General features: G+C 32.1%; 55 protein-coding genes (2 of these 55 only partly in view). 19 read left to right on the forward strand and 36 right to left on the reverse strand.

Annotated features, from left to right (window positions below):
- Nucleotides 1-438, forward strand: partial view of a formate dehydrogenase accessory sulfurtransferase FdhD gene (fdhD, locus tag LQ675_RS09030; protein ID WP_048541128.1) — the 3' portion only. Its footprint begins 357 nt before the window's first position; 438 of the gene's 795 nt are visible here — the last part of the coding sequence; the start codon falls outside the window, past its left edge; its stop codon occupies nt 436-438.
- A 45-nt stretch (nt 439-483) separates the two neighbouring features.
- Here fdhD and LQ675_RS09035 read toward each other — a convergent pair whose 3' ends face one another.
- The 5 genes from LQ675_RS09035 to LQ675_RS09055 form a co-directional block, all read right to left on the reverse strand.
- Nucleotides 484-1,230: a GNAT family N-acetyltransferase gene (locus LQ675_RS09035; RefSeq protein WP_048541130.1), complete on the reverse strand. Its 747-nt coding sequence runs from the start codon at nt 1,228-1,230 to the stop codon at nt 484-486.
- A 14-nt stretch (nt 1,231-1,244) separates the two neighbouring features.
- Entirely contained in the window at nt 1,245-1,796 is a 552-nt protein-coding gene (locus LQ675_RS09040; RefSeq protein ID WP_048541132.1) for a biotin transporter BioY, read from the reverse strand.
- Between the two features lie 76 nt (nt 1,797-1,872).
- The gene (locus LQ675_RS09045) at nt 1,873-2,730 is read right to left on the reverse strand and encodes an ROK family protein (RefSeq protein ID WP_239372316.1); all 858 of its coding nucleotides are present in this window, start codon (nt 2,728-2,730) and stop codon (nt 1,873-1,875) included.
- 6 nt (nt 2,731-2,736) lie between these two features.
- Nucleotides 2,737-3,375: a FadR/GntR family transcriptional regulator gene (locus LQ675_RS09050; RefSeq protein ID WP_107611049.1), complete on the reverse strand. Its 639-nt coding sequence runs from the start codon at nt 3,373-3,375 to the stop codon at nt 2,737-2,739.
- Nucleotides 3,375-4,058: a FadR/GntR family transcriptional regulator gene (locus LQ675_RS09055; RefSeq protein ID WP_048541137.1), complete on the reverse strand. Its 684-nt coding sequence runs from the start codon at nt 4,056-4,058 to the stop codon at nt 3,375-3,377. Before LQ675_RS09055 ends, LQ675_RS09050 begins: the two co-directional genes overlap by 1 nt.
- A gap of 149 nt (nt 4,059-4,207) precedes the next feature.
- Here LQ675_RS09055 and LQ675_RS09060 point away from each other — a divergent pair, with 149 nt between their 5' ends.
- Nucleotides 4,208-5,077, forward strand: a complete 870-nt coding sequence (locus LQ675_RS09060; RefSeq protein WP_048541140.1) for an N-acetylneuraminate lyase — start codon at nt 4,208-4,210, stop codon at nt 5,075-5,077.
- A gap of 30 nt (nt 5,078-5,107) precedes the next feature.
- Nucleotides 5,108-6,616, forward strand: a complete 1,509-nt coding sequence (locus LQ675_RS09065) for a sodium:solute symporter family protein (RefSeq protein ID WP_239727508.1) — start codon at nt 5,108-5,110, stop codon at nt 6,614-6,616.
- A gap of 370 nt (nt 6,617-6,986) precedes the next feature.
- Here the strand turns inward: LQ675_RS09065 and LQ675_RS09070 are convergent, their stop codons facing one another.
- Nucleotides 6,987-7,919, reverse strand: coding sequence for an ABC transporter substrate-binding protein (locus LQ675_RS09070; RefSeq protein ID WP_048541144.1), 933 nt, complete (start codon nt 7,917-7,919; stop codon nt 6,987-6,989).
- A 191-nt stretch (nt 7,920-8,110) separates the two neighbouring features.
- Nucleotides 8,111-8,485, reverse strand: coding sequence for a YbaN family protein (locus LQ675_RS09075; RefSeq protein WP_048541146.1), 375 nt, complete (start codon nt 8,483-8,485; stop codon nt 8,111-8,113).
- 146 nt (nt 8,486-8,631) lie between these two features.
- Between LQ675_RS09075 and LQ675_RS09080 the strand changes: the two genes are divergently transcribed.
- The gene (locus LQ675_RS09080) at nt 8,632-9,570 is read left to right on the forward strand and encodes a DMT family transporter (RefSeq protein ID WP_048541148.1); all 939 of its coding nucleotides are present in this window, start codon (nt 8,632-8,634) and stop codon (nt 9,568-9,570) included.
- Nucleotides 9,571-9,615: 45 nt separating this feature from the next.
- Here LQ675_RS09080 and LQ675_RS09085 read toward each other — a convergent pair whose 3' ends face one another.
- From LQ675_RS09085 to LQ675_RS09150, 14 genes are all read right to left on the reverse strand, one after another.
- Nucleotides 9,616-10,785: an acyl-CoA dehydrogenase family protein gene (locus tag LQ675_RS09085; RefSeq protein ID WP_048541150.1), complete on the reverse strand. Its 1,170-nt coding sequence runs from the start codon at nt 10,783-10,785 to the stop codon at nt 9,616-9,618.
- Between the two features lie 144 nt (nt 10,786-10,929).
- The gene (locus LQ675_RS09090) at nt 10,930-12,321 is read right to left on the reverse strand and encodes an L-cystine transporter (RefSeq protein WP_048541152.1); all 1,392 of its coding nucleotides are present in this window, start codon (nt 12,319-12,321) and stop codon (nt 10,930-10,932) included.
- A gap of 316 nt (nt 12,322-12,637) precedes the next feature.
- On the reverse strand, nt 12,638-13,306 hold the full coding sequence (locus tag LQ675_RS09095) for an ABC transporter ATP-binding protein (RefSeq protein WP_048541153.1): 669 nt from the start codon (nt 13,304-13,306) through the stop codon (nt 12,638-12,640).
- Nucleotides 13,307-13,317: 11 nt separating this feature from the next.
- A complete protein-coding gene (locus tag LQ675_RS09100; RefSeq protein WP_048541155.1) occupies nt 13,318-14,238 on the reverse strand; it encodes an ABC transporter permease in 921 nt (306 codons plus the stop codon).
- Nucleotides 14,235-15,401: an ABC transporter permease gene (locus LQ675_RS09105; protein ID WP_075578160.1), complete on the reverse strand. Its 1,167-nt coding sequence runs from the start codon at nt 15,399-15,401 to the stop codon at nt 14,235-14,237. Before LQ675_RS09105 ends, LQ675_RS09100 begins: the two co-directional genes overlap by 4 nt.
- 18 nt (nt 15,402-15,419) lie before the next feature.
- Nucleotides 15,420-16,919: a DUF6583 family protein gene (locus tag LQ675_RS09110; RefSeq protein WP_048541158.1), complete on the reverse strand. Its 1,500-nt coding sequence runs from the start codon at nt 16,917-16,919 to the stop codon at nt 15,420-15,422.
- Nucleotides 16,920-16,996: 77 nt separating this feature from the next.
- Nucleotides 16,997-17,605: a C39 family peptidase gene (locus LQ675_RS09115; protein ID WP_239727510.1), complete on the reverse strand. Its 609-nt coding sequence runs from the start codon at nt 17,603-17,605 to the stop codon at nt 16,997-16,999.
- A 150-nt stretch (nt 17,606-17,755) separates the two neighbouring features.
- Nucleotides 17,756-18,112 (reverse strand): transcriptional regulator, SarA/Rot family, encoded by a 357-nt coding sequence (locus tag LQ675_RS09120; RefSeq protein WP_048541161.1) that lies wholly within the window; start codon nt 18,110-18,112, stop codon nt 17,756-17,758.
- 418 nt (nt 18,113-18,530) lie between these two features.
- On the reverse strand, nt 18,531-18,884 hold the full coding sequence (locus tag LQ675_RS09125) for a DoxX family protein (protein WP_025906850.1): 354 nt from the start codon (nt 18,882-18,884) through the stop codon (nt 18,531-18,533).
- Nucleotides 18,884-19,936: an LLM class flavin-dependent oxidoreductase gene (locus LQ675_RS09130; protein WP_048541162.1), complete on the reverse strand. Its 1,053-nt coding sequence runs from the start codon at nt 19,934-19,936 to the stop codon at nt 18,884-18,886. Before LQ675_RS09130 ends, LQ675_RS09125 begins: the two co-directional genes overlap by 1 nt.
- 128 nt (nt 19,937-20,064) lie before the next feature.
- Nucleotides 20,065-20,430, reverse strand: coding sequence for a hypothetical protein (locus tag LQ675_RS09135; protein ID WP_227532046.1), 366 nt, complete (start codon nt 20,428-20,430; stop codon nt 20,065-20,067).
- Nucleotides 20,431-20,454: 24 nt separating this feature from the next.
- Complete coding sequence (locus tag LQ675_RS09140) at nt 20,455-21,003, reverse strand: tubby C-terminal domain-like protein (RefSeq protein ID WP_239727513.1); 549 nt, start codon at nt 21,001-21,003, stop codon at nt 20,455-20,457.
- Nucleotides 21,004-21,033: 30 nt separating this feature from the next.
- On the reverse strand, nt 21,034-21,780 hold the full coding sequence (locus LQ675_RS09145; protein WP_048541165.1) for a transcriptional regulator, SarA/Rot family: 747 nt from the start codon (nt 21,778-21,780) through the stop codon (nt 21,034-21,036).
- Nucleotides 21,781-21,799: 19 nt separating this feature from the next.
- A complete protein-coding gene (locus LQ675_RS09150) occupies nt 21,800-23,806 on the reverse strand; it encodes a helix-turn-helix domain-containing protein (protein ID WP_048541167.1) in 2,007 nt (668 codons plus the stop codon).
- A gap of 488 nt (nt 23,807-24,294) precedes the next feature.
- Between LQ675_RS09150 and LQ675_RS09155 the strand changes: the two genes are divergently transcribed.
- Nucleotides 24,295-25,074 (forward strand): CHAP domain-containing protein, encoded by a 780-nt coding sequence (locus LQ675_RS09155; protein WP_048541169.1) that lies wholly within the window; start codon nt 24,295-24,297, stop codon nt 25,072-25,074.
- A 43-nt stretch (nt 25,075-25,117) separates the two neighbouring features.
- On the opposite strand, the gene nhaC is transcribed toward LQ675_RS09155, so the two are convergent.
- A complete protein-coding gene (gene nhaC, locus LQ675_RS09160) occupies nt 25,118-26,518 on the reverse strand; it encodes a Na+/H+ antiporter NhaC (RefSeq protein ID WP_048541173.1) in 1,401 nt (466 codons plus the stop codon).
- A gap of 380 nt (nt 26,519-26,898) precedes the next feature.
- Here nhaC and LQ675_RS09165 point away from each other — a divergent pair, with 380 nt between their 5' ends.
- The 3 genes from LQ675_RS09165 to LQ675_RS09175 all read left to right on the forward strand — a co-directional run bounded on the left by LQ675_RS09165 (nt 26,899) and on the right by LQ675_RS09175 (nt 29,526).
- A complete protein-coding gene (locus tag LQ675_RS09165; protein WP_048541175.1) occupies nt 26,899-27,459 on the forward strand; it encodes a CHAP domain-containing protein in 561 nt (186 codons plus the stop codon).
- 144 nt (nt 27,460-27,603) lie between these two features.
- On the forward strand, nt 27,604-28,002 hold the full coding sequence (locus LQ675_RS09170) for a DUF4870 domain-containing protein (protein WP_048541176.1): 399 nt from the start codon (nt 27,604-27,606) through the stop codon (nt 28,000-28,002).
- A gap of 231 nt (nt 28,003-28,233) precedes the next feature.
- Complete coding sequence (locus LQ675_RS09175) at nt 28,234-29,526, forward strand: cation:dicarboxylate symporter family transporter (RefSeq protein WP_049320138.1); 1,293 nt, start codon at nt 28,234-28,236, stop codon at nt 29,524-29,526.
- A 42-nt stretch (nt 29,527-29,568) separates the two neighbouring features.
- On the opposite strand, the gene gmpC is transcribed toward LQ675_RS09175, so the two are convergent.
- Genes gmpC through LQ675_RS09190 form a run of 3 tightly spaced genes read right to left on the reverse strand, consistent with a single transcriptional unit; the run spans nt 29,569 to nt 32,121 of the window.
- Nucleotides 29,569-30,411: a dipeptide ABC transporter glycylmethionine-binding lipoprotein gene (gmpC, locus tag LQ675_RS09180; protein WP_048541178.1), complete on the reverse strand. Its 843-nt coding sequence runs from the start codon at nt 30,409-30,411 to the stop codon at nt 29,569-29,571.
- Nucleotides 30,412-30,442: 31 nt separating this feature from the next.
- The gene (locus LQ675_RS09185; protein WP_048541180.1) at nt 30,443-31,102 is read right to left on the reverse strand and encodes a methionine ABC transporter permease; all 660 of its coding nucleotides are present in this window, start codon (nt 31,100-31,102) and stop codon (nt 30,443-30,445) included.
- The gene (locus LQ675_RS09190; protein ID WP_048541182.1) at nt 31,102-32,121 is read right to left on the reverse strand and encodes a methionine ABC transporter ATP-binding protein; all 1,020 of its coding nucleotides are present in this window, start codon (nt 32,119-32,121) and stop codon (nt 31,102-31,104) included. Before LQ675_RS09190 ends, LQ675_RS09185 begins: the two co-directional genes overlap by 1 nt.
- Nucleotides 32,122-32,382: 261 nt before the next feature.
- Between LQ675_RS09190 and LQ675_RS09195 the strand changes: the two genes are divergently transcribed.
- Nucleotides 32,383-32,694, forward strand: a complete 312-nt coding sequence (locus LQ675_RS09195) for a DUF485 domain-containing protein (RefSeq protein WP_107611080.1) — start codon at nt 32,383-32,385, stop codon at nt 32,692-32,694.
- Complete coding sequence (locus LQ675_RS09200) at nt 32,691-34,238, forward strand: solute symporter family protein (protein WP_048541185.1); 1,548 nt, start codon at nt 32,691-32,693, stop codon at nt 34,236-34,238. The genes LQ675_RS09195 and LQ675_RS09200 overlap by 4 nt, the downstream gene beginning before the upstream one ends.
- A 203-nt stretch (nt 34,239-34,441) precedes the next feature.
- On the opposite strand, the gene LQ675_RS09205 is transcribed toward LQ675_RS09200, so the two are convergent.
- The 4 genes from LQ675_RS09205 to fdhF form a co-directional block, all read right to left on the reverse strand.
- Entirely contained in the window at nt 34,442-35,569 is a 1,128-nt protein-coding gene (locus LQ675_RS09205) for an FAD-dependent monooxygenase (RefSeq protein ID WP_048541186.1), read from the reverse strand.
- A gap of 105 nt (nt 35,570-35,674) precedes the next feature.
- Nucleotides 35,675-36,442, reverse strand: coding sequence for an N-acetylglucosaminidase (locus tag LQ675_RS09210; RefSeq protein ID WP_048541187.1), 768 nt, complete (start codon nt 36,440-36,442; stop codon nt 35,675-35,677).
- Nucleotides 36,443-36,565: 123 nt separating this feature from the next.
- Entirely contained in the window at nt 36,566-37,036 is a 471-nt protein-coding gene (locus LQ675_RS09215) for a helical membrane plugin domain-containing protein (protein ID WP_119649104.1), read from the reverse strand.
- Entirely contained in the window at nt 37,036-39,975 is a 2,940-nt protein-coding gene (gene fdhF, locus LQ675_RS09220; RefSeq protein ID WP_239727517.1) for a formate dehydrogenase subunit alpha, read from the reverse strand. Before fdhF ends, LQ675_RS09215 begins: the two co-directional genes overlap by 1 nt.
- A gap of 220 nt (nt 39,976-40,195) precedes the next feature.
- Between fdhF and LQ675_RS09225 the strand changes: the two genes are divergently transcribed.
- The 5 genes from LQ675_RS09225 (at nt 40,196) to LQ675_RS09245 (ending at nt 46,548) form a co-directional block, all read left to right on the forward strand.
- Entirely contained in the window at nt 40,196-41,641 is a 1,446-nt protein-coding gene (locus LQ675_RS09225) for a carbon starvation CstA family protein (RefSeq protein ID WP_119649108.1), read from the forward strand.
- A 395-nt stretch (nt 41,642-42,036) separates the two neighbouring features.
- The gene (locus LQ675_RS09230; RefSeq protein ID WP_107610476.1) at nt 42,037-43,335 is read left to right on the forward strand and encodes a D-serine ammonia-lyase; all 1,299 of its coding nucleotides are present in this window, start codon (nt 42,037-42,039) and stop codon (nt 43,333-43,335) included.
- Nucleotides 43,332-44,264, forward strand: a complete 933-nt coding sequence (locus LQ675_RS09235; protein ID WP_048541194.1) for a DMT family transporter — start codon at nt 43,332-43,334, stop codon at nt 44,262-44,264. The genes LQ675_RS09230 and LQ675_RS09235 overlap by 4 nt, the downstream gene beginning before the upstream one ends.
- Nucleotides 44,265-44,288: 24 nt before the next feature.
- Nucleotides 44,289-44,750 carry an NUDIX domain-containing protein gene (locus LQ675_RS09240; protein WP_075578165.1) on the forward strand — a complete coding sequence of 154 codons (462 nt, stop codon included), beginning with the start codon at nt 44,289-44,291 and terminating at the stop codon, nt 44,748-44,750.
- Nucleotides 44,751-45,075: 325 nt separating this feature from the next.
- On the forward strand, nt 45,076-46,548 hold the full coding sequence (locus LQ675_RS09245; protein WP_075578166.1) for a catalase: 1,473 nt from the start codon (nt 45,076-45,078) through the stop codon (nt 46,546-46,548).
- A 403-nt stretch (nt 46,549-46,951) separates the two neighbouring features.
- Here LQ675_RS09245 and LQ675_RS09250 read toward each other — a convergent pair whose 3' ends face one another.
- Nucleotides 46,952-48,148 carry an MFS transporter gene (locus LQ675_RS09250; protein ID WP_239727520.1) on the reverse strand — a complete coding sequence of 399 codons (1,197 nt, stop codon included), beginning with the start codon at nt 48,146-48,148 and terminating at the stop codon, nt 46,952-46,954.
- On the reverse strand, nt 48,148-48,579 hold the full coding sequence (locus LQ675_RS09255; protein ID WP_075578167.1) for a MarR family winged helix-turn-helix transcriptional regulator: 432 nt from the start codon (nt 48,577-48,579) through the stop codon (nt 48,148-48,150). The genes LQ675_RS09250 and LQ675_RS09255 overlap by 1 nt, the downstream gene beginning before the upstream one ends.
- Before the next feature lie 164 nt (nt 48,580-48,743).
- Here LQ675_RS09255 and LQ675_RS09260 point away from each other — a divergent pair, with 164 nt between their 5' ends.
- Nucleotides 48,744-49,934 carry a M20 family metallopeptidase gene (locus LQ675_RS09260; protein ID WP_025906878.1) on the forward strand — a complete coding sequence of 397 codons (1,191 nt, stop codon included), beginning with the start codon at nt 48,744-48,746 and terminating at the stop codon, nt 49,932-49,934.
- Nucleotides 49,935-50,051: 117 nt separating this feature from the next.
- On the forward strand, nt 50,052-51,287 hold the full coding sequence (locus tag LQ675_RS09265; RefSeq protein ID WP_048541202.1) for an ammonium transporter: 1,236 nt from the start codon (nt 50,052-50,054) through the stop codon (nt 51,285-51,287).
- Between the two features lie 95 nt (nt 51,288-51,382).
- On the opposite strand, the gene LQ675_RS09270 is transcribed toward LQ675_RS09265, so the two are convergent.
- Nucleotides 51,383-52,684: a Na+/H+ antiporter NhaC family protein gene (locus tag LQ675_RS09270; RefSeq protein WP_048541205.1), complete on the reverse strand. Its 1,302-nt coding sequence runs from the start codon at nt 52,682-52,684 to the stop codon at nt 51,383-51,385.
- 159 nt (nt 52,685-52,843) lie between these two features.
- On the opposite strand from LQ675_RS09270, the gene LQ675_RS09275 reads away from it, so the two are divergent.
- Nucleotides 52,844-53,452, forward strand: coding sequence for a hypothetical protein (locus LQ675_RS09275; protein ID WP_107601944.1), 609 nt, complete (start codon nt 52,844-52,846; stop codon nt 53,450-53,452).
- A gap of 82 nt (nt 53,453-53,534) precedes the next feature.
- On the opposite strand, the gene LQ675_RS09280 is transcribed toward LQ675_RS09275, so the two are convergent.
- From LQ675_RS09280 to LQ675_RS09290, 3 genes are read right to left on the reverse strand one after another with little or no spacing between them, the layout of a single operon-like run.
- Complete coding sequence (locus tag LQ675_RS09280) at nt 53,535-54,374, reverse strand: helix-turn-helix domain-containing protein (protein WP_037589104.1); 840 nt, start codon at nt 54,372-54,374, stop codon at nt 53,535-53,537.
- A 22-nt stretch (nt 54,375-54,396) separates the two neighbouring features.
- Nucleotides 54,397-54,537, reverse strand: a complete 141-nt coding sequence (locus LQ675_RS09285) for a hypothetical protein (RefSeq protein WP_153653931.1) — start codon at nt 54,535-54,537, stop codon at nt 54,397-54,399.
- Nucleotides 54,538-54,589: 52 nt separating this feature from the next.
- Nucleotides 54,590-56,137, reverse strand: coding sequence for a M4 family metallopeptidase (locus tag LQ675_RS09290; protein ID WP_107601945.1), 1,548 nt, complete (start codon nt 56,135-56,137; stop codon nt 54,590-54,592).
- Between the two features lie 208 nt (nt 56,138-56,345).
- Between LQ675_RS09290 and iadA the strand changes: the two genes are divergently transcribed.
- On the forward strand, nt 56,346-57,491 hold the full coding sequence (gene iadA / locus LQ675_RS09295) for a beta-aspartyl-peptidase (RefSeq protein WP_048541214.1): 1,146 nt from the start codon (nt 56,346-56,348) through the stop codon (nt 57,489-57,491).
- A 133-nt stretch (nt 57,492-57,624) separates the two neighbouring features.
- Here the strand turns inward: iadA and LQ675_RS09300 are convergent, their stop codons facing one another.
- On the reverse strand, nt 57,625-57,671 hold the 3' end of the coding sequence (locus LQ675_RS09300) for a winged helix-turn-helix transcriptional regulator (RefSeq protein ID WP_058591209.1). 325 nt of this gene lie beyond the right edge of the window; the window shows 47 of its 372 coding nt (coding positions 326-372); its start codon lies off the right edge, out of view; its stop codon occupies nt 57,625-57,627.

Consider the following 57,671-nt stretch of genomic DNA (forward strand, 5'->3'; position numbering starts at 1 on the left):
GTAACAGCTAAAGTGTCACAATCTAAAATAAACATTACACCTCAACAAATTATAACTATGATGGATAAACTACATGAAGAAAGTAAGATTTTCAAAGAAACAGGTGGTTTGCATAATGCTGCAATAAGTGATGGAGATGACTTTTATTTGCATCGATCTGATATTGGTAGACATAACGCATTAGATAAATTATATGGTTATTGTATAGAACATGACATTCCAATCAGAAATAAAGTACTCATTTTTAGTGGAAGAATTTCCTCGGAAATATTAATCAAAGCATCTAAAATTGGTGTCGGCATCATCTTGTCTAAATCAGCACCAACTAACTTAGCAATTGGATTAGCACATGATTTAAATATAACGGCAGTTGGATTTATAAGAGATGGCAGCTTTAATGTATATAGCCACACTTATAGAATACAAAATGAATCCTAACAATAAATAAACAGGTTGAGACATCATTTGCTGTCTCACCTGTTTTTATTTGTATTCTTTTAACGTTTCAAATTGAAATCCACTATAAATATAACCTTGTCTTTTATACATATCTTTAGCTGTATCTTCACCATCTGCTACTAGAATAATCGGTTTATCTTTAGCGATTTCTGCTACGAAGGCTTGCATTTTCGTTCCTATACCTAACCTTCTATATATTTCTCGAACACCAAAGCTATCTAATTCTACATATTTCTCATTCATCCATATAAGCAACATACCTGCAGGCTTACCTTTATAATAAGATAATACTTGAATCGGATTATCACTATGTAATTGTTCTTTATTTAATTCAACTTTAAGATCTGCATAGTCTTTGCCATATGCTTCATCTTGTTCATATGATACGTTCAAGAAATCAACAATGTTATCCTCATTCGTTAGAACAACTTCAACCTCTTGATTGTCATCACTTTCAAAGTTCTTCTCAGCATTGATATATAATTCTAACCAACCTGTTTCATAACCTTGTAATTTCAAATATTCTCTTAATTCAATATCGATTGTTTCATTTTCAGGAAAGACAAATTTAAGAAAAGGCTGATTATTTTTTTGATGGATTTCTTTCAACATTGCTTCATCTGCTTTAAACGTATCTAAGTCTGGCATTTCTTTATATACAATTTTGTTAGAATCATACTGAATACGTTTATCCAATGTTTGATAATGTATATATCTATTTGTTTCAGTCAAAACCTTTCCATCTGTTTCTATATCTTTAAATGAAACCATCGTTATTCACCTCATTAAGTATTTCTTAATCGTTTTATTTCGGGTACATTCTTCAAGCTAAATAATAACATAGTTGCTAATATTGCTTTAACAATATCACCTGGTAAAAACGTTGCTGCTAATATGTATCTTTTAGCGATTGAAATATTCATAAACTCACCCATCACAAATCCGCCAATTAAATTGAGTAATAGAACTCCAATCACAATATTAATTGTTAACGCATATGTAAACGAGATCTCTTTCCACTTTCTATCTATAAAGAATCCAATTAGAAATGCAACAACTGGGTAGCCAAATAAATAACCAGCAGATGGTCCAAAGAATACACCTAGTCCGCCTCTACCACCTGATAATAATGGCAGTCCTGTTGCAACAAGTAATAAGAAGATGATAACACTTAATGTACCTCTTTTATATCCTAATAAACATCCCGCTAATATAATACCTATATTTTGTAGAACGATTGGTACCGGCATAAATGGTAATGGAATTGGTGGTATAAATGCTAATACTGAAATAAAAGCAGTAAACATTGCTATAATAACGATATCTTTAGTTTTCAAATTTTTCACTCCTAATATAAGATAACGATATTATACCACATTGTTAACCAATGTAAATTACAAGTTAACAATTATTTTATAAACTAGAAATCGCACCATATAAAGCTGAATCATTTCCCTTTGAAGTGACTTCAATTTTGGCATGACCATAATCAGTTGGTAAATAATCATCGATAAATGGTTCTATCAATGATAATAGTCTTACTTCTTGTTGAGAAATCCCTCCTCCAATAAGTATAATTTCTGGATCAAACATGATTTGTACTTGCGCAATACCTTCTGCTACATGCTTAGCCCATTGATTAAGGATGTCTTGAGCTTTTTCATCATTTTGATACGCTAAATCAAACAACTTCTCGACTTGCACATCTTCTTTATAATTGGCACTGATTAATCTTTTTAAAGCGGTTGTTGAACCCCTATCCTCATATGTTGTATTCGTTTCTTTGTCATATAATAAATAGCCTATTTCGCATGCTCTATACTTTTCACCTTCTAATAATTGATTTTCATAATATGCGCCACCAATACCCGTACCAATCGTCATTAAAAATATCGATTTAACTTCTCTATCAAATGTTAACAATTCACCAAGTAACGCGCATGATACATCGTTATTAACTGCTACATTACTAGCTATATCTGCTAATGATTGTTTAAAATTTGTACCATTATAATATGGTATCGTCGGACCAGCATATGTAATTTCACCTTTATGTGAATCAACGACACCTGCAGTAGAAATACCAACTTCAGGTTTATTTAAGTTAAATTCTTTTGTATATGATTCCACGATCTCTTTAACCGCTTCAACTATACCCCCATCTTTATTATGTGGTGTTTCAATTTTTTGATAACTATGTATTGTGTGGTGGTTATCAATTGCACCAGCTTTAATAAATGTGCCACCTATATCAATTGCAATTTTCATAATATCCTCCTAAATAGACAAATGTGTCGTCATAAGTTCTTTAGCTAATTGAACATCTTTATTGGCAATTGCTTCGATAATTTTCCTATGCATTTCATTCGTTTGAATATAATTAATTTCTTTCCCTTCTTCTTCAATATGATAGAAGTATGACTGAATAACAGAGCTTAATTGTTCGAATAATACATTGCCTGTAGCGCTTAGTAAAGTTTGATGAAATGCTTTATCATTCTCATAATGATTGATAACATCTTCATTTACAATTGCTTTTAATTCAGTGATATCCTTATCTAATTTAACGATTTCTTCAATAGCTGCACATTCAAAAATAATTCTCAATGACAGTAAATCATTTTTCGAACCATTTGCGACTTGGAAACTAAATAGAAATCCTTCAACTAAACTAGAGATATCCGGTGCTTTGATAACCGTTCCTCTTCCTTGAACTGTCTCGATCACACCTGTATGTTCCAGATAACTCAAAGCTTCTCTTACAACTGAACGACTCACGCCATACATTTCAGTAAAAGCACGCTCTGTCGGTAAGCGATCCCCTTCTGTCATGCCATTATCCAAAATATATTGTTTAATTTCTTGTAATACTTGCGACTTCAAACTTTGGACTTCAATCTTATCTAATTTACCCATCATTTTTGCTCCAATTCTTCTATCCACTCAACGACTCTAGACAGATGTTTATTAATAATGTCATGTGCTAAAGTTAAATTTTGTTTCTCAATTGCTTCTATTAAATCAGCATGTTCTTTGTAAGATTTTTCTATGTCTTCTTTATCAACGATTTGATTAAACTGGTTCTTATCGAAATACTCTTTAATAACTTTACTCATCGTGATTAATGTTTGATTTTCAGTAAAGATAATAATCGTTTCATGAAAAGCTGAATCATAATGTGCAAATTTTTGAGATTTGTTAAAAGACTCATAATAAATATCATTCAAATCTCTTAGTTTATTCGCATCGATCACGATTTTATTTTCTATTAAAAGACGTATCGCACCGAGTTCTAATATTTTACGCACTTCAAGTAATTCTTTAATTTTAAAACCATGTACTTTCATATGCGACTCAAAAAGCATTGATAAATGTTTATTCTTCTCTGTTATAAACATGCCACTTCCTGATTTAACTTGAATGAGACCACTTTGTTGTAAACGACTAATCGCTTCTCTCACAACTGTGCGACTCACCCCTAATTGTTCGACAAGCATTTTCTCTGAAGGTAGTTTATCTCCATTATCAAATTGATGTTCTGCTATATATTCTTTTAATTTTTCAACAGCTACATCAACGAGTGATGTTCGTTTCATCATTTTACCTACCTCCTCTTAATTATTTATTTTATCATAAGTGATGTATCAAATAATAAAACGATTGACAGAAGAATATGTATTCGCTTACAATATGATTATAAATTGGTCTGACAATATTATCAATTAATAAATATAAGGGAGTTTTTTTAATGAAAGGATTATATTCTGCATTACTAGTGCCATTTGACGAGAAAGGCAATATTTTAGAATCAGGTTTAAGACAAATCATTCGCCAAAATATCGATAAACAACAAGTAGATGGTTTATATGTAAATGGTAGTTCAGGTGAAAATTTCTTAATGAATACTGATCAGAAGAAGAAAGTCTTTGAAATTGTTAAAGACGAAGTAGGATCAGACGCTAAATTAATCGCACAAGTTGGTGCATTAGATTTAAACGAATCAATCGAATTAGGTAAATTTGCTACAGAATTAGGTTATGATGCATTATCAGCTGTAACACCATTTTATTACCCATTCAAATTCGAAGAGATCAAGTATTACTACAATGCCATCATTGAAGCTACTGGAAATGAAATGATCATTTATTCAATTCCAGCATTAACTGGTGTTAACTTATCTATACAACAATTTGAAGAACTTTTCGAAAATGAAAAAATTATCGGTATTAAATATACTGCAGCTGACTTCTACTTATTAGAAAGAATTAGAAAAGCGTTCCCAGACAAATTAATACTTTCTGGCTTTGATGAAATGCTTATTCAAGCAGCTGTTTCAGGTGTAGACGGTGCAATCGGTTCAACTTATAACATCAATGGACAACGTGCTAGACAAATATTTAATTTAGCTAAAGAAGGCAAAATTGAACAAGCGTATGAAATTCAACATGAAACAAACGATATTATTGAGCAAGTATTGGCTTTAGGTATTTACCCTACTTTGAAAGCTGTTCTAAATGAAAATGGCATTGAGGCTGGTACAACTAAACGACCACTCGCGCCATTAGATGAAGCATCACTCAAAAAAGTTAAAGAACTTGTTTCTAAATACAATTTATAATTATTTGATGTACAAAGGGGATGCCATATTATGAATGAAGTAGGATTTGGTACAGGAAACTGGATTGCATTAATTTTATATTTAATTGCAACATTATTAGTAGGTGTATATTTTACAAAAAGAGCTGGGCAAGATACAGACGCGTTCTTCAGAGCAAAAGGTAGAGTCCCTGCATGGGCAGTTGGATTCTCAATCTATGCTACAACTTTAAGTGCGATTACTTATATGGGAACACCAGAAAGAGCATTTAATACAGACTGGTCTTATGCAGCTGGAAATATCGCCATTATCGCGATCATTCCATTATTGATTTATTTCTATATTCCATTCTTCAGAAATCTTGATGTAACAACAGCTTATGAATATTTGGAAGAAAGATTCGGTATCACAATGCGTGTTATTGGATCTCTAGCATTCACATTATTCCATATTGGACGTGTTGCGATTGTTATTTATTTACCAACATTAGCAATCACTTCCGTTTCAGATATTAACCCATATTTAATCGCAGCATTAGTTGGATTATTATGTGTTATCTATACGTTTATGGGTGGTATAGAAGGGGTTATTTGGAGCGACGTTATTCAAGGTATTATCTTATTAGGTGGTGCTGTTGCCGTTATTTTCTTAGGTGCTTTCCAAATTGATGGAAACTTCGGTACAGTCTTAAATGAAGCTGTGCAAGATAAGAAATTTGTCTCAGTGGACAACTGGAAATTCGGAACAGCTGCTGCTGCAATTCCAATTATATTTATTGGTTCTATCTTTAATAACTTACACCAATACACTGCCAGCCAAGATATCGTTCAACGTTATCAAACAACTGGTTCAATATCATCAACAAACAAATCATTATGGACTAACGGGTTATTAGCATTTATTACAATCCCTATCTTCTATGGAATGGGAACTGTGTTGTATTCCTTCTATAATAATGTAACATCTTTACCAGAAGGATTTAACACATCAGCTATCGTACCTTATTTCATACTTACACAAATTCCACCATTTGTTGGCGGATTATTAATCGCTGCTATATTTGCTGCAGCACAATCAACAATTTCTTCAAGCTTGAACTCAATTTCAGCCTGTGTAGTTGTCGATTTAAAACAAAGATTTTCTAAAACAAATAACGCTAAAAATGATGTACTATTAGCAAGAATCATCATTATTCTAGCAGGTGTCTTTGGTACATTGGCATCATTATACTTAATTAATCAAAAAACAAACGAAACATGGGATTTATTCTTACTTGTAACAGGACTATTCGGTGTACCAATCGCCGGCGTGTTTGCAGTAGGTATATTTACTAAAAAAGCCAATACTTATGGTGTTATCATCGGACTAATCGTCGCAGCAATCGTTTCTTACTTTATAGGAAAAACAGATATCACACCATTTACAGTATCCGTAATCGGTTTCTTTATCGCATTTATTGTAGGTTACTTAGCAAGCTTACCATTCGCGAAACACAACAAGAATATCGTAGGCTTAACTATTCATACAATTAATGATCAATATGTTAAAGAAACAAAATAATGAACTATATAAAAAGCAGGGACATCAGCGTCCCTGCTTTTAATTTTTGTTGCATAATGTTCGAGAGTCTTCGTGCGTTACACACTAATTTTGTACCTTTGCGCACGATATCTCTTAGTCTTCGTGCGATTCACCCTGATTTTATACCTTTGCGCACGATATCTCTTAGACTTCGTGCGTTACACACTGATTTTGTACTCTAGCGCACGATATCTCTTAGTCTTCGTGCGTTACATACTGATTTTGTACTCTAGCGCACGATATCTCTTAGTCTTCATGCGTTATGGCCTGAACAATAAAAAGCAAAGACTGACGTCCCTGCTTTTTATATTCTGATAATGAGAATCGGTGTTATAGCATTTGCTATTGATTATTCAGCTTTTTTAAGAATTTCATCTTTTAAGTATTTACGTTGCATTTCTAATGAATATGGATCGTTATACCAGAATGTTTGTGCATCAATTTCGATGACTTTATCATTTTTAACTGCTGGAATTGATTTCCATGATTCAGTTTTTGTGAATTCTGGTTTTGCTTGTCCTTTTGTTACTGGTAAGAATAAGTAATCTCCTGAATATTTTTCAATTTCTTCTTGAGAGATTTTTTTCCAACCGTCTTTTTTAACATCTTTTTCAATGCTTTCTGGCATTGCTAAACCGAATGCTTGGTATAATACTTCTGTTCCTCTACCCCAGTTTTCACCGTAAGTATAGATGTCTTTTTGGAATGCTTCAATAACTGATACTGTTGTATCTTCGCCGATTTTATCTCTAATTTCTTTCCCGTCTTTAGAAGTTTCTTTCTTCCATTTTTCTACCCATTCTTTTGCTTTGTCTTCTTTACCAACTAATTTACCTAATTCTACTTGCATGTCTAAGTAATTGTGTTTTGCATAGTCGTAAGGAATTGTTGGTGCGATTTTATCATATTTCTTTAAGTTTTTATCTGCGTTATATGTAATGATTAAGTCTGGTTTTAATTTAGCTACTTGTTCAACATTGTCTTCACTTACTTTTTCAATACCTTTAATTCTATCTTTAAGTATTGGTGTTTGATCTGTAGAAGCTGGTACACCCACAGGTTTAACACCTAAGTGTAATAAGCCACCAACGTATGATGGTGCTAATACAACAATACGTTTAGGGTTTTTCGGGATATCTATTTTTTTACCGTCGTCTAATTTATAACTTACTGTATCTTTACTTGATTTTGTTTTACTGTTGCTCTCTTTCTCATCAGATTTATTGCCACAAGCAGCAACAACTAATGCTAAAGCCATAATAAACACTAAAAGTTTCTTCATAATTATCCTCCCAATTGATAATGACTCTCATTTTCATCTTTGTCTATTATATAACCCTTCAATCTATATAGCAATAGAATTTTTAAATTTATATAACTTTTTTATTCTATTTTACAATAATAATGATGTATGCAAATACAACAAAAAAATACCGATAAAAGACGTTACGTCATTTTATCGATATTTTAATATTACGATTTATTTTTACTTGGCAAAGTTTTAACAAAAGTGAATAATACAACAGTTTGGAAGAATAACATGATGCAAAGACCTATGCGAACATAAAAATGATCGACCATCCAAATTGAAAAGCCTACTACGATATATACACTTATAAGCAATTCGAACTTTTTCTTTAAAGTGTACCCTCTATATTTTTGAAAATCTTCTACATATTCTTTATAAACTTTTGTGCTTACTAACCAACTATGGAATTTATCTGAACTTTTAGCAAAACAAAATACTGCTAATAATATAAATGGTGTTGTAGGTAATAACGGCAATACAGCGCCAGCAAATCCTAATATAGTAGCAAGTATACCAACTGATATTAATACAAATTTCATGCGGAAACCTCACTTTTAACTCATTATGTTCATTATAAGAACGCATATTATAAAATTGCAAGTAAAACATTTCAGCTTATTGTTTAATAATTTATCAAATGCTAAAATTAATTAATTAACATCTTTTAGAATCGAGGGGCTTATAAGTGCAGAACAAACAACTAAAAGGTACCTTATTAGTGATGCTTGGCGCTACATTTTGGGGGTTAGGTGGAACGGTTACTGAAAAGTTATTTACAGAATACCATTTACCTGTTTCATTATTTGTAGCTGAAAGATTGATATTAAGTGGATTTTTCCTTTTGCTCATTGCAAAATTAATCCAGAAACATCCTTTAACAAATATATTTAGAGTCAAACATTCATTATTTCAATTGACTATATATGCTTTATTCGGCATGTTAGGTGTACAATACACCTTTATGGCGACAATTGATAAAGGGAATGTTGCTATTGCTACTTTGTTACAATTTTTAGCACCAGTCGTCATATTACTTTATTTACTAATCACTAGAAAAAGTAAATTTAGATTAACTGATATTATCATCATCGTGTGTTCACTATTCGGAACGAGCTTATTATTAACAAATGGTGATTATGCCACATTATCAGTCCCTCCAAATGCCATCGTTTGGGGATTATTAACAGCTTGTGCAGCTGCTTTTTATACTGTATATGCTGTTAAATTATTTTTAAATTGGCCATCTCTTGTTGTAATCGGTTGGTCAATGTTTATTGGCGGTATTGCACTTTCAATTATCAACTTAGATTTCTCATTTCCTTGGCATTTATTAGATATACGAGGCGTCATTTATTTCATCTTTGTGATCACTTTCGGAACGATGTTTGCTTTTTGGATGTATTTAGAAAGTGTGAAATATATTAGCCCACAAACAACAGCATTATTTGGTGTACTTGAGCCCGTAACAGCTGTTATATCTTCAGTTCTATGGTTAAAAGTACCATTTGGATTGTGGCAACTCATCGGTATGATTATCATCTTGATTGTCGTACTATATATGTCAGTAGGCATGAAACCAAGACGTAAAAAACGTAAAAAAGCCACACAAACAGATCATCTATAGTAAAAAAGAATGGTTAGAAATCTTTAAAATTTCTAACCATTCTTTTTATTGATTTTTACTTCTTTCTTCTCTAGCCTTTTTAGCTAATTTTGTAATGGTTACGTCATCCATCGGTGGATTGTGTAAGCCAGCTCTTATATCTCTATAATAGCGTTGCAACGGTCTTTCCATTTGTAAGCTTTTCGCACCTACAATTCTCATTGCGATATCAATAATTTTAATAGAGTGATTAACGACAACATGTTTAGCTGCACCTATTTCAACATCTATAACTGCATCTGTTATGGAAGGATTTAAATACTTATTGATTACACTATATATATAATGTCTTGCAGTTGTTAATTCTAATTCCATCTGACCAATATTTTGTTGAACAGCTGGAATATCAGCAATCACGCCATCGATACTTCCAGGACTATATTCATTTGCAAAATCAACAGCATAATCTCGTGCTGCTTGCCCAATACCTAAATATACTGCTGGAATATGTAGATTCCATGGGTTGATATTATTACCTCTTGGACCATTCGCAACTTCTACTAAGTATTTCTCATGAACTTTAACATCATCTAACACTAAATCATGACTCTCAGTAGCACGCATACCTACCATATTCCAATTCTCTGCTATTGATAAACCTTCAGATTCTCTTGGTATTAAAAAGAAACCGAGTGCTTCTTTTTCTGGTACATATGCACCAACAAGAAAATGCGTTAACCTTTGACTCATTGTTGTAAATGTCTTAACACCATTTATAATATAATGATCTCCGACACGATCAGCGTATGTACTTGGACGTGCACCTCGAGTTGGGCTGCCTGTTTCCGCTTCACTTACAGCTCTATTAACAATCGCGCCATTTAATACTTCTTCAGCAAATTCATCTAATAAATCTTGTGTCCATAATTTTTCTTGATAAATTTGTCCAACTACACCCATATGCCAACCAATTGCTAATGCAGTTGCACCATCAATTCTACCTAATGTTTCTTGGAATAAAATAATATCTTCTGGTGTCGCACCTTCGCCACCATATGATTTTGGAAGCACAATTTTAGTATAGCCTTCATCAATTAACCAATTAATATTTTCATATGGAAATTCTGAATTTAAATCATTTTTTTCAGCGTGTTTTTGTAATGACGCTTTATGATTTTCTATTTTATTAACCCATTTTTGTTGGAATTCATTCTTAATAAATAAATCTCTACTCATCGTGTCCACACTCCTTAATATCACTTTATCATTGTATTTATTTGCTTTCAATATATATCCGAGCATACCAATAAGTTTTTATAAAAAACAGGCAATACTGAAATTCACGATCGGTATCAGTATGTGCCTGTATAAAATTAATAATTAATATGACTCTCCAAGTTCATTGAAGTCTTGGTCATTGTATTTTTCTTCATCTAATTGTCCTGTAATTTTAGCAGTAGCCGTACCCGCTAACATTGAATCATTAACATTCAATGCTGTTCTACCCATATCGATTAATGGTTCAACTGAAATTAATACCCCTGCTAAAGCAATAGGTAAATTCAATGTTGAAAGTACGAGTATAGCGGCAAATGTTGCACCGCCACCTACACCTGCTACACCAAATGAACTGATGACTACAACGCCGATAACAGATAAGATAAACGGTAAATCAATGTCAATACCTGCACTTGGTGCAATCATCATAGCTAACATCGCTGGATAAATACCTGCACAGCCATTTTGTCCAATTGATAAACCAAATGAACCTGCAAAGTTTGCAATACCTTCTGGAACACCTAGTCTAGTTGTTTGTGTTTGAACATTTAAAGGTAACGTTCCTGCACTTGATCTAGACGTAAATGCGAATAGTAATGTTTCACTTGCTTTTTTAACATAAGTAGCTGGGTTTAAACCAACAACAGATACTAAAATTAAATGTATGATGAACATCGTAATTAAGGCCGCATAAGATGCTACAACAAATTTACTTAATGTCCATACTGCTTCAAAGTTACTTGTCATGACCGTTTTAGTCATAATCGCTAAAATCCCGTAAGGTGTTAATCTTAATACAAACGTAACGATTCCCATAACTAAGGCATAAATCGCATCTATCCCTCTTTTAATTAAGTTACCTTTTTCAGGTTCTTTTCTCATCACACGTAAGAAACTAAATCCAACAAATCCAGCAAATATAACGATCGCAATTGTTGAAGTACCTCTAGCACCTGTGAAATCTAAGAATGGATTGGCAGGTAACAATTCAATAATTTGTGATGGTAAATTATTAGCCGTCATATCTTTAGAAGTTTGTTCAATTTCTTGACCACGACTATTTTCTACATTACCTAAATCGATTTGTGATGCATCTAAATTAAATAGCATCGCATAAATAATACCAACTAAAGCTGCAACAGCAACCGTTCCTAGTAAAAATGTAAATATCCAAGCGCCAGCTTTAGCAAAGTTTTGACCAATTGTTATTTTAGTAAATGCTGAAACAATTGAGATAAAGATAAGTGGCATAACGATCATTTGTAATAGTTTTACATAACCTGTACCTACAATATCAAACCATGAAGCTGTCGACTCTGTTACTTTAGAATCTACACCATAAATAAGATGTAAAGCTAAACCAAACACAATCCCTATTCCTAAGCCAATAAGAACACGTTTAGAGAACTTTACATGTTTCTTATTTAAATAACCTAATAAACCTATAAATGATAAGAAAACAATAATATTAATGACTACCCATAGTGTTTCCATTAATGGACCTCCTAAATCTTTTAATTCCGATACATTAAATAAGAATACACTTTAAAAATATGTTTTGCAATACGTTTTTCTTTTTCTAAAAATTTAGATAAATACAATCAAAAAAACATACTAAGATTATTGTTTCAATAATCTTAGTATGTTTAAAATTATGATGATTTTTTTAATTACTTACGGTCGCTTTAGTTACAGTTCGACCAACTTTTGTTACTATGGGCCTCCTTAGTTACAATTCCACCGACTTTTGTTACTATGGGTCTCCTTAGTTACACTTCCGCCGACTTTTGTTACTAACTGCTACTCTTTTTCACAATACAAGACTGTCTTCAAATGCCCAAGATTTATCGGTTAATATATTTCTATAGAATGGATCTTTTCCTATTAACTTAATTTCATCTGCTAAGCTTTCGACTTCATCTAAATGGTGCGTTGTTAATATAATAAGTCTTGTTGTTTTTAAATGATTTAATAATTTATGAATGTCAAATCTAGATTTCAAATCAATACCTACTGTTGGTTCATCTAAAATTAATATACTTGGATTACCGAGCAATCCGATTAATAAATTAACTTTACGTTTTGTACCACCAGAAAGCGAAGAGATTTTTGCTGTTCTTTCATATAAATTCAACTGATTACAGTAATCTTCTATAAGCTCTGAAGATATAGGTTGTTTATTTAATGCTTTAAAAAATTCTATATTTTCATTTACTGTCATATGTTCAAATAATGCAATATCTTGAGGTATATAACCTATGATTTCTTTGATTTTTTTATTGTTTAACTTTTTCCCAAAATAACGGATACCCCCACTATCTGGATTTTCTAATGCTGTAATCATCCTTAGTAATGTTGACTTACCAGCACCATTTTCACCTAGTAATACGGTAAGTGTCTTATCCTTAAATGTTGTATTAAAGTCATGGAAAATTTCTTTATCTTTATACTTTTTTGATAAATGCTCTATTGTAATCATGTATACACCTCCTAAACTTGAATATACAAATAAAGACAACTTATTGCGATAGACCATATGATAGACATAAATAATTTATGACTAAGCGTATTTATTTTAAATAAGAATATACTTAAGACACTTTCATATATACATAATGTCATCAATAAGACCAAATAAAATACGATGCTTAATGACCATGATAATAGTAAGCTCGTAATGGTTACAATCGCGAATAATAATATGACATGACTCAATATATAATACGTATATAATTTGATTTTGGTGCCATTAAACATCATTAATCGCTCTAGTGCAGCATTTTGTTTCAGTCGTTGGTGCAATACAATTTGACTACAACTCACGATTAATAGCAATGCAACATATACTGCTGCACCAATCGAAACATCTGAATGCTTTTGAACTGCATGGTGTTCCATTTTAGAGTGAGGTGTATTTTTAATATACGCTTCTTTAATTTCTTGCATTGTTACATCTTGTTTAGATTTCTTTAAATGACCTTCAATAATGACGGGTATTTGCTGTTGGTATAAAGCTTTACTCGTCACTTCTAATGCAATTTCTCCAATGAAATCATCTTTGTAATATAGCGGAATGCTATCACGTAAACGATTTTCTTTTAAACGGTTACTAAAATCATCAGGTATTTGTAAGCTTACGATTGCTTGCTTTTTTTGAATGACATCTTCGATATACGCCTCATTCTTTGGTAAATGTATGACTTCTAAATATTTTGTTTGTTCTAAAGTATGCACTAACTCTTTTGAAGATTGAGATTTATCCAAATCTTGAACAGCTATTGGCATTTTAAATAATTGATTGCTAGATGCTTGAACGCCTACAATGAGCAATATTGTTATAAACAGCAACGCCACTAAAGTTAAATATTGTTTCCATTGCTTTTTAACAACTAAATGAAAGATTGATTTCATCGGCGATACCTCCAATACAAAGCAGAGATTACTAATACAAGCATAATACCTAAATGCCAATAATACATTGGATGTGTGTCAATGATGTAATTATTTAATAGCATTTCTACTAACTGATTAAACACAATTGAAAATGGTAATGCCTCAATTATTCCTGCACTCAAACTTTTTAAATAAATGATTGGAATCACTGCGCCAGATAACAATATTATCACTAACGTTAATAAAACTTTGAACAAATAATTCAACATACTTCTAAACGCAATATCTATAAGGAGAAACACTAAGAATATCATGATTAAATAATAAGCAATATCTAAACTAAGTTGCCCAATATTATACATTTCAAATTCTGGTTTAAGAAAATGTATGATGACCCATAAACCCAGTATACTCCATAGTGTTGTATAGAAAAGACTAAACACACCTCTTACAATTGTTAATTTTTCATATGAGAAATGATACATACTTAATCGTTCTCTCAACACATCTTTTTGATTCATTTTTAAAATGCTAAAAATTGAAAAGAAGAAGAAAAAAATAGATACAAAATAAGTTGAAATTGTATAATAACTGAATGTATCAAATACTTTGATAGGCTCATCATCAAAGGAGCCGCTTCTATTTAAACCAGTAAATAACATATCTGTCATCATCGTTAATAATTCATTTTCGGATGCACTAGGATAAAGATACGTATAAGACATCGCCCCACCCATCGACAACATTAACCGGCTATAGACCGAATCTGTTAATTGCAAAATGATAATACTTTCAACTGATTGTTTATCATATGTATTCACAACTATTGGTAACTCACCATTTTTATAAAATGCTTTCGTCATGCCATCTTTAAAGACAAAATAGCCATCAATTTTCTTTTTTGATAATAGTTGTCGTGCTTTCTCTTCATTATAATGCTTAATAGACAAATCATTTCCAAGCGATTGCCCATCACCTATCGCATTTAAAATTAACTTTGTTTCTTTTGATTGATCTTTATCTACGATTCCAATCGTAAACGCCTGATCTTTTTCGTTTACTTGGTTAACCCCAATCATTACGGCCAACACAGCTAACAATAATAATAAAATATATGCAATCAAATACCACTTTTTAATTAAAAAAGAGTGGTATATGTTGAACAATTTTATTGTCGACATATAACCACTCCTCTCTAATTATTGAATATCTTTCGCAAGATCTTCTCCTAAATCTTGTAGCTTATCTTCTATTTCTTTTGTTAAATCATCAACTTCTGAATCTGATAATGTATTAAAGTCAATCGCGCCATCTTTCTTGAATTTAATGTCTTTTTTCAGTTCAGTTTTACCATCCATAATTAATTTAATATTTTCACCATTCACATCAAAATCAACATTTAATTTTTGTTTTTGTTGATTGTTTTTAGTGTCTGTTGTTAAATTATGGTCGTAATTTAAGTCGAAGCTTTGACCGCTAGATGGTGCAATCGTCACTTTACCTTTATCCGTACGTTTATCTCCGTCAACTTTAGATTTATTATCTAATTTTAGTGTTGTTGTTGAGTATGAATTTTCTTTGATTTCTAGATCATATTTATCGCTAATTTCATCTTTACCAGTTGATTTACCTTTAAGTGTAAGTCCACCGTCTTCACCTGGTGCTGATACTTTATAATCTACTTGTACGCCATCATCAATAACATTTGTACCTTGAATTCTAACTTTTTCATTATCTTTATTTGTAATTGTTAAGTCACGTTTCAAGATTTCTTTACCATCTACATAAATGATAGATTTAACTTTAGGATAATTCTTTACATCTTCGTCTTTAGCTTTTTTCAATAAATCTTTAATTTCTTTATCGTACTCTTTTACATTACCTTGTTTTTCTACGATGTTTTTAATATCTTCATCTTTTTTAGCTTCTTCAAGAATTGCTACAACAATTTTCTTAGTATCTTTCTCACTTAAGTTCATTGTTACTTTTTTCAAATCTTTTTCATCATCAAAAATCTTAACTTTTTCTTTGTCTTTTTCAAAGTTATCGTCATCTAATTGATCAACAAACAAGTCACTATATCTTTTTGAGATTTTGTCGATTTGATCTTGAGAGATTTGAGAGCTTGATAAGATCGTATTTAAATTTAAAGAATCATTTGTGATTTCTTGTCCATCTGCTGAATCTAATGATTCACCAGAAGCTTTTTCGATTCCTTTTTTAATTTCATTATTTTTCACTTTATATATGTCTTTAAATAATGGTGTTTCTAAATATTGATTATTTTTGTCTGCGCTCCATTGGAAGTTACCTATCTTGTTGTCTGCAATTGTAGGTTCAATACCTAGTTTAGAGTTTTTCGCTTTAGGATCATGCCCAACATTGAAGACAATATTCGTTGAGTCAATAACCGACTTTGGTATACCTAATTGTGAAACTAATGAATCTGATACTTCTGCTCCAAATTTCAATGAAGTTTCATAAGATTCATCTTTCATTTTATCTTGGAATTCAGTTTCATTTTCAAACCTGTCGTTAAAATATTCTTTCCAAGATTTTGCTGATTCTTGTTCACTTAATAAATATGTATTCTTTGGCGTATTAGTTAGAAAATAATATGTTGCTGCACCACCAATTCCTACTATTGCAAGAAAGGCTACTACAATTCCTATAATTAGTAACTTTAATTTAGTAGACATTTAAACACCTCTTTTTAAAATTTATAATCATATCATAACAAATGTTACAACATTATGACATAATATTTTAAAAATATTTATATTTTTTTGTAAATACACATTTTTCCTGGCGTATTATAACTAATCTTCATTTTATTTTTTTTCATTTTGATAATTTGATATTTGGATGGCCCCAAAGCTGGGATATATACGTACCCAAATATTTGTTTCCATAAAGGATCTATATAATAATAATATTCATCATCATATCCAATTAATAAAGTTACATGGATATTTGTAACATAGGATTTACCTTTATTTCCGATTTTAAAAACTTTTCGAATCGGTTTAGACCCTAATGTTGTATGATATATTACAATTGGATGTCCTTTATCAATTATATGCTCAAGCTCTTCAAGCTCAGTACCAGTACCATCTATAATTTCAGAGTCATATCTACTTAGAAATTCCGCAAGCACATTCGGAAAAATAGTTTGGTGATGGCCAAATTTTATTAGAAAATGATTGCCTACATATCCCTTTTCCGGGTTATCTGAATGTGTTGGCCACTCTTTCATAATAGTCGTTGCATTAATATCTTTATTATAGTAATTAAGCAACATTGAACTTGCCGTACCTTCACACCCCATGACCATTGGTATAGGAAATAATTGACTTTTCGGTTTAACATTTAATATTACGCCCATAAAGGTTCTCCTTTTACGAAATCTTCTTAAATTAAAACGTTTGTTTATACTTATAATATATCATTTAACATTTAACTACATAGTATAAGAAAGCGGGACTGAAGTATCTTTTAAATAAAAAGATTTCTTAGTCCCGCTTCTCACGATTTTTTATAATATTTCAGCTTCAATTTCCATTAATAATTTTTTTATCTTTTTATGTTGGATTTTAGATACTTGAATAGCGACAGTTCTCTCATCTTGATCATTTCTTTTCTTAGAAATAAGCCCTTTTTCTTTTAAGTTTTGTACGGCTTTTGAAATATAGTACGGCTTAAATTTAGATTGTTTGATGATATCTTTAACATTGTAACAATCTTTCTCGCCTCTATATATATAAACTAAAATATATATTTCTTCGAATGAGAGTGCAAATTGACTTTTGATATTTGCGACATAATCTTTAGATTTCTTAGTTGTGACAACTAATTCAACGATGTTTCTGATTGGTACTGATACTGATTCCATTGCAAATCAACTCCTCAAAATAATCTAATAAATTGTTGAATTGGTATATTGTGCAATCTTTAGTATCTATAGCTTTTTTCCTTTTCAACACAATGATTTAATAATATTTATTATTTTATAATGAGTTTTAAAAACATTCAACAAATTTTCAAATAATGACTTTTCAACATTTTTATTTTTAAGACAAACCCTTTTATATCAAGCTCTACAGCGTTCAATTCACAAAATAATAACCCGTGTATATAGTTTGTTTTTATGACATTTTAAAAGTTCATTACTTTTGAAATATAAAGAAATCCTGTCATAAATTGAAGAATATATATTAATAGTGATGATAGATTTTCTTTTGTATTTTCATAATTTTGTATTATACAAAAAATCTGATACATCATAATGTACCAGATTAAAAGGTTATATATTATTTTTTCTTACCTAATGTATCAACGAAACTTAATGCAGATAAACCTAAAAGTGTTAATGCATGTTTTGCACCTTTAAAGCCATGTCCAGCTTCATAATGTTTATATGCTGCAACTGTCATAACTGATCCTACAAGTACTGAACCTAATCTTGATAAAGATTTGTTACAAGCACTTAAGAATAAGAAGATTGAACCTACTAATTCAAGCCCGCCAGCTAATTTCATAGCGTTTCTTGAAAGACCAAAACCTTCTTCGAATTGTTGAGCCATACCGTCGTCATCTTTCACTTTTGGTTGACTTGAATCAAAAATTTGTTTACCTACATATACATTTAATAAATATCTTAACATTACTTAATTTCCTCCTTATTTTTCATATATTCATCTACAATCGGTTTAACTCTTTCACCTAATAGTTGAATAGATTTTAATACTTTTTCATGTGGCATAGAACCTACTGGTAAATGTAACATAAATCGATTAACACCTAAATCTTCGTGCAGTTTAATAATTTTTGCTGCAACTGTTTTAGGGCTTCCGACAAACATTGCACCATGAACAATTTCCTGTTCAAATTTTTCCATTGAATATGGTGGCCATCCACGTTCTCGTCCTAATTGATTTATAACATATGCACTTGATGGATAATATTCTTCCATCGCTGCTTCATCAGTTTCTGCAATGTAACCCCATGAGTGTGTCGCAACAGGTAATTTAGATGTATCAAAACCATTTGATTCAGCAACAGCTTTGTACATTGCTACATTACGTTTAAAACGACTTGGCGCCCCTCCTATAATAGCATAAGTGATAGGTAATCCCAATTGTCCTGCTCTCATAGAAGATTCTGGATTTCCTCCAGTTGCTAACCAAATAGGTAATTTATCTTGAACTGCTCTTGGAAATACTTTTAAATGATCAATTGCTGCTCTTGTTTCTCCTTGCCAAGTTACAGATTCATTTTCATTAATTTGCATTAATAAATCCAATTTTTCTTTATAAAGTAAATCGTAATCTTTTAAGTCATATCCAAAGAGTGGAAAAGACTCAATAAAAGAACCCCTACCTGCCATAATTTCTGCTCTTCCATTACTAATAGCATCTAAAGTAGCAAATCTTTGATAAACCCTAACAGGATCATCAGATGATAATACCGTTACAGCTGATGATAATCTAATATTTTTAGTTTGACTAGCCGCAGCTGATAACACTGTAACTGGATCTGATACTGCATAATCTTCTCTATGATGTTCCCCTAATCCATAAACATCTAATCCTACTTTATCAGCTAGCTTAATTTCTTCAACGATTTGATTAATTCTTTCGTGTGCGGGGAAAGGTTTATCCACACCATTAATTGGAGAGATTTCAGCAAATGAAGATAACCCTAATTCAAATTTCATGTTCTCACCTCGATATAATTAATATACTAGGTATAATTATAATACTAATTTGTTATTTGTCAATGAAATTAAACAAAATAATAAATTAGCGAATAAACTTATGCATAAGTTTATTCGCTAATTTTTATTTAAATATCATTTTCTAAATTGCATATTTTTAAAATAGACTGCTTTAATGGCATTTCTTGTTCATAGATTCTTAATTGATCGATTGTTTCTGGATTTAAATAAATACACTTTCGAGGTTCTCCATTTTGAAAAGCGACAATTGCTTCTCCATCATCTGTATTTTCAAACATTCTATCAACGTCGGAAAAATATTGACTTAAAATATAAATTAATGCATCACTATATCTTTCACGGTCTTTTTTATATAATTCAACTTGATCATCTTGTATATAATACGCATCAACAATAGTCATGCCATCCATTTCAAGTTTTTCATGAGTAACATCTTGACTCAGTTGTTCTCTCTTAAAAAATTTAAACAACATAAACGATCCCCTTCATTAATCATTTTAATTAGATTTACTTCTTTGATACTCCTGATACTCAAAAAATACTTGGAATAACATAATTAACATTGCAGGATGATATTGTGAATTGAAAATATCAATATCATGATTAGATGCAATTTTAAATCTTTCAGACTTAGTTTCCATGATTAAGTTATTTGTGTCATCTGTTACTTTAACAGATCTAGATATAAATCCTGATTCAAACAACAAATTATCGTTTTTTTCACCATTAAATATTATTCTAGGTTTGAATCCAATTTTTGTTTCGAATGTGCCTATTTTAGTATCATTCTTAAATACTTCCCAAACAGTTTTAAAAGGGGTCTTTAACTTTCCTTCTATCGATCTTTCTTGTATCACTTTAAAAGAGCCACCTTCAAATTCGATCATAAAATTATGTTTCTTTCTCCCTAATAACGCGAATGTTTCTTGTCTAGTGGATGTGTAATACAAACTTAATATAAATATAGGATTATTGTGTTCATCATAGACTTCAATTGGTTTAGTAGATGCACCAAAAAAGTTTTCTTTGAAATGATATTGTGACATATTAACCTCCCTAATAAGCTGTTATTATGACTATTCTACCATAGCTAAATTTTGTGCACCATTTTTAATGTTTTGTGCTTTTAGAACATTTTCTATCATTAATTTAATCATTTTTTCTTTGTATGGCTTAATAGAAACTAATACAATTCTTTCATCGGTATCAGCTCTATCTTTATCAAGATAGTTTAATTGCACAAGGGCTTTTATGGATTTATTGATTTTTACTAAATCCCATCCAAATTGCTGTTTAATGTCTTTTAGTGTTCGACATCCATTCTGAGACATCTGTATAAATAATAAAATCATAAATTGATCGACATTTATTCTATATTGATGATGGATATTATGATGGATTTCACTAATCATACTATTAACCTCTATAGCATAATCAATACAATAATTTGAATTTACATGTGTAGATATCTCATTTAAATTACTCTTAAAGTCCAGTTCTATTTGATTAATTAGTTGAGAAATTTTCATTTTGTGACGAGTTTCTACTATTATAATGATTTTTCTCTCATCTTGTTTTAGTCGTTCTTTTTTATAATAATTTAAATCATGTAAATAGGATATGACATGTGTTAACATCGTTTGATTAATACGAAGTACTTCTTTAAAATCTAAAGCTGTAAATTTCTTTCTCTTCTGATTATCGTTAATAAATTTCAATATTTTTAAATGATAAATATTTAATGCGTAATTTTTCTTTAGTATTTTCTTCACCTGAAAATTTAAATAATTAAATTTCAATAATTCGTTCTTATGTTCAATCATAGCTCAATACCACCTTAGTTTATTTTCGTTTTATATAGATATGTTTAATGACATCCGCTGAAGAATCATAATCTATTACTAATTTTTTTGATTCTTTTTTTAAATTTATTGTATTTATCTTTTTATTCGTTTCTTCATTAAACTGCTGATTAATTGCCTTATTACGCTTAATAAAAATATCGTGAATTCTAAACTCAAATTCCTCAATGTTTAAACCAGTAATATTTAGTTTTTGCTGCAGCTTATTAAACAGTTTATTGTTTGGAAAGATTAATAGCTGGTATTCATTTAAATAATGCGTTATGAGGATACTGCCATTAAAAAATATGATATTTCCTCTTAATCTTTTTAAAGTTAATATTAATTCGAATAACTGATACTGACTTTCTTTATTTAACTGTAATTCTTTTATCATAAGGTGACTGCTCTGTGAAGGTATCATACTATCAATCCAAGTATCATCTATAATAATTGAAATTCTTTGCTTATATTCTAAACACCATTTAAATGTTTCAATAAGTGAATCAATTCGATTAGGGGTTGTCGGTTGATATAAGATATTTATCGAAGAATTATTCTTTAATATAGTAGTTATTTCTCTATCGGAGACTAATTCATGGTAAACTTTATAGGCAATTTGTTTATTTCCTTCTATTATATTTGTCATTCGGTTAGTTATGTATTTATCCCGATTATTTAATATTAGTGTTACTTTTGAATCTTTTAATGTGTCTTTTATCATTTTATAGATATGATTATATTGGTAAAATGTCATATTTAAATAGAAATGAAATTGTCGTTGTCCATAGTAGTATGTACAATCGATTAGATAATTTAAAAGTTTCTTTAAGTCTTCTTCAAACGCCTCTAGATTTTTATTTCTAGACAACTTTAATTCAAATGAAATTTCAAATTGATGCTCTAAAGAAAATGAAAACATTTGATGCATTAATCTATTTTTCTCAAAATTAGCTTCATTTAAAAACTCATCAAGTAATGAATGCGAGAATAATAAACCATATTGCCCAATTTCTCTCCTCATCGTTAAAAGTTTTGATTGTTGAAAATTATTTGTTAGTGCCTCAATGTTTCTGATATATATTAATAAGTTTGATGATGGCATATTTGATGTTAGCTGTGAGTCTATATTAATATCTAAACTAATAAAATCTACAAAATTGTTTGTCAAAGCTCTAATTTCCTGAGATATCTTATTAAAATTTTCAAGAAGATTCGAGCGCTTATTATTAAATGGATAATACTGATCATTTGTGAGTTGCTTTCGATATTTCGCTGGTGTTATATGATATTTATCTCTGAAACTTGCTATAAAGTTTGATTCGTAAGTAAAACCATTATCACCTGCAATTTGCGTTATAGACTTCTTTGAATAAATCAAGTCAAATATGGCGTAGGATAAACGAATATTTTTTCTAAGTTCTCTATATTTCATATCTGTTATTTCTTCTAGATTTTCTGAAAACCATCTCACTGATAAAATACAATTCGTCGCAACTTCAGCAATATATAACTTCTCTTTATAATGTTCATACATATAATTGATTGCTTTATGTATATCATTATTTAAAAAATAATCATGATTTTCATTTACAATTCTATATAATCGCAATGTCATCATTAATTGCTTAATTACATCAAACATATTTATGTCCTTGTCTTTTTTATATTTAATATAATTGGCGAGTACCTTATTCATGTAAAATCTAATAACATTGTAATCAAGTTTATCTACATCAATATAGTACTTTTTTTCGAATTGAAAAAAATAATCAAGTTCACATCTTGATAAATATAAACTAGCTATAACTGTATCTTCATTAGAATAAATACGATATTGTTCTAAATCATTTATGATAAGAATGTCATTTGCTTGATATACTTTACGTTTACCATTGATATATATTTTACTACTTCCTTCTATTACATATAGCAGTATTAACCCCATATTAAAATCAGATTGAATATTTAATGGTTGATAAATCTTAAAATTACCATCATACAACATGTTAAACACCCCAATTCCTTATGAAACATCTTTATTTATTATTTATGATAATTATAATTCAACAAATATTACTAAAAATACTTTATTCTTGACTTTTTATTATGAAATTTTGTACTTATTTTAATCCTTCAGATGGAATATTCTTTTGTTTATTGGATATAATTTTTCATAGTATTATCCAAAGTCAATTATTTTATTATGTCTTAAATATTACAAACGTGTAACAAAGAATCGTGTATAACACCTAAAAGTACTTAAAAACGCTGGTATTACAACGTTCTTTATTCAGTGTAAAATGTTCGGAATTATTACATGAAATCTTTAGATATTTAAATTAAATTACAAAGCTTTAACATTCAACACAAACTAAACGATTTCTGATAAAGTAGATTTTGTTGATTAACAGCGAAGAAAAAACTTATTAGAAAAAAAAACATAAAACATATACGAAAAATTATTTTTAAATTATCTAGGAGGATTTATTTATTATGAAGAAAATCGCAACAGCAGCAATCGCAACGGCAGGAATCGCAACATTTATGGCACATGACGCAGATGCAGCAGAAAATACACAAGGATATAATCCAAACGATCCATATTCTTATTCTTACAATTACACAATTGACCAACAAGGTAACTACCACTACACATGGGAAGGTAACTGGAATCCATCATCTCATTATGGTAACCAAGCTCAACAACAAGTAGCATCTAACACTGCTTCTTCAAATAACGAAGCAGCTTCAAATACAAATTATTCACAACCAGCATTCAATGCTGCACCAAATGGTGGTGGTTTAGGAGATTCACATAACACGTCTTCAAATCAAAATAATGTTCGTGTAACAACTACACAAGCACCATCAACTAGCAACAATACAGCAACTACATCAAACTCAAGTTCAAATGTAAGCACTACAACTACATCAACTTCTCGCCCATCAACTGGTGGAGGAGCTAACTTATACACTGCTGGACAATGTACTTACTATGCATTCAGCAAACGTCCTGACTTAGGTAGCACTTGGGGAAATGCTAATAACTGGGCTAGTGCAGCAGCACAATCTGGTTACACAGTAAATAACAACCCATCTGCAGGTTCAGTATTACAAACTACAGCTGGTGGTTATGGTCACGTAGCTTACGTTGATAAAGTGAACTCTGACGGTTCTATCCAAGTTTCTGAAATGAACTACCAAGGTGTAGGTGTTGTTTCAACTCGTACTATCTCAGCTTCAGCAGCTGGTTCATACAACTACATTCACTAAGATGAATATAAAAAAAAGAGCAATCGCTATGATTGCTCTTTTTTTATGCATTTGTTTTTACTTTTTTAATACCGATACCTGTTATACCATAAAACGCTGCAAAGATTACACATAAATAACATGGAACAGCCCACCAGAAGAAATCTCCTAATGAAACATGCAATAAATCTCGATAGTATATACCTGAAGTTCCCCAAGGAATAAATGGCAACACCATTGTTCCGCAATCTTCTAGCGTTCTTGATAAGTTCACACGATCTAAATTACGCTCATTATACATTTCCATTAACAGTACACCTATCATAATAATCACGACAGATGCAACACCAGCTGCAAAAACGAGTATTAAACTTCCCGCTATCGTAACTAATATCAGATGTGAATCTTTAGAAACTTTACTAGATATTGTCGTTAAAATAACTTTTAAACTGCCAGATGCTTCTACAATACCCGCAAAAGCATAACCACAAAAAATCGTTACAACAATTTCAGTCATACTCATAATGCCACCACGTTTTAACAGTTCTACCATTGAACTTGATGCATCATTTTCAGATAAGCCTGTCATATTGATGTTGAAACCTTGCATCGTTACATTAAATGCATCTACAATTTCAAATCCATTATTAAACACACCTACAAACATTGCGACTAAACTGGATAATAACATCATCGGTACAGTAGGTTTTCCTATACTAATACCTAATACGATAACAATGACTGGTATCCATACCCAAAAATTCAAATTAAAAGCCGTATCAATATTACTCAATAATTCATTTATTCTTTTGCTTTCTACATTTTTAGCATCAAATTGTAAACCTACTATAAACCATACAATGAGCCCTATAATTGATGCAGGTATTGTCGTCCACATCATATGTTGAATATGCCTAAAGATATTTACTTTCGTTACTAATGCAGCTAAATTAGTTGTATCTGAAAGTGGTGACATTTTATCTCCAAACACTCCACCAGCTATTACAACACCTGCAACCATACCTATCGGAATATTCATCTCATTAGCAATCGCCATTAAAGCTATACCGGCAGTACCTACTGATCCCCATGCAGTACCTGTTGCGACAGATGTAACGGCTGTTATGACAAATGCAGTTACTAAAAAGTATGTCGGATTAATCGTTTCTAAACCATAGTAAATTAAAGCAGGTACAGTGCCTGAATACATCCACGTACCTATTAAAATACCGACTGCAAATATTATGTATATAGCTGGCATTGCAGTTGCTAGCCTCTTTGTAATGCCATCTTGCAAGTCTTCCCAAGTTAAGCCTACTCTAATGGCTATAAAGCTCGCATAAACAGCCGCAATAATTAATAATGGCTGAATTGGATAATGTAAAATCCCAAAACCAATCAATACGACTAACCCCATAAATAAAATTGTAGAAATTGCTTCAAATAAAGTTGGTAATCTCTTCATATAATGCCCCCTTCCATATACTTAGAAAAGTAATCATATTATTTTATATATGAAAAAAGTAGTCGCAAATGATTTGCTAACTACTCTTTTTCAATGATTTAATCCTTAATACAAATATTACAAGCTAATGACATTAATTTTCTAAAAATTCCTCGTAAAACCTTATATTATCGGTATATTTTCTATATTACTGTTTGTCATAATTGGTCAAAAATATTACTAAAATATTGTATCTGATTATGATTAAGTAACAACTGTATGAAAACACACACAAACATAAAAACATCTGTTAAAGTATTATTTGTCGTCGGAAAACGACACAAACAAAACTAAAAATTTAAATTTAAAACATATACGAAATTTACGGAGGATTATTTATAATGAAAAAATTAACAGCATTCGCAGTATTATCTACGGGACTAGCAACAACAGTAATTGGAAATGGTGAAGCTTCAGCAGATACTTTCGATAACGCTCAAGCTCCAATTCAAAACCAAACTCAAACTCAAAACTTTAACTATACTAATAATTATAGCCAAAATTACAATACTTCAAACATGAGTCAATCATTTACTTCATCAGTTACTCAAACTGCAACTCAAACTTCAAGTTCATCAGCTAACTTATACACTGCTGGACAATGTACTTATTATGTATTTGACAAAAAGCAAGCAGATGGAGACCCAATTAGCTCAACTTGGGGAAATGCTAACCAATGGGCAGCAAATGCAGCAGCAGATGGTTACACAGTAAACAACACACCTAAAAAAGGTTCAATCTTACAATCAACAGCAGGTGCTTACGGTCACGTAGCATACGTTGAAAATGTAAACTCTGACGGTAGTGTTGAAGTTTCAGAAATGAACTACCAAGGTGAAGGTGTTGTATCAACTCGTACTATCTCAGCTTCAGAAGCTGGTACTTACAACTACATTCACTAAGATTAATATAATATATCTAAAAAGGAGACTAGGCATACCATTGTCTAGATCTCCTTTTTTATTTATAAAATAATTAATTTATATTATTGATTGGCTACAGCGATAAAAAATTGTATACTTAAATTAAGTTAGGAGGGATTATACATGAGTGAAAACGAACAAAATCCATTTCAACAAACTTCAACACATTCAACATATGAAGATGTATCACAACACTTAGATACAACTGATGATGATAGATTATTTGGTATGCTTATATATTTAACAAGTTTCTTTGCTTCATTTTTTGCGCCACTTATCATTTGGTTAATTAAAAGAGAGAACTCTCCATTCGTTGATAAAATTGGTAAAGATTATTTAAATTTCTTTATTTCATATACGATTTGGGGACTTGTTGCTTCCCTATTATGTTTAATACTAGTAGGTTTTATTTTAATACCAATATTAGCTATTTTAGCTTTTGTCTTTACTGTTATTGGTGCTATCAAAGCATACAATGGAGAAACTTATTTACCACCATTATCAATCCGTATGATCAAGTAACACTTTCATTTTTCGAAAGTGTTATTTTTCTTTTTTATGGTAAAACTGATTAAATACGAATATTTAATTTCATGATAGAATGATGTATACTCTTATAATCTTAAGAGTACCGTATTTTATGAATCCCCTTTTTAAACGTTATTTGTGCACTTCCATTTTATGGAAAGGCATAATTTTTTTTGTACTTTATTACTACAGTGCTTTAAAGGAGGAGTTTTTTTGGATCAAAAAATTAAAAAACCGAGAAGAAGATATATAAGCTTACCGACACAAATATTAATCGCTTTAGTATTAGGTGTTGTAGTAGGATACTTTTTACACGGACAAGACCATTTGATTAAATTCATTCGACCTATTGGAGATATCTTTTTAAACCTTATTAAAATGATTGTTATTCCAATTGTATTCTGTTCACTAGCATTATCAATTTCAAACGTTGGTGATATGCATACAGTTGGTAGATATGGTTGGAAAACAATTTTATACTTTGAAATCATCACTACAATTGCTATTGGATTGGGAATTATATTCGGAAACTTATTCAAACCTGGATTAGGGATTGACGCAAACAAATTACCTAAAGGTGATATTTCTAAATACGAACAAACTGCCGATGCTGCAGAAAAATCGACTTATGGTAACCATATGATAGATACAATAGTTGGCATCATACCTACAAATATATTTGAAGCTTTAACAGCTGGAGAATTACTACCTATTATATTCTTTGCAGTATTCTTCGGATTAGCAATCGCTGCAGTTGGTGAAAAAGGTCAGCCAGTTAAAGATGTATTAAGTGGAACATTAGAAGCTGTATTCTGGATGATACATAGAATATTACGATTAGCGCCTTACGGTGTATTTGCTTTTATCTGTGTAACGATTATGACATTTGGATTATCTGCTTTAATTCCATTAGTTAAGTTATTAGCAGTTGTTGTAGGTGCAATGGTATTCTTTATTATTGTTGTATTAGGGATTGTCGCAAAAATTTGTGGCATCAGCGTATTCTCTATTATTCACATATTAAAAGACGACTTATTGTTAGCGTTCTCAACTTCAAGTTCAGAGACAGTACTACCATCAGTAATGGAAAAAATGGAAAAATTCGGTGCACCAAAAGATGTTGTTTCATTTGTTGTACCAACAGGATATACATTTAACTTAGATGGTTCAGCCTTATACCAATCAATCGCAGCATTATTTGTTGCACAGATGTATGGTGTCCATTTAACACTTGTTGAACAGTTAATATTAATGTTTACATTGATGATTACATCTAAAGGTATGGCTGCTGTTCCTGGTACTTCTATAGTTGTTCTTATTACAACATTAGGATCTATGGGATTAAATCCAGAAGGACTTGCATTAATTATCGGTATAGACAGACTATTAGATATGACAAGAACATGTGTCAATGTTGTAGGTAACGCACTATCAACAGTTGTTATCTCTAAATGGGAAAACAAATATGACCATGCAAAAGGACAAGAATACTTAAAATCATTGAAAAAAGCATCATAAAAAAAGATTCGGCTAAGGGGAGCCGAATCTTTTTATTTTAGTTTATTTTAGTGAATCCACAATTTCTTTAATTTCATCTTGTTTTAAGTCTACAACAATTTCTCCGTCTTTAGTATCTTCTTTTAAAGCATCTTTAGCTTCTTCTGAATGATATAATTCTGCAATTTTCTTGAATGTTTTATTATCTTTGTCTTTCGTATTTGCTGCGATAAAGTTGATATAAGGTTTAGCTGCATTAGCATCTGGATCTTCTAAGAATATAGGGTCTTTCTTTGGATCTAATCCTGCTTTTGAAGCTACACCATTATTAATAACAGCAATATCCACTTCATCTAATGCTCTCGCTGTTTGTTGTGCATCTACTGCTTTAATGTTTAAATTCTTTTTATTTTCAACTATGTCTTTAGGTCCACCACTTAAACCGAAGTTCTTATCTAATTTAATGTAACCTGCTTTTTCTAATAATTTTAACGCTCTTGCTTGGTTTGAAACATCATTTGGAATCACGACTTTCGCACCATTTTTTAAATCTTTTACATCTTTTAATTCTTTAGAATATATACCTAACGGTGCAAACACTGTTGTTCTAATAGGTGTAATGTCTGTACCTTTATTTGCTTTCTTAAATTGATCTAAAAATGCGAAATGTTGGAAGGCATTTAAATCAATGTCTCCGTCTGATAAAGCTTTATTTGGAACATTGTAATCTGAAAACTGTTTAATTTCGACATCAATGCCATCTTTCTTAGCTAATTCTTTAACTTTATCCCATACTGCTGTGTCATTCGACGCGATACCGATTGTGACTTTTTTGTCGTCTTTCTTATCTCCACATGCTGCGAGTAATAAGACTAATGCTACTAATAATGTTAAGACTTTTTTCATTTAAACTTCTCCTTTATATTAAAATGTTTATTTAACTTCTACGTACTAATCTAGATAATACATTACCTAGAGATTGAATAACTTGTACCATAATAACAAGTATAATAACGGTAATAACGATGACGATTGTATCAAATCTTTGATAGCCGTATGCGAGTGCTAAGTCACCTATTCCGCCGCCACCAACTGCACCGGCCATTGCTGTAGCACCAATTAAACCAATAATTGAAGTTGTTAATGCTAAAATTAATGAACCTAATGCTTCCGGTAATAAGAAATATCTAATAATTTGAAATGGTGAAGCACCCATTGAATGTGCAGCTTCAATAACTCCAGAATTAACTTCTAATAATGAGTTTTCTACTAATCTTGCTATATAAGGTGCAACATAAACAGTCAGTGGTACAATTGCTGCAGATGTACCTATTGAAGTACCTACAATTAATTTAGTAAAAGGTACAATCGCAATTAATAAAATAATAAAAGGTAATGATCTGAAAATATTAATAATTGGGTTGAGTAAATAATAAATAATGACATTTTCCCATATACCATTTTTTCTAGTAATCACTAACAAAATACCTAATGGAATACCAATTAAGGCACCTAATACAAGTGATACAGTTACCATGTATAAAGTTTGATATATAGAATCTAACAATAGTGAAGAATCTAATGATGATCCGAACATTATGCACCAACCTCCTCAAATTCTATATTTAATGAATCTAAATGGGCAAAGCTTCTTCTAATTGCACTGTCGTCACCTTTCAAACGTAACGTTAAGTACCCTACAGGTGTGCCTTGAATATCTGACATTGAAGCAAACAATACATTAATTTGAACTTGATATTTTGTAATTAAGTCATTAATGATAGATTGTGTCACTTTATCTCCATCTATGTATAATTTAATGTCTGTTGCTTGATGATCAGTTGGTATTAATTTTCTTAAATTAGGTGATATATCTGTTGTAATAACTGTAGATACAAAGTTCTTCGCTGTTGCTGTTTTAGGATGGCTGAAGACATCTAATACAGGTCCAATTTCGATTACTTTACCATTTTCCATCACTGCGACTTTGTTACAAATCTTCTGTATCACACTCATTTCATGTGTAATCAGTAGAATTGTGACACCAAACTCTTCATTGACACTTTTCAATAATTTCAATATAGAATCTGTCGTAGCCGGGTCAAGTGCACTTGTTGCTTCGTCACATAATAATATTTTAGGATCTGTCACGAGTGCTCTTGCAATAGCCACTCTTTGTTTTTGTCCGCCAGATAATTCATTTGGATATTGCTTCCCTTTATCCTCTAGACCAACAAACTTGAGTAGTTCATCTACTTTAGCTTTAATTTTATCTTTACTTGTACCTTGCAAAATAAGCGGCATCGCAACATTATTAAACACTGTCTTAGAATTTAATAAATTAAAATGTTGGAATATCATGCCGATATTTTTCTTAACACTTTGTAATTCTTTCTTTGAATACTGATTGATGTCATGGCCATCTACAATGACCTCTCCCGTTGTTTTTTCTTCCAATACATTAACAAGTCTTATTAACGTACTTTTTCCTGCTCCACTATATCCAATTACGCCAAAAATATCTTGTTCTTCGACTTTAAAACTGACATCATTTAAAGCTTGGATTTTAGAATTCTTTTGCTGGAAAATTTTATTTACATTTTTAAATTCAATCATCGTATTTATCCCTTCCGAATTCTTATTAATATGATAAGAATTATATGGGTGTTTCCTTTTATCGTCAATACTTATAATCAAATTTTTCTAAATATTCATTTATCTATATTGTAATTTTTCTCTTTAATGATTGATTAACATGTTCTTAATGAATTTTTATTAATGTAAGCGCTATCAATAATTTATTGACAACTTTGTGAACAACAAATAAAATGAAACTTAAGATGTATTTTTACATCTACAAATAAGGGGGTTATAAGTATGGCAGAGCATGATTTCAAGCGTTTAGCAGCAGAGCCAAAGTTTAAAGAACTTCTGAAAAAAAGAAATAATTTCATATTTCCTATCTCTATATTCTTTATTATTGCAACGCTCCTATTTCCAGTATTGACTGGTTATACAAACATCTTGAATAATATTGCATTTTGGAATATCTCTTGGGCATGGATTTACGCTTTATTATTATTCATTATGGTTTGGACACTTGTCACTTTGTACATGCGAAAAGCGAAGTCTTTTGATAAAGATGCTGAGGAACTATTAAAAGCATATAGAGAGGAGCAAAACTTATGAATGTCATCGTTGTCGTTATGTTTTTAGTATTTGTCGGGATCACATTGTTTATTACATATTTTGCATCTAAAAGAACGCAATCAGCAAATGACTTCTACACTGCTGGTGGTGGCTTAACAGGTTGGCAAAATGGATTGGCAATTGCAGGTGATTATTTATCTGCCGCATCATTTTTAGGTATAGCAGGTGCCATCGCATTATGGGGGTTTGATGGTTTTTTCTATAGTATCGGTTATTTAACAGCTTATCTTATTGTGTTATACATTGTAGCTGAGCCGTTAAGAAATCTTGGTAAATATACTTTAGCAGATATGATTGCAGCACGATTTGAATTGAAAAAAGTGAGAGCAATGGCTGCAGTTTCTTCTATTACAATAGTTATTTTCTATATGCTTGCACAACTCGTTGGTGCAGGTGCACTTATTCAATTACTATTTGGTATACCTTATACACTCGCTGTTATTCTAGTTGGTATTATGATGACCATTTATGTATTATTTGGTGGTATGACAGCAACAAGTTGGGTACAAATGGTTAAAGCAGTATTACTTATGATTGGCACAGTGATTATTTCATTTTTAGTGTTATTACATTTTGACTTCAACCTTTCTACGATGTTTGGTGAAATGCATAACATTAAGTCATCTGATTTCAAAGGTGAATTTATTAATCCAGGTTCACAAGGTAAACCACCGTTAGATAACATCTCATTAATTATTGCGTTATTATTTGGTACAGCTGGATTACCACACATATTGATGCGATTCTTTACAGTTAAAGATGCTCAAACGGCAAGGTCTTCTGTTATGTGGGCAACATGGATTATCGGTATCTTTTACATTTTAACGATATTCCTTGGATTTGGCGCAGCAGCATTATTAACACGTGAAGAAATTATTAGCGCCAACCCTGCTGGTAATATGGCAGCCCCATTATTAGCAGCAAAATTAGGTGGAGATTTCCTAATGTCATTTGTTTCGGCCGTTGCATTTGCTACGATATTGGCAGTAGTAGCAGGTTTAGTATTAACAGGCGCGTCTGCATTCGCACATGATATTTACGGACAAGTCATTAAAAAAGGTAAAATAAGCGAACGTGAACAGATGAAAGCAGCAAAATTAGCTTCATTAGCAGTTTCAGTCGTATCCATTATATTAGCCTTATTTGCTCAAAATTTAAACGTAGCATTCTTAGTATCATTAGCATTTTGTGTCGCAGCAAGTGCAAATTTACCAGTCATTGTATTTACGATATTTTGGAAGAGATTTAATACACACGGTGCCATCACAGGAATAGCTGTCGGCTTAATCGTGTCACTTATACTCGTTATACTAAGTCCAAATGTCATGAATCCAGAAGGAACAGCATTTATTACAATGTCGCCAATATTCCCTTTATCAAATCCTGCAATCATATCAGTACCAGCAGGCTTTATTGGTGCATTTTTAGGAACATTCCTAGGTAAATCAGAATCACATGATAAATTCCAAGAAGTACAAGTTAAATCAGCAACAGGCATATCAACTTCAGATATTACACATTAAAAATTAGTAATGTTGGTGAAGTATTTAGGGACAGAATTCCGAGTAATGTCCCTAAGAGGCTGTTAGAGACACAATTCCGAATAATGTCCCTAATTAGACGCTCCTAACTACCATTTCTCGGAATTCTGGTAATTAGCATATCCAACTAACTTATTAAATGTCAAAAACCGCTTAGACATCCGTCGTGTCTAAGCGGTTTTTACTTATTTTAATTTTGCTTTTTGTAAAAACTTCACTTTTTTACTAAGTGATTTTGAAGATTTTTGTTTGAGCATTTTATTTCTTATTTTAATTTTTAAAGTACTTGATGATTGTGCTGCTTTACCGATTTTTCTTGATTTTATGATGACTTTTTTAGTATGTTTCGTTCTTAATTTGTCATATCGTTTTAAGGCTGATTCTATATCTCGATCGTTTATTAAATTAACTAATGTTACGGCGTCTTCTATTGCTTGGCCTGCACCTTGTCCCATGTTCGGTGTTGTTGCATGTGCTGCGTCACCTAATAGAACAACTCTATTTGAAACGAATGATTTCAATGGTACGAGGTCATACATATCATGATGTAATATGCCTGTTTCTTCTTGTGCATCTAATACGGTTCTTACTTCATCTGGGAATTGATTGAAGTATGCTTGAAGATGTGGTTTCTCAAATGACTTAAATTGCAAATCATTTTCTTTAGCATTCATTGTGCAGAACCAGTATAATTCGTTGTCTTTTAAAGGAACTATGCCAAATCTTCCTTTATGTCCCCAATATTCTAGTGTAACGTCTTGTTCAATATTTAACTTCTCATTTACAACGCCTCTGAAACAAGTGTATCCAGCATACTTAGGTGCTGATTTCGGATAAAGTTGTGTTCTTACTTTTGAATGTATACCATCTGCTGCAATTACTAAATCAAATTGTTCTTCTAAACCATTTGTAAAATAAAGTCGTACATCGTCAGCTGTTTGTTTAAACGTTTTAACTTCATGATTTAAATAAATATTATCTGATGGTACATGTGTTTTTAAGATTTCATGTAACACTTTTCTATGAATCGTAATATTTTTATGTTCATCTTGATCCATCATTAATGAATTTAAAAATTCATCTAAATCAGATCTAATTTCTATTTTTCTTAATGGTTGGCCTTCTTGCTCAATTGCATATGCCATTTTATATTGTTTTAATGCTTTAAGGACATTACTTCCAATGCCTAAACCGGCGCCATCTTGTTCTAAATTGCCACGTTGTTCATAAACATAAACTTCATGTCCCGTTTGACTTAGTAATCCAGCAGTCGTTAATCCACCGATGCCTGCCCCAATTACAGCAATTTTCATTTTGTTCACTACTTTCTTTGAAATAAAAATTTGATTATAAACTTTATTTTAACACGAATCCTTACATATCTTTACCCCTAGTTCATATTGAACTAGGGGTAACCTTTATTTGTAATAGTCTTTATGGACTTTTGATTTCTTCAAATTATGGTCATCATAATAACCTTCCATAATTTTACCGATACTTGTTGCCCAATTCACATCTGTTGCATAAAGATGCTGTCCAGGATTATAAGGGTTCCATCTCATTTTATATAATGTGTCTTGCCCATTGTTAAGATAGTCCTTTTTAATAAATTCTGCGCCTCCATTTATAGCTTTTTCTGGAGAAGTCCAACCTTTCTTACGCGCATAACTACTACCCGTTTCTACAGCATCTTGATCAAATGCCCCAATCCCATAGAAATTATAGAATGTTTTACCGTTGGACATTTTGACACCACTTGCCAATTCAGAATTACCATTTCCAGTTTCGATAAAAGCATGACTCATCAAGTAGATGATATTGACATCATATTTTTCTTGGGCTTCTATAAATGCTTTTTCTTTACCTTTTAATATGCCTTTATCTTTTAAAATGTCTTTAACTTGTTTTTCTGATACATCTACTTTTTTAGATATATCTATGAATTGAAAGTCTGTCTGACTTTTGTCAATATCCATAAATTTATCTATATCTTTTTTATCAGCATACACGAATTTATTGTCCTTTTGTGTAACAGCTGGTGCATCACTTTGCGTTTGAATTTCGAGCGCTTCTTCATAAGTATGTGTTTGATGATTTTTAAAAAAAGGAGACTCAAAAATAAATAATAAAACAATAAATATAATAATAATTGTGAGCCCTAAAATTAAAGAAAACCTTTCTCTCAAAAAGTTAATAATATTCACACCTTTTCTATTTGTATAAGCAATGTTACTGTTTTAACTTATCTTATATTTTCTTAAATTTCAACGAAATGTTTTCAAAAAATAAGAGTGAGACAGAAATCTGTCTCACTCGTCTCTACTCATACCTTTTAAAAAGTTCAATAATAGCGTTACACTTTGATTAATTTCTGGATCTTTAAGTGCGCCTAATAAATCTGTAACAGAAGTCTTCTTATAAGGATTAGCCCTATTCGCAACTTTCATGCCGTTATTAATCCTTCTCACGAAAGTAGATGTTTCTTCTATATCCAATTCTCCTAATAGAAATAGAACTTGTCCAAGATTTCCTAAAATACCTTCATATTGTTCTTTATTCAGTTCATTGACGATATTTTTCGTAATGATTTTACGTTGCACAATGGCTGCGTGAAATGCATCTAACGCTTCCGCTTCTTCCAGTGCATCGAGTATATCAATTCCTTTTTCAATGGCAATTTTTCGATCTGATAATCGTGATTTAATGTCATTCATATTTTCTTCAATTATATATTCTCTACTTTTATGAATTTTCTTAAACACTTTAACTCTTTCACCCATTATGCATCGCCACCTTTACTAGGGAATGTATAACTTGATTTCGCCCACTTGTCTTGTACTCTCACACTAATCTGTGGCTGTCTATTACCAAACCGCGAATTATGTTTAGGTATAGGTGATTTGCCTTTTTTAGTGATAAATTCTAACTTCGCATAATTATCTTTATATGCTGGTGTATTTGTATCTTTATCAACATCACTATCTGTTACAAAGTTAGGTGCACCTTCATTCTGATCATTTAACGGAATATAAATATTATTACCTGCTACTCTGTCTGTAACTTGCACATTCACTTCTACTGTACCTACCTTGGAAGTTACTTTAACTCTCGCACCATTTTCGATACCATGTTCTTCAGCGAGTTCTTTAGAAATCTCACAGAAGTTTCTAGGCATTTTATATTTTAAACCAGGTACTTGATAAGTCATATTACCTTCATGGAAATGTTCTAATACACGTCCATTGTTAACGTGTAATGACATTTCTTTTGTCTTTTTAGACTCAACATTAAATGACAATGGATAAAGTCTAGCCTTACCATCAGGGAAATTAAATCTTTCTGTATATAATAATGGTGTATCAGTACCATCATCATTCATTGGCCATTGTAAACTATCAAATCCTTCTAATCGATCATACGTAATTCCTTTAACTAAAGGCATGAGTGATTGTGCTTCATACCATATTTCACTAGGATGTTGATAATCCCAATCTGCGCCAAGTGACTGTGCAATTAATTGAATGATTTCCCAGTCTGGTTTAGAATCTCCAAGCGTGTCTAATGCTTTATTTATTCTTTGAACACGTCTTTCAGTATTTGTAAATGTACCATCTTTTTCTAATGAAGGAGATGCAGGTAACACAACATCCGCAAATTCGGCTGTTTTTGATAAAAATAAATCTTGAACGACTAAGAAATCAATTTTCTCAAATGCTGATCTGACATAATTAATATTAGCATCTACAACACCTGTATCTTCACCTTTAATATAAAGTGAGTGTAATGTCCCTTCATGTATACTATCTATCATTTGATGGTTGTCCAAACCTCTTTCTGAATCGAGCGAAACTTGCCAAGCTTGTTCAAATTTATGTCTCACTTCATCATCAGACACATCTTGATATCCTGGGAATGTGTTTGGCATACTGCCCATATCACTACATCCTTGAACATTGTTGTGACCTCTTAAAGGATAAGCACCTGTACCAGGTCTCATATAATTACCTGTTACTAACAATAAGTTAGAAATGGCTGTACTTGTATCACTACCGATACGATGTTGCGTTACACCCATAGCCCAACAAATGGATAGAGATTCAGTTTCTGCAACTTGTTTAGCAATATGTTTAAGTTCTGTTTGACTAATGCCCGTTAGACTTTCTGCATACTCTAACGTAAACGTTTTAAGACTGTCATAATAACTATCAAAATCATTAACCCATTTATTGATAAAAGCTCCATCGTGCCAATTTTGGTCGATAATATATTTTGTAACAGCTGATAGCCAAACTAAATCTGTACCAGGATTTGGTTGATAAAATTTATCTGCACGTTCAGCCATCTCGTGTTTTCTAATATCAAATACATATAATTTTTGTCCTAATAATTTATGTGCACGTTTGATTCTACTCGCGATAACAGGATGTGCTTCGGCTGTGTTTGTACCGATAGTAATGACCATTTTAGCTTTTTCTAAATCTTCAATTGAACCGGAATCACCACCATAACCCACCGTTCTAAACAATCCTTGAGTAGCTGGTGATTGACAATATCTAGAACAATTATCGACATTATGCGTTCCGATAACTTGTCTTGCTAATTTCTGCATTAAATATGATTCTTCATTCGTACATTTAGAAGATGAAATAAACGCTAATGCATCTTTACCATATTGATTTTTAATTTGAGAAAATCGAGTACTAATCACTCTCAAAGCTTCATCCCATTCAACTTCTTGGAAATAGCCTTCTTTTCTAACTAAAGGCTTAGTTAATCTATCTCCAGAATTCACATAATCCCAAGCAAATTTCCCTTTTACACACGTAGAAATATGATTTGCTGGAGAATCTTCATGCGGTAACACTCTTAATATTTCTCTATCTTTTGTCCAAACATCAAAAGAACAACCTACACCACAGTATGTACATACTGTCTTAGTCTTCTTAATAACATCTTCTCTCATCGCCGCTTCTGAATCAGAAATCGCAAATAGAGGTCCATACCCAGTTTCAGCTTTTTTAGTGAGTTCAATCATCGAACGTAATAAACCTGGTTCTTGATCAGTCATATAGCCTGCATTACCTAGCATGTTATTTTCCATCAAAGCATTACATGGACATACCGTTACACATTGTCCACAATTCACACAACTTGATTCATCAATCGCACGATCATTGTCCCAAATAACTCTAGGTTGTTTTCTTTCCCAATCAATCGTCAATGTTTCGTTCACTTGTACATCTTGACATACCTCTACACATCTTCCACATAAAATACATTGATCCGGATCATATCTATAAAATGCCCCAAAATCTTTTTCATAACCTTTAGATTGGAATGGATTAGATTGATGTTCCAAACCAAATTCACCCATTGTATTATGAATTTCGCAATTGCCATTATTATAATCACAAACTGTACAATATAATTCATGGTGTTCAAGCACTCTGTCCAATGCTTGTTTCTGAGCTGATTTTACAGATTCAAGTTGCGTATTCACAACCATACCATTCTCAATCATCGTACTGCACGCACGTTGAAGTTGTCCATTAACTTCAACGACACATGAGTCACACGTTTCAATCGGTCCTAAAGATTCGTTGTAGCATATAGACGGCACAAAGGATAACTTTTCAGCTTTAATAAAGTCCAATAGCCTCATGCCCTCTTCTACAAGAAAATCTTTACCATCAATTGTTATAACCTGATGTTCTTGCATATTGACTACCCCCTCTATGAAATTATGCCCAAAAAAGCCAAATATAATCATCTTTAAATGAAAAGGCTTACTTTTGATTATAATTTTGTAATTTTACAATTGCAAATAATTGTTACGTTTACTATATCGATAAATTTTCAGAAATTTCAAAAATATTATTGATACACTGTAAAATTTTTGCTAATCTATGAATATTCTTAGTTCGAAAGAAGGTTTTACAATGGTTACATTTATTTCTAGTATTATTATTTTAATTTTGGGGTATATCTTTTACGGAAAATATGTTGAACGTGTATTCGAGATACATCCAGATAAACAAACTCCAGCGTATAGTAAACAAGATAATATGGATTTTGTACCTATGCCTGCTTGGAAAGGATGGATGATTCAACTGCTCAACATAGCTGGATTGGGTCCGATATTTGGTGCAGTAGCTGGTGCTTTATATGGACCTGTAGCATTTATCTGGATTGTTGTAGGTTGTATCGTCGCTGGAGGTGTACATGACTACTTCTCAGGCATGCTAAGTTTGAGACATGGCGGTGCACAGTTCCCTATGCTTGTACAACATTATTTAGGTAAGATTATTAGAGTGTTCACAGACGTTGTGTCTGTCGTCTTGATGGTGCTCGTTGCAGCTGCTTTTGTTGCTGGTCCAGCTCAGTTATTATCAAGCAAGACACCTATTTCATTCTTCGTAGCATTAGTTATCATTTTTACATACTTTATACTAGCAGCTATTCTTCCTATCAATAAAATAATTGGACGTATTTATCCAATATTCGGTGTTATCTTAATCGTTATGGCAGTTAGTGTAGCCGTTGCTTTAATATTCAGTGGTAAACCTATTCCTGAAATTACCATTCATAATATGCATCCTAAAGAACTACCTGTTTGGCCATTACTTATGGTGACAATATCTTGTGGTGCAATTTCAGGTTTCCATTGTACGCAAAGTCCAATCATTTCAAGAACAGTTAAAAATGAATCAGAAGGTAGAAAAGTCTTTTATGGTGCAATGATTTCTGAAGGTATTATCGCATTAATTTGGGCAGCAGCTGGTATGACATTCTTCGGTGGTACAGAAGGATTAGCAGCAAAATTACAATCTATTGGTCCAGCTGGTGTAGTTGACCAAATCTCAATGGAACTATTAGGACCATTTGGTAGTATCCTTGCACTACTTGGTGTTATCATCCTACCTATTACAACTGGTGATACTGCACTTAGAAGTTCAAGAATGATTATAGAAGATTTCATGAGAGATAAAATAAATATTAAACCAAAAGTATTAATGATTGCAGCAAGCTTTGCTGTAGGATTACCAGCTTTCTTACTATCAACAATTGATTATTCATTCTTATGGAGATACGTTGGATTCTCAAATCAAATCGTCGCAACAGTTATGTTGTGGGTAAGTGTAAGTTACTTATTAAGATATGGCAAGAAACATTTAGTAGCCGGGATACCAGCATTATTCATGACAGCTGCAATTAGCGTGTATGTGTTATACGCACCTGAAGGATTATCATTACCATATCAAACATCTGTAATTGGCGGATCAGTGGTATTTCTAATTGTCGCTTCATTATATGTACGTGCAATTATTAAACATGCAGATCCAAGTAGAATCCCGACACCTACAAGAGATTTATATACATCATAAAAATGGAGACTTTCGATTATAGGTCGGAAGTCTTTTGGTTGAGTATGTTTGGTGTGAAGTGATGATAATGGGGTTTTTAGTTACAGTTTGGTCGGGTTTTGTAATTAACGCCCCCTTAGTTACAATTCGACCGACTTTTGTTACTATGGACGCCCTTATTTACACTTCCGACGACTTTTGTAATTATAGACCCCCTTAGTTACACTTCCGCCGACTTTTGTAATTAACTCACCCACTACATACATGCCGTTCTTGGAATCCCAAAAACTACCAAACCTCCTATTATTGTTAAAGGATACAAATAATCATATATTTTTTATAATCACAATCTATCTATAATATTGAAACAGTTGTACTATTGTATTACATCATATTTTAAAAAGGAGAGATTATTCATGTCTATAGACATAAAAGCATTAGAAGATACGTATCCTATTATTTCTAATATTAAACGTGGAGAAGAAATATTCTGGAAAAACCCTGACTATTTAACGACTACTGACTTACCATTTTCAATGGATGATGTACTAGATGCTGAACAAAGATTGGCACGTTTTGCCCCGTATATTGAAGAAGTCTTTCCTGAAACGAAACAAAATAATGGAAAAATTGAATCTCAAATTTTTTCATTAGATCATTTCAAAAGAGCACGATTCAGCCATTTAAAGGGACATTTATTACTTAAAGGTGACCACGCTTTACCTATTTCTGGTTCTATTAAAGCACGTGGTGGCATTTATGAAGTGCTAAAGTTTGCTGAGGAAACGGCAATTAAAGAAGCTGATTTTACGATCAACAGTGATTATCGCCTACTTGCTACTGAACAATATCAATCTATTTTCTCTAAATACAGAATTGCTGTTGGATCAACTGGCAATTTAGGATTAAGCATTGGTATTATGAGTGCCAAATTAGGTTTCAAAGTAACAGTTCATATGTCTCAAGATGCTAAGACATGGAAAAAAGACCTTCTCCGTTCTAAAGGAGTCGAAGTTGTAGAACATGTTCAAGATTATGGTTATGCTGTAAAAGAAGGTCGTAAAGTTGCAGCAGATGATCCATATTGCCACTTTGTTGATGATGAAGCATCTAAAGATTTATTTTTAGGATATGCAGTCAGCGCACTAAGACTTAAACATCAATTGAAAGACTTAAATATTCATGTAGATAAAGAGCATCCGTTATACGTCTATTTACCATGTGGCGTTGGTGGTGGTCCAGGTGGTGTCGCATTTGGATTAAAACTTATTTATGGTGATCATGTATATCCTATCTTTATTGAACCTACTGAAGCACCTTGTATGACTTTAGGCATGATTACACAACTACATGATCAAATTTCCGTTCAAGATATAGGTTTATCTGGAAAAACAATTGCAGATGGTTTAGCAGTCAGTCGCCCTTCTAAATTAGTCGGAAACATAATGACTTCACTATTGTTTGGTTCATGTACTGTGAATGACCATCAACTTTATCTTTATTTAAAATCTTTAAAAGATCATGAAAATATCTTTATAGAACCTTCTGCTACTTCAGGTTTCCAAGGTTTGAAATATATTCATGATTTAAATTATGATTCTGAAAATGCCACGCACCTCGTTTGGTCAACAGGCGGTAATATGGTGCCAGAAAATGAACAAAAGATTTATTATCAAGAAGCTGTAGATATAGAAAAAAGGGGTTATGAAGATTGATTTTATTAATTATTCTAGGCATTTTAGCAGGGTTATGTGTACCATTACAAACATCTATTAATACGAAACTTGGTAGTTACACGAAATCACCCATACTCGCATCATTTTATTCATTCTTAATTGGAACCATTGTGTTAATCATTGTGAATACTATTATGAATCCACAAAAATTAACACCTTCATTTATAATGAATCAAGACTTTTCATACGTTTGGTTTACAGGTGGTCTATTAGGCGTCGTCTTTTTAACAGGTAATTTATTGTTACTTCCAAGAATTGGCGCAGCATTAACAGTCGTGATGACAGTTTCTGGTCAAATCATTATGGGACTGATCATCGACCAATTTGGATTATTTGATGCTGACATTCATACAATCAATATCGGAAGAATTTCTGGCGTAATTCTGATGTTACTGGGTATATTATTAATGAATTATAAAAAGAAATCATCACGTGTCATTACAACACAATCTAATCATACAAACTATTGGATGATACTCGGTATTATGACTGGTTGTCTTCCCCCTATTCAAACAGCTATTAATAGTGCACTCAGATATGAAGTAGATTCATTTTATTTTTCTGCACTTATTTCATTTGCTGTTGGGACAATCGCTTTATTCTTTCTTTCACTTATTCTTGTTCGTAGAATTCGTTTTAGCTTCCATCAACCTGAACAAGGTACGATTAAACCGATTTACTTTATTGGTGGTGCATTAGGTGTTGTATTTGTTACGACGAACATATTACTTATGCCTGAACTCGGTGCAGCACTTACATTAATGGTCGTTATATTTGGACAAATGTTAATGGGGCTCTTAATTGATCATTTCGGTTTATTTAATACACCAAAATTTAAAATTACAACGAGACGATTAATTGGCGCAATATTAGTCTTTGTTGGCATTGTCATTCTTAAATTATTCTAATTTAACACTAAGGAGGTCGTTGTGATGGATCTTTCACTTAAATCAGGCGATGGTATGTTGAACATTAGAGTTGGCGCAATCATCAAAGATAAGCATGGTTATTGTTTCCACTATGATAAAAAACATGATTATTATGCATTAATTGGTGGGAGAGTAAAATATTTCGAAAGCTCGGACTCAGCTATTAAACGTGAAATCAAAGAAGAACTCAATATTGAATGTGATGATATTTACTTTTTAACGACTGTTCAAAACTTCTTTGAATATGAAAGTACGTCTTATCACGAAATATTATTTATTTATCATGCTACAATTAATGAATCTTTAGATGATTTAATCATTCCATTCGATCAAAAAATTAAATATGTATCATTAAAAGTCTCAGAAATTCCTGAAATCAAACTGCTACCTCAAAAAGCAAAAGAAATCATTTTGAAAAGAGTAGACGTTCAGCCACTATTTATTGACAGAGATTTACCTAATTAATATTTATTTCTATTAAGAACGCGAAAAAACGCGTTCTTTTTTTATTATTTATAGTTCTTATAATCAATTAATCTGTCCAATTCTCATTTTAAATAAAAATTATTCTATTAACAATTTGTGTACAAAACGTAAAATTTACTCAAAAAGCCCTGTTTAATGTTTAGTTTTTACACTTTTAGGTTATTATATCTAAATATATAACAAAGTATCTCTGTAATTATTTCTGTATTTTTTATTCTTTTACTTGTCACTTTGCTCACTTTAAATTATAATTAGTATGAAATTAGAATTATTATAATTAAGAAATCTTGAGGAGGATTATGATATGAGTAATAAATCAAAACTTACAGGACTTTTTGGTGCGCCAGTATCAGATCGTGAAAATTCATTAACTGCTGGTAAACGCGGACCACTTGCTATGCAAGATATTTATTTCTTAGAACAAATGGCACATTTCGACAGAGAAGTGATTCCAGAGCGACGTATGCACGCTAAAGGTTCTGGTGCGTTCGGTACTTTTACTGTTACACATGATATAACACAATATACAAATGCTAAAATATTCTCTGAAATTGGTAAGCAAACTGAAATGTTTGCACGTTTCTCTACAGTTGCTGGTGAACGTGGTGCTGCAGAAGCTGAACGTGACATACGTGGTTTCGCACTTAAATTTTATACTGAAGAAGGTAACTGGGACTTAGTTGGTAACAACACACCTGTATTCTTCTTCCGTGATCCTAAATTATTTGCAAGTTTAAACCATGTTGTTAAACGTGACCCTAAAACAAACATGCATAACCCACAATCAAACTGGGACTTCTGGACATTATTACCTGAAGCATTACACCAAGTTACAATTTTAATGACAGATAGAGGTATTCCAAAAGGATTCCGTAACATGCACGGTTTCGGTTCACACACTTACTCAATGTACAACGATGCAGGTGAACGTGTATGGGTTAAATTCCACTTCAGAACACAACAAGGTATCGAAAATTACACAGCAGAAGAAGCTGAACAAGTAATTGCTAAAGACCGTGAATCAAGTCAAAGAGACTTATTCAACGCTATTGAAGAAGGCAATTTCCCTAAATGGAAAATGTACATTCAAGTTATGACTGAAGAACAAGCAAGAAATCATAAAGATAACCCATTTGACTTGACTAAAGTATGGTTTAAAGACGAATATCCATTAATTCCAGTTGGTGAATTCGAATTAAATCGTAACCCAGAGAACTATTTCCAAGATGTTGAACAAGCTGCATTTGCGCCAACAAACATCATCCCTGGTATAGACTTCTCTCCAGATAAAATGTTACAAGGTCGTTTATTCTCTTACGGAGATGCGCAACGTTATCGCTTAGGTGTTAACCACTGGCAAATCCCAGTAAACTCTCCAAAAGCTGCAACAAATGTTTGCCCATTCTCAAGAGATGGACAAATGAGAATAGATGGTAACCAAGGTGGCGGAATTAACTACTATCCAAATAGTTATGAAGCGCATCAATCACAACCTGAATACAAAAAACCAAGTTTAGAACTTGAAGGTGAATTATACGAACACGACTTCCGTGAAGATGACGATAATTACTATGAACAACCAGGTAAATTATTCCGTCTCCAATCACCAGAACAACAACAACGTATTTTCCAAAATACAGCTAACGAAATGCAAGGCACTACTGACGAAGTAAAACACCGTCACATCCGTAACTGTTACAAAGCAGATCCAGACTACGGTAAAGGTGTAGCAAATGCATTAGGCATTGATATCAACTCAGTTGATTTAGAAGGATAATATATAAATAGCGTATAGGACAATGAATGTCCTATACGCTATTTTTTTAAGTAGTGTCTGAGACATCTCGGTGTCTCAGACTAGATTATTATGAAGTTTAGAAATTGAGTATCGCTAACTTCCTTTATTCTGAATTCTGGTAGTTAGAAACTGCTCACTTAGAGACATTTCTCGGAATTCTGTCCCTAACAGCACCTCTTACGTACATTTCTCGGAATTCTGTCCCTAACGACACCTCTTACGGACACTTCTCGGAATTCTGTCCCTAACACCCACTCTTACGGACACTTTTCAGAATTCTGTCCCTAACGACACCTCTTACGGACATTTCTCGGAATTCTGTCCCTAACGACACCTCTTACGGACACTTCTCGGAATTCTGTCCCTTCATATCATCAACTTATTATAATTGACTTACTTTTTTAGCTTTAATCATGTGTAAGAAATAGAATGCGACTAATCCTATTAAGGCTACGATAGACATTGCTAGATATAATCCTGAATATCCGATTGAATGTGTGAAGTTACCTAGTACATATGGTCCGAATCCTAATCCGAAGTCTAAGCCTATGAAATATGTTGATGTTGCTAATCCCATTGCTTCTATTGGAGATACTTTAACGACTAATGCTTGGAATATAGATTGTAAGTTACCGAATCCTAATCCTATAAATGCACCTGCGATTAATAAGATCACACCATTACTTGCAATACTAATTAAGAATAAACCGACAATTAAACATATAAATGCTGGTATTGTAACGATATTCTCACCGCGTTGGTCCATAATTCTTCCTGTAAATGGTCTTGTAATTAAGACTGCTACTGCATAAACAACAAAGAAGAAACTTGCTGCATCTACTAAATGATTTTCTTGTGCAAAGAATTGAATAAATGACAATACTGATGAATATGCAATACTAACAATTACAACTACGATTGCAATTGGTAAGGCATGTACTGAGAAGAAATCAGTAAGTTTAAATCCTTTTTTCTCTTCTGTTTTGACACTAGCCATTACAGGTGTTTCAACTTTCATGAATAGTGACATAACAAATGCTACAACAATAAGTATCGTACAAATTGTAAATAGTCCAGACATTGGAATGTGTTGATATAGTAATAAGCCTATAAATGGTCCGATTGCTGTACCGAGTACCATACTTAAACTATACATACTGATACCTTCACTACGACGTTGTGCTGGTGTGATAAATGCTGCAATTGTTCCTGTAGCTGTACTTGCTACCCCACTTGCAATACCATTTAGAATACGTACGATTAATAACAATGCGAATGATGATGCAGTCACGAGATATAAACCATTTGTGATAACTAGTAGAATCCCACCGATGACTAACACTTTTTTACTACCTACTATATTGATATATTTACCTGTTAAAAATCTACCTACTAATGATCCAACAATAAATAATCCTGATACTAGACCAGCCATACTGTCTGAAACTCCAAATGTTTCCTTACTATAACCACCTACTGTTACTAATAGTAAGTACATTGATAAAAATATAAAAAAGCTAATAACAAAATTAAATATAAAATCTTTTGTCCAAATCGGTTTCTTAATTTGGTCATTCATTACTCTGTTTCCTCCTCTATTAAATAACTTCTCAAATTCTCTAAAATCTCTTGTGCCTTATTAAGTTCCGCTTCTTCGACACCAATTGCTTGCAGACATTTTTCTTGAAATACACCAATTCTATGATGGATTTCATCGAATTGATTTTGACCTTGCTCAGTTAAAGTAAGGAATTTTTCTCTTTTATCTTCTTTACTATTAACTGCTTGAATCAATTCCCGTTCGATCAATTTTTTTATAATTTTACGAGCTGTAGGCTTCTCAATAAAAGAACGCTTTGAAACTTGTACCAGTGTGGTTGGTTGATTAAATGCAATATCATGCAACACTTTGTACTGCGCAGCATATAAATCAAACGGTTCCAATATCTCATTAATATGATGAATATATGGTCGATACAAATTTGTATAGGAATATAAAAAGTTCTTCATTGTTTTCACCTTTTCTCATAAAAATATAGTTAGCTTTGCTAACTAACACTCAATCATTCTACGCCCATTGTCATGTTATGTCAACACCCATTTACGCTTCTAACAACAATTTTTCAAAAATTTCTATTATAATTAAATTAAACAAATATAAGGAGAAACTTGATATGTTAAATGATTTCTATGAAAGATTATCTAAGAAAGAAAATAAAATGATTGAAATCAGAAGATACTTACATGAGCATCCTGAGTTATCTTTTGAAGAAAAAGAGACAGCCCAGTATATTGCAGACTTTTATAAAGATAAAGATGTAACATTGCAAACGCATATCGGAGGAGAAGGCATTTACGGTATTAAAGTAACAATTGATTCTGGTAAACCAGGTAAGACATTAGCGTTACGCGCTGATTTCGATGCTTTACCAATAAAAGAAGATACCGGCCTACCTTTCAGTTCTAAGAATGAGGGTGTCATGCATGCATGTGGTCATGACGCGCATACTGCTTATATGATGGTCCTTGCTGAAACTTTAATTGAAGTGAAAGATCAACTTAAAGGTAAGATTGTCATCATTCACCAACCTGCTGAAGAAAAGCCACCTGGTGGTTCACAATACTTAATTAAAGATGGCATTCTTGATGGCGTTGATAATGTCATCGGCGTCCATGTCATGAGCGCACTTGAAAGTGATCACGTTTATTATAGAGAAGGCAATGTTCAATCTGGTCGAAATATATTTAAATTAAAAATCACAGGTCGTGGTGGTCATGGTTCGTCACCACATTTAGCAAATGACCCAATTGTTGCAGCAAGTAGCTTTGTCATGTCTGTACAAACAATCGTTTCAAGAAGATTGAATCCATTTGATATGGGCGTTATTTCTATCGGTTCATTTGATGGTAAAGGACAGTTTAATATCATTAAAAATGAAGTCACACTTGAAGGTGACGTTAGAGGTATGAACGAAGAAACACTACAACTCATTGAATCAGAAGTTAAACGACTTTCTAAAGGTCTAGAATCTATGTATGGTGTTCAATGTGAACTTGAATATACGAGAGATTATCCAGTTCTATATAATGATCCTGAATTAACGAAACAAGTTGCGAAAGCAATTGAAGCGGCTAATATTCCTGAAGTTAAAAGTGTTGAACGTTGCGAACCACAACCACCATCAGAAGATTTCGCTTACTATGCAAAAGAATTACCTTGTACATTCTTCTATGTAGGTGCAAGTCCAAAAGATAAAGAAACATTCCCTCATCATCATCCTAAATTTGATATTGATGAAGGTTCTCTACTTATTGCAGCCAAATCAGTAGCTGCTGTTACCTTTGATTATTTAGGTGTTCAATAATCAATTTACTTAACAGATGTTAAGTAATGTCACACCAAGTGTAAATTTACCTGACTCATATTTCTTTTTTCTTATTTTATATTTTATACTTTTAAAAAAATAAGGAGTTGAGGGAAGATGAGTCAGACAGATACACTTTTATTATTCGGATGTACGTTGTTAGTTTGGTTAATGACACCTGGATTAGCATTATTTTACGGAGGATTAGTTCAATCTAAAAATGTTTTAAATACTTCCATGCACAGTATTTCAGCAATTGTTGTTGTAACATTCACGTGGGTATTAATAGGATTTTCTATTAGTTTTGGCGGTAACAATTTATGGATAGGTGATTTCTCACATGCGTTATTAAACGGAGTTGGATTCACACCTAATGGTAATTTTAGTGAAACCATTCCATTCGCATTATTTATGCTTTTCCAATTAACATTTTGTACCATTGCCGTTTCAATTCTTACTGGTTCAGTAGCTGAAAGAATGAAATTCGGACCATTTTTAATCTTTATGAGTTTATGGGTCATTCTAGTTTATAGCCCAGTAGCACATTGGGTATGGGGTGGCGGCTGGATTCACAAACTTGGTGCAATTGATTTTGCTGGTGGTACAGTAGTCCATATTTCATCTGGTGTTTCTGGACTTGTACTTGCCCTACTACTTGGTTCTAGAAAGCCTAGCAATAAAAAACCACCACATAATTTAGTCATTACTCTAATCGGTGGTATTCTCGTATGGTTCGGTTGGTTTGGCTTTAATACAGGATCAGCACTCACTTTCGATTCAGTTGCCATGCTCGCATTTGTTAATACAATATTAGCATCATGTGCAGGTATTGCCGGTTGGTCTATCTTTGAATATATTCAAAAGAAAAAGGTCACTTTAATCGGAACGTTATCAGGAATGTTAGCAGGACTCGTAACGATTACACCAGCAGCAGGTTTTGTCGGTTACGGAAGTGCAATGATTCTAGGAATATTAGGTGGATTCGTTTGTTACTATGTTATCACGCACCTTAAAGTATTACTTAACTATGATGATGCATTAGATGCATTCGGTTTACATGGATTTGGAGGCATCGTTGGTGCAATAGGAACAGGTTTATTCCAAAATTCTAGCGTTAACTCAACAATAGCAGACGGTGTATTCTTTGGTGGTGGCATTATGCCAGTAGTCGTACAAATCGTTGCCGTCGTCGTAACAATCGCATTTAGTGGAATTATGACTTACATCATCGCTAAAATCATCAGTATCTTTACAACATTAAGAACAGACGAAAAAGCAGAACTAGAAGGCTTAGATGCCGTCTTCCATGGCGAAACCGCATATGGATACGAACTCAAACAAGAAAAAGCATAAAAATATAGCTATGAAAAAACAAGCATATCACTTAACTGAATCATTCAGTCATAACGTGATATGCTTGTTTTTGTTTATAATATTAATATTTAAGCTTATTCCGCTTCTTTCTTCTTACGTGGATAGCCTATTATAATAGACACGATACCGCATATGCCTAATAAATATGGATAAAATGAATATGGTAATAGTGATACTGTTGATATTCCTGCGACGCTTGTTGCTGCTAATACTTGTGCGCCGTATGGGATAATTCCTTGTACTGTACTTGCAAATATATCTAATATACTTGCTGATTTTCTGCGATCAATTTGATAATCATCTGCTATTTCTTTGGCGAGTGGTCCTGCTGTAATGATTGAAATTGTGTTGTTAGCTGTTGCTAAATTCGTCACGCCTACTAAACTGGCAATACCAAATTCTGCGCCGCGTTTAGATTTTAAGCGTTTCGTTACGGTATTGAGCAACCATTTTATTCCGCCGTGATATTCTATTAGACCAATCATACCGCCGATTAATAATGCAATCATAGAAATATCTTGCATGCCGATAAGTCCATCTGAGATTGCTTTTAAGTTTTCTCCAAGTGTAAATGAGCCGTCTAATAATCCTATTAAGCTTGCTACGATGACACCAAGCACTAATACCATCAATACGTTCATCCCACATAACGCACTAATTAATACAAATAAATATGGAATGACTTTAATGATACTATAGCCACCTTGACTGGCATCTGTCATACCTGCATCTTTTGTAACAAACCATAGAATAAGCACTGTTAAGATTGCACCAGGTAATACAATTAAGAAATTCATCTTAAATTTATCGCTCATTTTCGTTTGTTGCGTTCTAACTGCTGCGATGGTTGTATCTGAAATCATTGATAAGTTATCACCGAACATTGCACCACCTACGACAGTTGCTGTTGTTAAAGCAAGTGAGATATCTGTCGCTTCTGAGATACCTACGCCTACCGGTGCTAATGCTGCTACTGTTCCCATTGATGTACCCATAGCTACTGAAATAAATGCACCAACTATGAATAAACCTGCTAATAAAAACTGTCCGGGAATTAAAGATAATCCTAAATTAACAGTTGAACTTACAGCACCCATACTTTTAGCTGTTTGACTAAACGCACCTGCCATTAAAAAGACAAATACCATTAATAAAATGTTAGGATGAGCTGCGCCTTTTGTAAATATATCTAATTTCTTAGCTAAAGGTGTCTTTGGATACATGGCACATGCAAAGACTGCCGCAATAAGAATCGCTACATTTAAAGGTAAGTAATTAAAATCTTTCATGATTAATCCAGTACCTATAAACAGCGTTACAAATACGATTAACGGTAATAAAGCTATAAATGATCCTTTATGATTAATTTGATTCATTATTTTCTCCTCTTAAATATCTTGAATACTTTAAAAGGGTACAGGACATATTGATTCTCGTCAATTATTAATTTTTAATTTTACCATTTGATGATTAATTCATCAAAATCAGGTAATATAACTATCATAAGATTAAAGCAAATGTTAAGGGGTTCAATTATGATTATTAGTAATACAATTAATGATTTTTTTAATAACTTTCATTTAAATGAACAGTCTAGGCTTTCATATTTTACAAAGTATCGTACAGAGTTTCAACATGCAGGTTATGATGAACATGTACTATGTCAAAATATCCATCCAACGCTTCTTAAATTAGAACAAGACCTTCCCTTAATTTTAAAAATAAACACGAAATTAGTTCATATTATCTTTGAAGTAAGGCTGAAATTTCTAAAGCAATATCAAACATATTTAAGGCCAGATATTTATTTTCTTGTTGGGACATATAAAGAAGATGCTTCAATTCAATTAGAAGATAACGCACATTTATATTTATTTATAGAGTCTCTATGTCATAAATATGATTTATTAAACGATGTGATAGCGTATTATTTCGCGAAGTTATACATATATGAAATCATTAAAGATTACAATCCTGAAAAGATTACGACGACTATTTTGAACAATAAACATGTCATATTAGAAGAAGCGCTTATCTTACATATCTTACAGACGCTCAATTATACATATCCTTATAAAGACAGACATGACTTTAAAGCTATTCAACAATTAGCTTCTAAACTTGAATCTGAATTAACGACATAAACCATCCTTCAAGTCATTCAAAAATAAAAAATACTTTCATATCCTATTCGTTTAGAAGAATTGGTTATGAAAGTATTTTTGTTTATAAAGTTTTCATTAAATCTCTAATTAATATTGTGATGTTATGTTTTTTAGATTGTTCACTTAAGAAAAGTGCAATGTCTAATTGTTTCTTATCTGTATCATTTAGAATGCCCATCTCTAATCGTGATTGCACAATATTATAAACTAATTCACTATATAACATATATCTATTCGATTTAATCGTAATATCTAATGCAGATTGAGCATAAGCTAAACATCTGTCATAAGCTTTTTCATTCGAGTAAATATTAGATAATGTATATAACAATTTGATTTGATAATTATCATCTACATTATAGCGTTTAGCAATTTCTAAACCTTGTTCTAGTGATGACTTTGCTTTTTCATTTTCATTCTGTCTATAGTAGTAAATAGCGCGCGTATTACAGATAGAAACTTGTAATTTCTCATACATATTATGATCCATTAAACGATAAGCTTCTTCTATTAGTTGTAGAGATTGTTCAACATCATCATGCTTATAAAAAGTAATAATAGATCTTACCCACTTCGAAGCAGCAATTTCATCTGTTGAACTATTTGATAAATAATTGCCATCTATAATAGGTATTAGTGCATCATAATCACGCTCTTCTAACAATCTTTCTATTACTTTTAACTTCTGTTCTAATTGTGTATCTAACTCATCACCAATATATAAATAGTCCATACTACAATTTAATCTTCTTGAAATGTTAAATAGTAGTTGAGATCCCGGTTGTAATTCATTCTTTTCTATTTTTGAAATTTGACTTTGAGTCGCAATACCTTGCGCTAAGTTCTGTTGAGATAGCTTTAAATCTATTCTCCTTTGTTTGACACGTTCTCCTAATTTCATATATAACGCTCCCCGTATTCAGTTATCGAATTAACATGTTTGAATAACCCACGCTATGCATATCATCTGGTATCGGTGTTGCTGTGCATATTTGTCCCGTCAAATATACACGACCTCCATTCATAAGCATTTTACGATGTATCATATGTTTCGGATTCTGCATGTTAATGTCCTCCTCTTTATTTTAAGTCTCAATGTGTGAAAATACAATTATTTTATCCAGTTACGCCTACTGAATTCCAAGCATTGACTACTTGTTGTACTTCAGTTGAGTTTGCACCATATAAATCAGATGCTGCTTGTTTTAATGCAAATTTAGCATCTAAGAATGAAGAGTTTGAACTTAAGTATTGTGTTAAAGCTCTATAATAGATGTCTTCTGATTTTTCTTTTCCAATTTTAGTAATCGTTAAATAAGCTGCTTTATTTGGTATACCACTATTAATATGCACGCCACCATAATCACCTTGTTCAGTATTTGGCAAGTTCTGATAATTATTCATATGTGCAGGTTGATTATATTGTTCTGGATTAGAAAGACTTCTTAATCCATCACCTGGTTTACCTGGTGTGTATGCATCTTCTCCCATTAACCAGTCATCAGGGTCAACGAAGTAACCAAACACATCTGACATCGATTCATTTAAAGCACCTGGTTGATTCTCATATACAAGATTTGCACTATGTTCAGTAACAGCATGTGTTAATTCATGTGCAACAACATCATCTGCAGCTGACAATGACGTAAATGTTTTGCCATCTCCATCTCCATACACCATGTATTGGCCATTCCAAAAGGCATTATTATAATTTCTATCAAAATGAACAATAGAATTAATTTCTGCACCGTTTCCATCATAACTATCTCTATTGTGTGTATTTAAATAGTAATCATATGTTTTAGCAGCATTAAAATGCGCATCCACACCTGCAGCTTGATTTTTACTATTAAAGTTTGTATCCGTATCTGTCATAAGTGAGAAGCTAGACGTTCCATTCTTTGCATCATAAGTATGGATTGTTCCAGAATGTGTTTCATCTTGTAAACCATAGCCATTGCTTATTTTAGTTAAATTGAGTGGCTTTTTAATATCCCCATTAACACCTACACCACTACCAGCAATATGTTCAATTTTATTTTTCTTACTTAGAACTTCACCAGTCTCAGCATCAATTTTAATTTCCCAACGTGCTGGTTTAGGATCTAAATAAATAATTTCAACATTATAGACTAATTTTTTCTTTTCAGCATTGATCACTAATTCATCTTTATTAACGACTTTTTGTCCTTTAATATTTTTCACTTCATTTTGACTCACGCCGATACTTTCAAAAGCTTTATTAACCGCTTCATCTTTAGATAAGCTTTGTTTATTTGTATATGTAACTTTTTCTGTATTGACATCCCCATTGACGAGTTCTAATTCTTGATTATGATTGGTATGTATTTTGACTTCTTTATCTTCGACAACGTAGTTATCTACTTTAGGTTTCAAAGTATAATGCGTATATCCTAAGTTATCTTTAAATTCATTTGCTACTTCAAATTGTTTGTAACTTTTCTTAATATTTGGATTGCCTGGTAATTGACTCAAAATCTCTTGTGCTTCAGCTTTTGTGTTAATTTCTTGTTTAGGAATTGATTTTAATTCCTTTTGATCTAAAGGGCTACTTTCTTTCGCACTAGCCACATTTGATAATCCTAAAGTCAAAGCCATAACTGAAGTAAAACCTACTGATAAAATTTTTTTCGATCGATACATTTAATCCACCCCTATATATTTTTAGAATAAGTACAACTTAATTATATATAACATGAAGTATAAAGTCATTATAAAAAGTGTAATTTTATATTACATTTATATTACATATAGAATATCGACATATATTAATTTAGTTTGCTACATTTTGATTTCACGATATACTTGCTCTAAAATATATAGATAAAGAAAGCTTTAAAGGAGGATGCTGATGTTTACAATTATTAAAAATGGTGATTTATATTCACCAAACTATATGGGTCAGCAATCGATACTTATTCAAGGGCGATCTATTATTAAAATCGGAGATATAGATATTGAATTAATAAAGCAACTGGATCCAAACTTAAAGATCATCGATGCTACAGGATATACGGTTATGCCAGGGATTATAGACCCACATATTCACTTGCTAGGAGGTGGAGGAGAAGCGAGTTATGTGACAAGAACGCCAGAAGTTCAATTAACGCATTTAATATCAAATGGTATTACAAGCGTAGTTGGATTGATCGGTACAGATGGTATTTCTCGAACGCTAACGAGTTTATATGCAAAAGCTCAAGCATTAGAAGCTGAAGGTGTCTCTACATATATGTACACAGGTAATTATCACCTACCCGTTACTACAATTACAAACTCCATCAAAGAAGATTTATTTTTAATTGATAAAGTGATTGGCACTGGCGAGATAGCTATAAATGATTTCAGATCATCAATTCCAACAACTGAAGAGCTCTCAAGAATTGTGGCGGATACAACAGTTGGCGGTATGCTAAGTGGAAAAGCTGGTGTAACACATTTTCATATAGGTACAGGTAAACATAAATTGAAACAAATTCATGACCTAATCGAGCATTATGATGTTAAACCGAACAAACTATATGTTACACATTTTGATAAAGGTATAGATTTGTTAGAAGAAGGTATTTCATTAAGTCATAAAGGTGTGTATGTTGACTTAACAGCAAGTACAAATACAGTAGAATACGTCAATTATTACCGAGAACATGGAGGCGACATTTCGAAATTGACGGTTTCTTCAGATGGACATGGCAGTTTACCTAAATTCGATGAACACAATCAACTTGTAGGTTATGACGTTGCAAAATGCAGCACGTTAACAGACCAATTATTTAATTTATTGGTACAAGACTCGAACTGGGAAGAAGTAATTGCTTTATTTACTTCAAATGTCGTAAACGTATTAACACTACATCATAAAGGTCATATCGAAGAACATTATGATGCAGATATATTAATAATTGATGTGAAAAAGAAACGAATAAAAGATGTATTTGCAAAAGGACAACATATGCTTTCAGATTATAAAATGATTAGAAAAGGTATGTTTGAATAAGATACACAACAAGCAGGGACAAAAATTTGTCCCTGCTTGTTTACACTTCTTCCAAGTTTTGTTACTATGGGCGCTCTTAGTTACACTTCCGCCTACTTTTGTTACTAACAGCTGCCTTATTTACACTTCCTACTTAAACACCATCTATAAATTCTATGGAATCAAGCTCTATTTGCTCGC

The sequence above is a fragment of the Mammaliicoccus sp. D-M19 genome, assembly GCF_022386695.1.
GTDB classification, from domain to species: Bacteria; Bacillota; Bacilli; order Staphylococcales; family Staphylococcaceae; genus Mammaliicoccus; species Mammaliicoccus sciuri.

Excerpts from the sequence above, each read along its gene's own strand:
- LQ675_RS09035 (WP_048541130.1), bottom strand. The coding sequence starts at position 1,230 with ATGGTTTCATTTAAAGATATAGAAACAGATGGAAAGGTTTTGACTGAA.
- LQ675_RS09050 (WP_107611049.1), bottom strand. The coding sequence starts at position 3,375 with ATGGGTAAATTAGATAAGATTGAAGTCCAAAGTTTGAAGTCGCAAGTA.
- LQ675_RS09055 (WP_048541137.1), bottom strand. The coding sequence starts at position 4,058 with ATGATGAAACGAACATCACTCGTTGATGTAGCTGTTGAAAAATTAAAA.
- LQ675_RS09060 (WP_048541140.1), top strand. The coding sequence starts at position 4,208 with ATGAAAGGATTATATTCTGCATTACTAGTGCCATTTGACGAGAAAGGC.
- LQ675_RS09065 (WP_239727508.1), top strand. The coding sequence starts at position 5,108 with ATGAATGAAGTAGGATTTGGTACAGGAAACTGGATTGCATTAATTTTA.
- LQ675_RS09070 (WP_048541144.1), bottom strand. The coding sequence starts at position 7,919 with ATGAAGAAACTTTTAGTGTTTATTATGGCTTTAGCATTAGTTGTTGCT.
- LQ675_RS09075 (WP_048541146.1), bottom strand. The coding sequence starts at position 8,485 with ATGAAATTTGTATTAATATCAGTTGGTATACTTGCTACTATATTAGGA.
- LQ675_RS09085 (WP_048541150.1), bottom strand. The coding sequence starts at position 10,785 with ATGAGTAGAGATTTATTTATTAAGAATGAATTCCAACAAAAATGGGTT.
- LQ675_RS09090 (WP_048541152.1), bottom strand. The coding sequence starts at position 12,321 with ATGGAAACACTATGGGTAGTCATTAATATTATTGTTTTCTTATCATTT.
- LQ675_RS09095 (WP_048541153.1), bottom strand. The coding sequence starts at position 13,306 with ATGATTACAATAGAGCATTTATCAAAAAAGTATAAAGATAAAGAAATT.
- LQ675_RS09100 (WP_048541155.1), bottom strand. The coding sequence starts at position 14,238 with ATGAAATCAATCTTTCATTTAGTTGTTAAAAAGCAATGGAAACAATAT.
- LQ675_RS09105 (WP_075578160.1), bottom strand. The coding sequence starts at position 15,401 with ATGTCGACAATAAAATTGTTCAACATATACCACTCTTTTTTAATTAAA.
- LQ675_RS09110 (WP_048541158.1), bottom strand. The coding sequence starts at position 16,919 with ATGTCTACTAAATTAAAGTTACTAATTATAGGAATTGTAGTAGCCTTT.
- LQ675_RS09115 (WP_239727510.1), bottom strand. The coding sequence starts at position 17,605 with ATGGGCGTAATATTAAATGTTAAACCGAAAAGTCAATTATTTCCTATA.
- LQ675_RS09120 (WP_048541161.1), bottom strand. The coding sequence starts at position 18,112 with ATGGAATCAGTATCAGTACCAATCAGAAACATCGTTGAATTAGTTGTC.
- LQ675_RS09125 (WP_025906850.1), bottom strand. The coding sequence starts at position 18,884 with ATGTTAAGATATTTATTAAATGTATATGTAGGTAAACAAATTTTTGAT.
- LQ675_RS09130 (WP_048541162.1), bottom strand. The coding sequence starts at position 19,936 with ATGAAATTTGAATTAGGGTTATCTTCATTTGCTGAAATCTCTCCAATT.
- LQ675_RS09135 (WP_227532046.1), bottom strand. The coding sequence starts at position 20,430 with ATGTTGTTTAAATTTTTTAAGAGAGAACAACTGAGTCAAGATGTTACT.
- LQ675_RS09140 (WP_239727513.1), bottom strand. The coding sequence starts at position 21,003 with ATGTCACAATATCATTTCAAAGAAAACTTTTTTGGTGCATCTACTAAA.
- LQ675_RS09145 (WP_048541165.1), bottom strand. The coding sequence starts at position 21,780 with ATGATTGAACATAAGAACGAATTATTGAAATTTAATTATTTAAATTTT.
- LQ675_RS09150 (WP_048541167.1), bottom strand. The coding sequence starts at position 23,806 with ATGTTGTATGATGGTAATTTTAAGATTTATCAACCATTAAATATTCAA.
- LQ675_RS09155 (WP_048541169.1), top strand. The coding sequence starts at position 24,295 with ATGAAGAAAATCGCAACAGCAGCAATCGCAACGGCAGGAATCGCAACA.
- nhaC (WP_048541173.1), bottom strand. The coding sequence starts at position 26,518 with ATGAAGAGATTACCAACTTTATTTGAAGCAATTTCTACAATTTTATTT.
- LQ675_RS09165 (WP_048541175.1), top strand. The coding sequence starts at position 26,899 with ATGAAAAAATTAACAGCATTCGCAGTATTATCTACGGGACTAGCAACA.
- LQ675_RS09170 (WP_048541176.1), top strand. The coding sequence starts at position 27,604 with ATGAGTGAAAACGAACAAAATCCATTTCAACAAACTTCAACACATTCA.
- gmpC (WP_048541178.1), bottom strand. The coding sequence starts at position 30,411 with ATGAAAAAAGTCTTAACATTATTAGTAGCATTAGTCTTATTACTCGCA.
- LQ675_RS09185 (WP_048541180.1), bottom strand. The coding sequence starts at position 31,102 with ATGTTCGGATCATCATTAGATTCTTCACTATTGTTAGATTCTATATAT.
- LQ675_RS09190 (WP_048541182.1), bottom strand. The coding sequence starts at position 32,121 with ATGATTGAATTTAAAAATGTAAATAAAATTTTCCAGCAAAAGAATTCT.
- LQ675_RS09195 (WP_107611080.1), top strand. The coding sequence starts at position 32,383 with ATGGCAGAGCATGATTTCAAGCGTTTAGCAGCAGAGCCAAAGTTTAAA.
- LQ675_RS09200 (WP_048541185.1), top strand. The coding sequence starts at position 32,691 with ATGAATGTCATCGTTGTCGTTATGTTTTTAGTATTTGTCGGGATCACA.
- LQ675_RS09205 (WP_048541186.1), bottom strand. The coding sequence starts at position 35,569 with ATGAAAATTGCTGTAATTGGGGCAGGCATCGGTGGATTAACGACTGCT.
- LQ675_RS09215 (WP_119649104.1), bottom strand. The coding sequence starts at position 37,036 with ATGGGTGAAAGAGTTAAAGTGTTTAAGAAAATTCATAAAAGTAGAGAA.
- fdhF (WP_239727517.1), bottom strand. The coding sequence starts at position 39,975 with ATGCAAGAACATCAGGTTATAACAATTGATGGTAAAGATTTTCTTGTA.
- LQ675_RS09225 (WP_119649108.1), top strand. The coding sequence starts at position 40,196 with ATGGTTACATTTATTTCTAGTATTATTATTTTAATTTTGGGGTATATC.
- LQ675_RS09230 (WP_107610476.1), top strand. The coding sequence starts at position 42,037 with ATGTCTATAGACATAAAAGCATTAGAAGATACGTATCCTATTATTTCT.
- LQ675_RS09240 (WP_075578165.1), top strand. The coding sequence starts at position 44,289 with ATGGATCTTTCACTTAAATCAGGCGATGGTATGTTGAACATTAGAGTT.
- LQ675_RS09245 (WP_075578166.1), top strand. The coding sequence starts at position 45,076 with ATGAGTAATAAATCAAAACTTACAGGACTTTTTGGTGCGCCAGTATCA.
- LQ675_RS09250 (WP_239727520.1), bottom strand. The coding sequence starts at position 48,148 with ATGAATGACCAAATTAAGAAACCGATTTGGACAAAAGATTTTATATTT.
- LQ675_RS09255 (WP_075578167.1), bottom strand. The coding sequence starts at position 48,579 with ATGAAGAACTTTTTATATTCCTATACAAATTTGTATCGACCATATATT.
- LQ675_RS09260 (WP_025906878.1), top strand. The coding sequence starts at position 48,744 with ATGTTAAATGATTTCTATGAAAGATTATCTAAGAAAGAAAATAAAATG.
- LQ675_RS09265 (WP_048541202.1), top strand. The coding sequence starts at position 50,052 with ATGAGTCAGACAGATACACTTTTATTATTCGGATGTACGTTGTTAGTT.
- LQ675_RS09270 (WP_048541205.1), bottom strand. The coding sequence starts at position 52,684 with ATGAATCAAATTAATCATAAAGGATCATTTATAGCTTTATTACCGTTA.
- LQ675_RS09275 (WP_107601944.1), top strand. The coding sequence starts at position 52,844 with ATGATTATTAGTAATACAATTAATGATTTTTTTAATAACTTTCATTTA.
- LQ675_RS09280 (WP_037589104.1), bottom strand. The coding sequence starts at position 54,374 with ATGAAATTAGGAGAACGTGTCAAACAAAGGAGAATAGATTTAAAGCTA.
- LQ675_RS09285 (WP_153653931.1), bottom strand. The coding sequence starts at position 54,537 with ATGCAGAATCCGAAACATATGATACATCGTAAAATGCTTATGAATGGA.
- LQ675_RS09290 (WP_107601945.1), bottom strand. The coding sequence starts at position 56,137 with ATGTATCGATCGAAAAAAATTTTATCAGTAGGTTTTACTTCAGTTATG.
- iadA (WP_048541214.1), top strand. The coding sequence starts at position 56,346 with ATGTTTACAATTATTAAAAATGGTGATTTATATTCACCAAACTATATG.